General features: G+C 62.6%; 53 protein-coding genes and 1 riboswitch (1 of these 54 cut by a window edge). Of the genes, 24 read left to right on the top strand and 29 right to left on the bottom strand.

The genetic code is table 11. The features are described from left to right. Both ASU23_RS26305 and ASU23_RS26300 read left to right on the top strand, forming a co-directional pair. A protein-coding gene (locus ASU23_RS26305; RefSeq protein WP_058039115.1) for a CPBP family intramembrane glutamic endopeptidase crosses the window boundary here: on the top strand, nt 1-793 show its 3' portion. 47 nt of this gene lie to the left of the window's left edge; only the last 793 of its 840 coding nucleotides appear in the window; the start codon falls outside the window, past its left edge; its stop codon occupies nt 791-793. A gap of 33 nt (nt 794-826) precedes the next feature. Next, the gene (locus ASU23_RS26300; protein ID WP_058039042.1) at nt 827-1717 is read left to right on the top strand and encodes an alpha/beta hydrolase; all 891 of its coding nucleotides are present in this window, start codon (nt 827-829) and stop codon (nt 1715-1717) included. Here the strand turns inward: ASU23_RS26300 and ASU23_RS26295 are convergent. The 4 genes from ASU23_RS26295 to ASU23_RS26280 form a co-directional block, all read right to left on the bottom strand. Further along, entirely contained in the window at nt 1704-2711 is a 1008-nt protein-coding gene (locus ASU23_RS26295; protein ID WP_007727420.1) for an NAD(P)-dependent alcohol dehydrogenase, read from the bottom strand. The genes ASU23_RS26300 and ASU23_RS26295 overlap by 14 nt on opposite strands. A gap of 56 nt (nt 2712-2767) precedes the next feature. Beyond that, nucleotides 2768-3538, bottom strand: a complete 771-nt coding sequence (locus ASU23_RS26290) for a glucose 1-dehydrogenase (RefSeq protein ID WP_058039041.1) — start codon at nt 3536-3538, stop codon at nt 2768-2770. 13 nt (nt 3539-3551) lie between these two features. Then, the gene (locus ASU23_RS26285; RefSeq protein WP_007727425.1) at nt 3552-3899 is read right to left on the bottom strand and encodes a hypothetical protein; all 348 of its coding nucleotides are present in this window, start codon (nt 3897-3899) and stop codon (nt 3552-3554) included. A 234-nt stretch (nt 3900-4133) separates the two neighbouring features. Continuing rightward, entirely contained in the window at nt 4134-7421 is a 3288-nt protein-coding gene (locus tag ASU23_RS26280) for an error-prone DNA polymerase (RefSeq protein ID WP_058039040.1), read from the bottom strand. A gap of 268 nt (nt 7422-7689) precedes the next feature. Between ASU23_RS26280 and phoA the strand changes: the two genes are divergently transcribed. Then, nucleotides 7690-9222 carry an alkaline phosphatase gene (gene phoA, locus ASU23_RS26275; protein ID WP_003940796.1) on the top strand — a complete coding sequence of 511 codons (1533 nt, stop codon included), beginning with the start codon at nt 7690-7692 and terminating at the stop codon, nt 9220-9222. Between the two features lie 31 nt (nt 9223-9253). On the opposite strand, the gene ASU23_RS26270 is transcribed toward phoA, so the two are convergent. The 4 genes from ASU23_RS26270 to ASU23_RS26255 all read right to left on the bottom strand — a co-directional run bounded on the left by ASU23_RS26270 (nt 9254) and on the right by ASU23_RS26255 (nt 12919). After that, on the bottom strand, nt 9254-10024 hold the full coding sequence (locus tag ASU23_RS26270; protein ID WP_003940787.1) for a (2Fe-2S)-binding protein: 771 nt from the start codon (nt 10022-10024) through the stop codon (nt 9254-9256). Continuing rightward, nucleotides 10021-10818 carry an ABC transporter ATP-binding protein gene (locus tag ASU23_RS26265; protein WP_081305329.1) on the bottom strand — a complete coding sequence of 266 codons (798 nt, stop codon included), beginning with the start codon at nt 10816-10818 and terminating at the stop codon, nt 10021-10023. The genes ASU23_RS26270 and ASU23_RS26265 overlap by 4 nt, the downstream gene beginning before the upstream one ends. Before the next feature lie 68 nt (nt 10819-10886). Beyond that, nucleotides 10887-11927, bottom strand: coding sequence for an iron ABC transporter permease (locus ASU23_RS26260; protein ID WP_050654847.1), 1041 nt, complete (start codon nt 11925-11927; stop codon nt 10887-10889). Then, the gene (locus ASU23_RS26255) at nt 11924-12919 is read right to left on the bottom strand and encodes an ABC transporter substrate-binding protein (protein WP_029254958.1); all 996 of its coding nucleotides are present in this window, start codon (nt 12917-12919) and stop codon (nt 11924-11926) included. The genes ASU23_RS26260 and ASU23_RS26255 overlap by 4 nt, the downstream gene beginning before the upstream one ends. Before the next feature lie 115 nt (nt 12920-13034). Then, nucleotides 13035-13181, bottom strand: a riboswitch (cobalamin riboswitch). A 71-nt stretch (nt 13182-13252) separates the two neighbouring features. Here ASU23_RS26255 and ASU23_RS26250 point away from each other — a divergent pair. The 5 genes from ASU23_RS26250 (at nt 13253) to ASU23_RS26235 (ending at nt 18853) form a co-directional block, all read left to right on the top strand. Next, the gene (locus ASU23_RS26250) at nt 13253-15373 is read left to right on the top strand and encodes an MMPL family transporter (protein ID WP_003940878.1); all 2121 of its coding nucleotides are present in this window, start codon (nt 13253-13255) and stop codon (nt 15371-15373) included. Between the two features lie 67 nt (nt 15374-15440). Then, a complete protein-coding gene (locus ASU23_RS26245; RefSeq protein WP_253741491.1) occupies nt 15441-15908 on the top strand; it encodes a hypothetical protein in 468 nt (155 codons plus the stop codon). A 284-nt stretch (nt 15909-16192) separates the two neighbouring features. After that, a complete protein-coding gene (locus ASU23_RS35165; protein ID WP_003940840.1) occupies nt 16193-16315 on the top strand; it encodes a hypothetical protein in 123 nt (40 codons plus the stop codon). A gap of 50 nt (nt 16316-16365) precedes the next feature. Further along, nucleotides 16366-18360 (top strand): SDR family oxidoreductase, encoded by a 1995-nt coding sequence (locus ASU23_RS26240; RefSeq protein WP_054188139.1) that lies wholly within the window; start codon nt 16366-16368, stop codon nt 18358-18360. 52 nt (nt 18361-18412) lie between these two features. Then, nucleotides 18413-18853, top strand: a complete 441-nt coding sequence (locus ASU23_RS26235; protein WP_225320329.1) for a hypothetical protein — start codon at nt 18413-18415, stop codon at nt 18851-18853. 383 nt (nt 18854-19236) lie between these two features. Here ASU23_RS26235 and ASU23_RS26225 read toward each other — a convergent pair whose 3' ends face one another. Beyond that, the gene (locus ASU23_RS26225) at nt 19237-20226 is read right to left on the bottom strand and encodes a threonine/serine dehydratase (RefSeq protein ID WP_058039039.1); all 990 of its coding nucleotides are present in this window, start codon (nt 20224-20226) and stop codon (nt 19237-19239) included. Between the two features lie 81 nt (nt 20227-20307). Between ASU23_RS26225 and ASU23_RS26220 the strand changes: the two genes are divergently transcribed. After that, nucleotides 20308-21231 carry a LysR family transcriptional regulator gene (locus ASU23_RS26220; RefSeq protein WP_058039038.1) on the top strand — a complete coding sequence of 308 codons (924 nt, stop codon included), beginning with the start codon at nt 20308-20310 and terminating at the stop codon, nt 21229-21231. 2 nt (nt 21232-21233) lie between these two features. On the opposite strand, the gene ASU23_RS26215 is transcribed toward ASU23_RS26220, so the two are convergent. Next, nucleotides 21234-21809: a TetR/AcrR family transcriptional regulator gene (locus ASU23_RS26215; protein WP_042449699.1), complete on the bottom strand. Its 576-nt coding sequence runs from the start codon at nt 21807-21809 to the stop codon at nt 21234-21236. A 76-nt stretch (nt 21810-21885) separates the two neighbouring features. On the opposite strand from ASU23_RS26215, the gene ASU23_RS26210 reads away from it, so the two are divergent. Then, nucleotides 21886-22500 carry an NAD(P)H-dependent oxidoreductase gene (locus ASU23_RS26210; protein WP_054826214.1) on the top strand — a complete coding sequence of 205 codons (615 nt, stop codon included), beginning with the start codon at nt 21886-21888 and terminating at the stop codon, nt 22498-22500. Between the two features lie 13 nt (nt 22501-22513). On the opposite strand, the gene ASU23_RS26205 is transcribed toward ASU23_RS26210, so the two are convergent. Next, nucleotides 22514-23095 carry a GNAT family N-acetyltransferase gene (locus ASU23_RS26205; protein WP_058039037.1) on the bottom strand — a complete coding sequence of 194 codons (582 nt, stop codon included), beginning with the start codon at nt 23093-23095 and terminating at the stop codon, nt 22514-22516. A gap of 76 nt (nt 23096-23171) precedes the next feature. On the opposite strand from ASU23_RS26205, the gene ASU23_RS26200 reads away from it, so the two are divergent. Beyond that, entirely contained in the window at nt 23172-24155 is a 984-nt protein-coding gene (locus tag ASU23_RS26200) for a hypothetical protein (protein WP_058039036.1), read from the top strand. Between the two features lie 51 nt (nt 24156-24206). Here ASU23_RS26200 and ASU23_RS26195 read toward each other — a convergent pair whose 3' ends face one another. From ASU23_RS26195 to ASU23_RS26185, 3 genes are read right to left on the bottom strand one after another with little or no spacing between them, the layout of a single operon-like run. Next, nucleotides 24207-25097, bottom strand: coding sequence for a sucrase ferredoxin (locus tag ASU23_RS26195; protein WP_058039035.1), 891 nt, complete (start codon nt 25095-25097; stop codon nt 24207-24209). A gap of 58 nt (nt 25098-25155) precedes the next feature. Next, nucleotides 25156-25728, bottom strand: a complete 573-nt coding sequence (locus ASU23_RS26190) for a YdeI family protein (RefSeq protein ID WP_003940957.1) — start codon at nt 25726-25728, stop codon at nt 25156-25158. A gap of 9 nt (nt 25729-25737) precedes the next feature. Continuing rightward, nucleotides 25738-26241, bottom strand: coding sequence for a hypothetical protein (locus ASU23_RS26185; RefSeq protein ID WP_037129197.1), 504 nt, complete (start codon nt 26239-26241; stop codon nt 25738-25740). Between the two features lie 128 nt (nt 26242-26369). Here ASU23_RS26185 and ASU23_RS26180 point away from each other — a divergent pair, with 128 nt between their 5' ends. Next, the gene (locus tag ASU23_RS26180; RefSeq protein ID WP_003940761.1) at nt 26370-27215 is read left to right on the top strand and encodes an alpha/beta hydrolase; all 846 of its coding nucleotides are present in this window, start codon (nt 26370-26372) and stop codon (nt 27213-27215) included. Here ASU23_RS26180 and ASU23_RS26175 read toward each other — a convergent pair. Next, nucleotides 27200-28156: a GlxA family transcriptional regulator gene (locus ASU23_RS26175; protein WP_007727480.1), complete on the bottom strand. Its 957-nt coding sequence runs from the start codon at nt 28154-28156 to the stop codon at nt 27200-27202. The two genes, ASU23_RS26180 and ASU23_RS26175, sit on opposite strands and share 16 nt — an antisense overlap. A 125-nt stretch (nt 28157-28281) precedes the next feature. On the opposite strand from ASU23_RS26175, the gene ASU23_RS26170 reads away from it, so the two are divergent. After that, nucleotides 28282-28920: an HD domain-containing protein gene (locus ASU23_RS26170; protein WP_007727481.1), complete on the top strand. Its 639-nt coding sequence runs from the start codon at nt 28282-28284 to the stop codon at nt 28918-28920. Nucleotides 28921-28929: 9 nt separating this feature from the next. Here the strand turns inward: ASU23_RS26170 and ASU23_RS26165 are convergent, their stop codons facing one another. The 7 genes from ASU23_RS26165 to ASU23_RS26135 form a co-directional block, all read right to left on the bottom strand. Further along, entirely contained in the window at nt 28930-29886 is a 957-nt protein-coding gene (locus ASU23_RS26165) for a R2-like ligand-binding oxidase (protein WP_003940790.1), read from the bottom strand. An 87-nt stretch (nt 29887-29973) separates the two neighbouring features. After that, entirely contained in the window at nt 29974-31611 is a 1638-nt protein-coding gene (locus tag ASU23_RS26160) for a sulfatase-like hydrolase/transferase (RefSeq protein ID WP_058039034.1), read from the bottom strand. Between the two features lie 45 nt (nt 31612-31656). Beyond that, a complete protein-coding gene (locus tag ASU23_RS26155) occupies nt 31657-31998 on the bottom strand; it encodes a DUF6292 family protein (protein ID WP_007727485.1) in 342 nt (113 codons plus the stop codon). 67 nt (nt 31999-32065) lie between these two features. After that, nucleotides 32066-32821: an alpha/beta fold hydrolase gene (locus tag ASU23_RS26150; protein WP_058039033.1), complete on the bottom strand. Its 756-nt coding sequence runs from the start codon at nt 32819-32821 to the stop codon at nt 32066-32068. Further along, complete coding sequence (locus ASU23_RS26145; RefSeq protein WP_058039032.1) at nt 32808-33653, bottom strand: alpha/beta hydrolase; 846 nt, start codon at nt 33651-33653, stop codon at nt 32808-32810. The genes ASU23_RS26150 and ASU23_RS26145 overlap by 14 nt, the downstream gene beginning before the upstream one ends. 165 nt (nt 33654-33818) lie before the next feature. Continuing rightward, on the bottom strand, nt 33819-35372 hold the full coding sequence (locus ASU23_RS26140; protein ID WP_003940966.1) for a DNA polymerase Y family protein: 1554 nt from the start codon (nt 35370-35372) through the stop codon (nt 33819-33821). Beyond that, the gene (locus ASU23_RS26135) at nt 35369-36259 is read right to left on the bottom strand and encodes a hypothetical protein (RefSeq protein ID WP_058039031.1); all 891 of its coding nucleotides are present in this window, start codon (nt 36257-36259) and stop codon (nt 35369-35371) included. The genes ASU23_RS26140 and ASU23_RS26135 overlap by 4 nt, the downstream gene beginning before the upstream one ends. A 227-nt stretch (nt 36260-36486) precedes the next feature. On the opposite strand from ASU23_RS26135, the gene ASU23_RS26130 reads away from it, so the two are divergent. Further along, on the top strand, nt 36487-37686 hold the full coding sequence (locus tag ASU23_RS26130) for a serine/threonine-protein kinase (protein ID WP_058039030.1): 1200 nt from the start codon (nt 36487-36489) through the stop codon (nt 37684-37686). Between the two features lie 9 nt (nt 37687-37695). On the opposite strand, the gene ASU23_RS26125 is transcribed toward ASU23_RS26130, so the two are convergent. Next, entirely contained in the window at nt 37696-39087 is a 1392-nt protein-coding gene (locus ASU23_RS26125) for an FAD-binding oxidoreductase (RefSeq protein WP_003940869.1), read from the bottom strand. Further along, nucleotides 39084-39920, bottom strand: a complete 837-nt coding sequence (locus ASU23_RS26120) for a class I SAM-dependent methyltransferase (protein WP_058039029.1) — start codon at nt 39918-39920, stop codon at nt 39084-39086. The genes ASU23_RS26125 and ASU23_RS26120 overlap by 4 nt, the downstream gene beginning before the upstream one ends. A 135-nt stretch (nt 39921-40055) precedes the next feature. On the opposite strand from ASU23_RS26120, the gene ASU23_RS26115 reads away from it, so the two are divergent. From ASU23_RS26115 to ASU23_RS26090, 6 genes are all read left to right on the top strand, one after another. Beyond that, nucleotides 40056-40733 carry a helix-turn-helix domain-containing protein gene (locus ASU23_RS26115; RefSeq protein WP_003940889.1) on the top strand — a complete coding sequence of 226 codons (678 nt, stop codon included), beginning with the start codon at nt 40056-40058 and terminating at the stop codon, nt 40731-40733. Nucleotides 40734-40843: 110 nt separating this feature from the next. After that, nucleotides 40844-41428 (top strand): M15 family metallopeptidase, encoded by a 585-nt coding sequence (locus tag ASU23_RS26110; RefSeq protein ID WP_003940687.1) that lies wholly within the window; start codon nt 40844-40846, stop codon nt 41426-41428. A gap of 2 nt (nt 41429-41430) precedes the next feature. Next, entirely contained in the window at nt 41431-42072 is a 642-nt protein-coding gene (locus ASU23_RS26105; RefSeq protein ID WP_047270193.1) for a phosphatase PAP2 family protein, read from the top strand. Nucleotides 42073-42147: 75 nt separating this feature from the next. Further along, nucleotides 42148-42846: a response regulator transcription factor gene (locus ASU23_RS26100; RefSeq protein WP_058039028.1), complete on the top strand. Its 699-nt coding sequence runs from the start codon at nt 42148-42150 to the stop codon at nt 42844-42846. Next, nucleotides 42843-44237 (top strand): cell wall metabolism sensor histidine kinase WalK, encoded by a 1395-nt coding sequence (locus ASU23_RS26095; protein WP_058039027.1) that lies wholly within the window; start codon nt 42843-42845, stop codon nt 44235-44237. The genes ASU23_RS26100 and ASU23_RS26095 overlap by 4 nt, the downstream gene beginning before the upstream one ends. 189 nt (nt 44238-44426) lie before the next feature. After that, a complete protein-coding gene (locus ASU23_RS26090; protein WP_030535124.1) occupies nt 44427-45635 on the top strand; it encodes an MFS transporter in 1209 nt (402 codons plus the stop codon). On the opposite strand, the gene ASU23_RS26085 is transcribed toward ASU23_RS26090, so the two are convergent. Genes ASU23_RS26085 through ASU23_RS26075 form a run of 3 tightly spaced genes read right to left on the bottom strand, consistent with a single transcriptional unit; the run spans nt 45632 to nt 49072 of the window. Next, entirely contained in the window at nt 45632-47086 is a 1455-nt protein-coding gene (locus ASU23_RS26085) for an MFS transporter (protein ID WP_042449833.1), read from the bottom strand. The genes ASU23_RS26090 and ASU23_RS26085 overlap by 4 nt on opposite strands. Nucleotides 47087-47135: 49 nt before the next feature. Then, the gene (locus ASU23_RS26080) at nt 47136-47795 is read right to left on the bottom strand and encodes a response regulator transcription factor (RefSeq protein ID WP_003940972.1); all 660 of its coding nucleotides are present in this window, start codon (nt 47793-47795) and stop codon (nt 47136-47138) included. Then, complete coding sequence (locus ASU23_RS26075; RefSeq protein WP_058039113.1) at nt 47792-49072, bottom strand: ATP-binding protein; 1281 nt, start codon at nt 49070-49072, stop codon at nt 47792-47794. The genes ASU23_RS26080 and ASU23_RS26075 overlap by 4 nt, the downstream gene beginning before the upstream one ends. 236 nt (nt 49073-49308) lie before the next feature. Between ASU23_RS26075 and ASU23_RS26070 the strand changes: the two genes are divergently transcribed. Together ASU23_RS26070 and ASU23_RS26065 are read left to right on the top strand one after the other, a co-directional pair. Then, the gene (locus ASU23_RS26070) at nt 49309-50694 is read left to right on the top strand and encodes a PspC domain-containing protein (RefSeq protein WP_007727507.1); all 1386 of its coding nucleotides are present in this window, start codon (nt 49309-49311) and stop codon (nt 50692-50694) included. Beyond that, nucleotides 50691-50924, top strand: a complete 234-nt coding sequence (locus ASU23_RS26065; RefSeq protein ID WP_003940832.1) for a hypothetical protein — start codon at nt 50691-50693, stop codon at nt 50922-50924. Before ASU23_RS26070 ends, ASU23_RS26065 begins: the two co-directional genes overlap by 4 nt. A gap of 55 nt (nt 50925-50979) precedes the next feature. Here the strand turns inward: ASU23_RS26065 and guaA are convergent, their stop codons facing one another. Continuing rightward, a complete protein-coding gene (gene guaA, locus ASU23_RS26060; protein WP_007727510.1) occupies nt 50980-52551 on the bottom strand; it encodes a glutamine-hydrolyzing GMP synthase in 1572 nt (523 codons plus the stop codon). A gap of 367 nt (nt 52552-52918) precedes the next feature. On the opposite strand from guaA, the gene ASU23_RS26055 reads away from it, so the two are divergent. Then, nucleotides 52919-54691 carry an Ig-like domain-containing protein gene (locus ASU23_RS26055; RefSeq protein ID WP_058039026.1) on the top strand — a complete coding sequence of 591 codons (1773 nt, stop codon included), beginning with the start codon at nt 52919-52921 and terminating at the stop codon, nt 54689-54691. A 51-nt stretch (nt 54692-54742) separates the two neighbouring features. Beyond that, complete coding sequence (locus tag ASU23_RS26050; protein ID WP_058039025.1) at nt 54743-56500, top strand: Ig-like domain-containing protein; 1758 nt, start codon at nt 54743-54745, stop codon at nt 56498-56500. 69 nt (nt 56501-56569) lie between these two features. Here ASU23_RS26050 and ASU23_RS26045 read toward each other — a convergent pair. Next, a partial coding sequence (locus tag ASU23_RS26045) for a GMC family oxidoreductase (RefSeq protein WP_172827100.1) occupies nt 56570-57671 on the bottom strand: 1102 nt, incomplete at its 5' end.

Here is a 57671-nt window from a genome sequence, read left to right as displayed (position 1 = left end):
CGTATGGAAAGTGCTCCTGCTGATCGTCGTCTACCTGGCGTTCTATCTTGCTGTCGGGCAGGTTACCTCCAGGGTTTTTGCAGACCAGATCGACACGGACAATGTCGTGGCAAGCGCCTCCAGCATCCTCCTCGGCGTCGCATTGCCCATCGCGATCGGCGGGATCGCCCTGCTGGTTTTCACGACAAAGGTCGGCTGGCTGCGCGGCGTCTTCGGCCCACAACCCATTCGTGGGCGCGGTTGGATGTGGATCGGTCCGATCATCGTGGTCGCCGCCATTGTTGCGCATCTGGCGGGAACCGATTGGAGCGCCTGGACCACCGGCGAGGTAATCGCCCTGCTGGTGCTCGGTGCGTGCGTCGGCCTGACCGAGGAATTGGCCACCCGTGGCCTGGCAGTGAAGATGCTGCGCGACGCCGGCCACCGCGAGCGCTTTGTCGCCGTCGTGTCTTCACTGGTGTTTGCACTCATGCACACGGTCAACCTGATCGCCGGGATGAAGCCGTCGACCGTCCTTGTCACCGTGGTCTACACCTTCGGTTTCGGTATGTGCATGTACCTGACAATGCGTGTGACGGGCACGATCTGGGCCGCAATCGTGTTACACGGCCTCACCGACCCCACCACAATTCTCTCGACCGGCGGGCTGGACACTTCGGTGACCACGGAAGTGAGCGGCGCCGCCGCCATCACCTCTCTACTGACGGTCCTCTTGGTCGTCTTCGGGGTGATCGCCGTCTTCCTCATCCGAGATCGAATCGGCGAAGATCGGCACACACCCGTCTCGGCCTGACCGACCGCGACCGTACAAGACATACTTGTGCCCATGCCTTCTCGAACCAAGTACTCGTTCGCCGTCGTGACTGCATCGTGTGTGCTGGCACTCTCCGGTGCCGTCACTCATGCCACCGCGGGGGTTCCGACAACTCCCGAAGTCGCGACCACCGAATCCATCGCGTCGGAATCGATCAGCGATCTGTATGCAGCCCAGGGCGCGCACGAAGTGGCTGCCGATTCAGTTCCCGGGTACCAACTGTTCTACCCAGCCGACTTGTCGTCTGATGGCAATCGGCATCCCGTCGTCACCTTCGGCAACGGCAGCTATGCGACTTACGAAGAGTACGAAGCGCTCCTGCAGCATCTCGCTTCTTGGGGTTTTGTCGTTGTGGTGGCCGACAGCAGCGTCACCGGCGACGGGACGGAGATCTTGGGGGCTGCCCAGTACGTCGTCGATCAGAACACCAACGCTGACAGCATTTTTCACCAGCGGATCGACACCGACAACATTGCCTCGGTCGGACACTCCCAGGGCGCCGGTGGCGCGATCAACGCGGCAACCCAGTCCGCGAATCTGATCACCGCCACGGCGGTACTCGATTTGCCTGACCCGTGGTGGGCCTCGCGACCTGTCGACGTGATCGACGTGGCCCAGTTGACCGGACCGACGTTCTTCATGACCGGCGCCGACGACCCGGTCTCCACCGCCGATCCGCAAGCTGAGTACTTCGACAAAACCGCCGGACCGGCGGTCCGCGGCAGACTGCTTGGCGTCGGCCACAATTGGGCCGCAGATGGCGAAGGATTCCGGGGCTACCTCACCGCATGGCTGAGATTCACCCTGAGCGGCGACCAGACTGCCGCAAGTGCATTTGTCGGCGACTCGGCGGAAATCCTCACCGATCCCCGTTGGGACCGGCAAGCGATCAAGGGTTTGTGATGACGATCTTGCCGTAGGCCTGCCCGGATTTCTGCTGCTCGAAAGCGTCAGCGAGGCGGTCGAGGCTGTAGGAAGAATCTATGACGGGACGAAGCGCCAGGCTCTCCAGCCCGGCGACCATCTCCTCCTGATGTGCACGACTGCCCACCAAAACACCTTCGATGGTGACCTGTTTGGTCAGTAGCGAAGTCAGGTCGATCGACGACGAGGGGCCGTTCATGATGCCAAGCGCGCAGATTCGCCCGCCTGGTCGGACTGCCGCCAGAGATTGGCCGAGGGTGGACGGCCCGCCGACGTCGAGGACGAGGTCGATCCCGCCGCTGAGCCGCATCGCTTCCGAACCCCAGTCCGGGCGCTCACGGTAGTTGACCACGTGATCGGCACCGAGCTCGACCAATCGAGCCATCTTGTCGGGGGCCGACGAGGTTGCGATCACCTGGGCTCCAACAGCTTTGGCCAGCTGGACGGCAAACAACGCTACCGTGCTGGTCCCAGGGATCAACACCGACGACCCTGGGATGATCGGGACTCCGGCAAATAGTGCGCGCCACGCTGACAATCCCGCGGTGGGCAAGGTAGCGGCTTCCTCGTAGGTGTAGTTTCGCGGCATCACTGTCACAGCAGATACCGGCACGGTGACGGTGTCGCGGGCGAACCCGTCGACACCGTCACCCGGCGAATTTCCGAATCCGTCGAAATCCGGTGTGCCGCTCCGCCAATGCGGCAAATAGGTGCTCATCACGCGATCTCCGACGCTGAACTGTGTTACGCCGTCTCCGACCGCAACGACCTCCCCGGCAGCATCGGACAACAGGATCCGCGGACCGTCGGTTGCTATCTCTCCGGTCGCCACGAGGTAGTCATGGTGGTTGAGCGAATTCGCGTGGATCGCGATCGTCACCTCACCCGCACCCGGGCCCGGGGTCTCGATCGTCCTCGATTCGAGGTTGTTCAATCCTCCAGGCGGGAGTACGTACACGGCGCGGTTGGTCATGGTGTGGATCCTCGCACGAATGGTGATCGGGTGACGTTCGGAAAGGGTTCTGCTGCTCAGAGGAGAGAAGCGGTGAACCCTCCGTCGAGAACCAGGCTGCTGCCGTTGCACCACGACGACTGGTCGCTCGCAAAGAACACTGCGGCGGCGGCAACTTCCTCGGTCCGGCCATAGCGCGTCTGCTTCGTGACCATCAAGTCGTCGAATCCCCCGGACTCGAGGCCGAGGGCATTCTCGAAATCCTGCTGGTGACTCTTGACCAGGTCGGTATCGATGAATCCGGGCAGCAATGCATTCGCGCGGATTCCGTGGAAGCGAAGTTCGGCTGACAGGGTTTCGGTGAGATTGCGAACTGCTGCTTTGGCTGCGGCATAGCTGCCGATCAAAGGCGAGCCGGTGGTCGACGAGATCGACGAGATGTTCACGATCGAACCGCCACCGGATGCGACGAGAGCGGGCAGCGAATGACGCACTGTCAAGAACACTCCATCGAGGTTGACCGACATCACTTTCCGCCAGTCCTCGAACGAGGTCTCGATCAGCGGGGTCGTGGTGGCGATACTGGCGTTGGGTACTACGACGTTCAGTCCGCCGAACTCTTCGACCGCTCTGGCGACGAGATCCTTGACCTGCTGTTCGTCGGTGACATCAGTTGTGACAGCGATAGCTCCGTCGATCGAGTCCGCCACTGCCTGTGCTGCGCCACCGTTGATGTCGGAGACCACGACCCTCGCGCCCTCCGCCCCGAACGCCCGGGCAATGGCGGCGCCGATTCCGGCACCTGCGCCGGTGACAATTGCAACTTTGTTCGCGAGAAGATCGGACATGTCAGCGTTCCCCTCAATTCTCGGTCGGGACGTAGAAAAGCAATTCGGGTCCGGTGTCGCCGGTGGTCGCGATGGCCTCGGACATGTCGAGAGTTCCGTCGCCCAAAGCACTTCCCAACGCCTGCGCGGTGCCCGCGAGATCTTCCGTGTCGAGTTGATAGATGCTCAGGTAGCGGCGCGCGGGCAATGCATCCTCGGGCAGCAACTGCACATCCGCCAGGAAGAATCTGGAGGCGGAGACAACTCCGGGCACTCGTTCGACGACCTGCGGAATATGCACGTCGTCGTACCAGCGGTTGAACGCATCCTCCGAAGACGGATCGGCGGGGTGTACGTGTGCGACGAGAATCGCTGTGCTCATGAAGTTCCTCTTCGACTCGAAGTGCTTTTGGTTCAGCGCGTTTGGAAGGCGACGATATTCACGCGCAAGGCAACTGACCGCGGCTGCGTGTGGTGAATCGATCGCGCTCAAACGACAACCCTAGGGAGCAAATGTGACCCGCACCATATGCTCGGAGGTCAGAGTTGAGCTCCACATTTGTCCTCTCGGCACAAAACTGTCTCTCGGCACTAACACGGTGGCCAGAATCAGGCGTTAACGGAAGTCTCGCGATTTGGCCGTTACTCGCAGATCCATCAGCTGCATCCGGTCTGCCACGACGGTGACAGCGCCTTCTGCATTCTGCACCTTCCCTCGAATAAGCAACGCCGGCGCCGTATTTGCCAATTTTCGGTACTTTGCCCACAACCCCACCGAACACACGACGTTGACCATGCCGGTTTCGTCCTCGAGGTTGATGAACGTGACGCCCGCAGCTGTGGCCGGACGCTGCCGGTGTGTGACTGCTCCCCCCACCAGCACACGGTCACCGTCCGGGATGTCGAGAAGTCTCGACGCCGGCACCACGCCGAGCGCGTCGAGCTGTGGGCGGAGGAATTGTGTCGGGTACGTGTCGGGAGATACTCCTGTCGCCCAGACATCCGCCGCCGCTAATTCGACGTCGCTCATGCCGGGCAAGGTGGGAGCTGTGACCGACGCACCGATACCGGGCAAGCGGTCGGGGCGCTCCCCCGCCGCAGCGCCCGCTGCCCACAGCGCTTCTCTACGCGAGATACCGAAGCTGGCTAGCGCACCGGCGGTCGCCAGCGATTCAGCTTGTGCGGTAGTCAGTTCCACCCGCCCCGTCAGATCGAGAAACGACGTGAACGGTCCACCGAGGTCGCGCTGTTCGACAATTTTCTCGGCGAGTGCATCGCCGATGTTGCGCACTTCCCCCAGCCCCAGCCGAACCTCGAATCCACCTGCCTCGACGGTGGCATGCGCGAGGCTGACATTGATGTCTGCACCGTGTACCTGCACTCCGTGCCGGCGCGCATCGGCAACCAAGGACTGCGGCGAGTAGAAACCCATGGGCTGCGCGCGCAGAAGTCCGGCGCAGAACGCAGCGGGATGATGAAGTTTGAACCACGAGGAGTAGAAGACCAGCGCGGCAAAACTCTGTGAATGGCTTTCCGGGAAACCGAAATTAGCGAATGCATAAAGCTTTTCGTAGATCCGGTCGGCAACCTCGTCACCGATGCCGTGTAGGTCTCGCATGCCCTGATAGAACCTCGCGCGCAGTTGTTCCATCTTCTCGGTGGAGCGTTTCGATCCCATTGCCCGACGCAATTGATCGGCCTCGGACGGCGTGAAGCCCGCAACGTCGACGGCCATCTGCATCAACTGTTCCTGGAACAGCGGAACCCCCAACGTGCGTTCGAGTGCCTTCTCGAGCGACGGATGGTCGTAGGACACAGGTTCGAGTTTGTTGCGCCGACGAATGTACGGATGCACTGATCCGCCTTGGATCGGCCCCGGACGGATGAGCGCGACCTCGACTACCAGGTCGTAGAAGTTTCGAGGCTTCAGACGCGGCAGTGTCGCCATCTGCGCACGTGATTCCACTTGGAACACACCCACCGAATCTGCCCGCTGCAACATCTCGTACACCGCTGTTTCCGACAGATCGAGTTGCGCCAAATCGACTGTGATGCCTTTGTGTTCGGCTACCAGGTCCATCATGTAGTGCAAAGCTGAGAGCATGCCGAGGCCGAGCAGATCGAACTTGACCAGCCCAGCGGCAGCGCAATCGTCCTTGTCCCATTGCAGGACACTGCGATTGGCCATCCGCGCCCACTCCACCGGGCAGACGTCGGCGATGGGACGATCGCAGATGACCATGCCGCCCGAGTGGATACCGAGGTGCCGCGGATAGCCTTCGATCTGCGCCGCCAGTTCGAGTACCGGACGCGGAATATCGGTATCCGCATTCTTGTCGATACCACCCCACCGGCCGACCTGCTTACTCCACGCATCTTGCTGTCCCTGCGAAAAGCCCAGCGCCCGAGCCATGTCCCGCACCGACGACTTTCCTCGATAGGTGATGACATTGGCGACCTGCGCGGCATACGTACGCCCGTACTTCGCGTACACGTGCTGGATCGCCTCTTCCCGGCGGTCGGACTCGATGTCCACGTCGATGTCCGGCGGGCCGTCACGTTCAGGCGCAAGAAACCTCTCGAACAGCAGTTTGTTGCGAACCGGATCGACATTGGTGATGCCGATCGCGTAACACACCGCCGAGTTCGCAGCGGAACCTCTTCCCTGACAGAGGATGTCGTTGTTCTTGCAGAACGACACGATGTCATGCACCACCAGGAAATATCCGGGAAAGTTCAATCCCTCGATGATGGCAAGTTCATGTTCGAGCTGTTCGTATGCCTTCGGTGCACCTTCCGGCGGTCCGTAACGTTCCAGCGCCCCCACCATGGTGAGCTCACGCAACCACGACGCCTCGGTATGCCCGGCTGGCACGTCGAACGGTGGCAATTTGGGCGCGATGAGCTTGAGATCGAAAGCGCACTCACGACCAAGATCGGCGGCACCACTGACAGCCTCGGGATAGAGCGAGAACAGTGCCGCCATCTCCGCGCCGGACCGCAGGTGCGCTCCGCCGGTAGGGGCCAACCATCCTGCTGCCTCGTCCAAGCTTTGACGCGACCGCACAGCCGCCATTGCCATGGCGAGGCGTCGACGCGGAGGAGCGGCGAAGTGCGCGGCGGTGGTCGCCACCGTACGTAGTCCATGCTCTCTCGCCAATTCGGCCAGAACGGCATTGCGCTCGTCGTCCTCCGCCAACCCATGATGAGTGAGTTCCACCGACACTCGCTCCGCCCCGAAACGCTCGACCAGATCCCCCAAGGCATCCGCCGCTGCTTCGCGACCACCCGACGTCAAGGCTTGCCGCACATGACCTTTCCGGCACCCGGTCAGGATCTGCCAGTGGCCACCGGCCGCTTCGGTCAGCACGTCGTAGTCGTACTGCAGTTTGCCCTTCTCGCCGCCCGCCAGATGCGCGGCAGCGATCTCCCGCGAGAGCCGGCGATACCCTTCCTGCCCACGGGCAAGTACCAGGAGGTGCGTTCCACCGGGATCTGCCGTGCCGGTTCTGGGTACCGAATCCAGAGACAACTCGGCCCCGAACACGGTGCGCATTCCCCATTCACGTGCGGCTTCCGCAAACCTCACCACGCCGTAGAAGCCGTCGTGATCGGTGACGGCGATAGCTTCGAGCCCGAGACGCACTGCTTCCTCGACCAGCTCTTCCGGCGGTGATGCACCGTCGAGGAAACTGAAGGCCGAGTGAGCGTGCAGTTCTGCGTAAGGAACTACACCGGCACCACGGGTGAGCTCGCCCGCGTGGTACTCGCCGCGCTTTCTTGACCAGGCGGGGCTGTCGCTTCCATCGCCCGGAAACAAATCCTCATGTTCCACACGGCCGGGTCGTCCGGAAAGCACCCGTTCCATCTCGGACCACGTCGGCGGCCCATTTCCCCAACCCACACTGACCTCGCACCTGATCGAGTCGGCCGTCAGGGACGACCGACTGCTCGAGGATGCCGAAAGGGAAGACGCACCACATGCATCGAACTGATGTTCGATGCAGATTCAGTCTGACAGGTCACTCACCCACAGTCAACAGAGCGAATCTCAACCCTCACCGTCTCGTCACATTCAGATGTACGCATGTCTGCACTCCGTTCACTTTCGCCCCAGATCATTAGCGGCGTTCATAATCTCCATCCATACTGTTTCCAGGAGTACTACTCGTATGTCGTTCTCGCGCAACACACGTAGGTTGACGGCCGTCGCCGGCGCCGTCGCCGTTCTGGCCGCTGCCGGCTGCAGCAGCAGCGCCGACGAGGCCACCGGCTCGAACGGCGCGACCGTCGATCGCGCCGCGACCGGCGAACTGTCCTCGAACGGTGGCGCTCGTCGCATCGACGGTGATCAGTCGGCCGCAGTGCGCGACGCCGTCAATGCCTCCGGCGCGAAGAACGTCATCCTCCTGATCGGGGACGGCATGGGCGACTCGGAGATCACCGCCGCACGCAACTACGCCGAAGGCGCTGCGGGCAGCTTCCCCGGCCTCGACGCCCTGCCGATCACCGGCCAGTACACGCACTACGCACTGACCAAGGACGGCAAGCCCGACTACGTCACCGACTCCGCAGCCAGCGGATCGGCATGGTCCACCGGCACCAAGACCTACAACGGCGCGATTTCCGTCGACATCAAGGGGCAGGCCCAGTCGACCGTCCTCGAGATCGCCAAGGCGAACGGCAAGGCCACCGGCAACGTCTCCACCGCCGAGGTGCAGGACGCCACCCCCGCAGTGCAGGTCGCGCACGTCAGTGGCCGCAAGTGCTACGGACCGGAGGCGACGTCCAAGTCCTGCCCGGAGAACGCCCTCGAGAACGGCGGCAAGGGATCGATCAGCGAACAGCTCCTCGACACCCGCGCCGACGTCACCTTTGCCGGCGGCGCCAAGTCCTTCGCCGAGACTGCGAAAGCCGGTGACTGGCAGGGCAAGACACTCAATGAGCAGGCCGCCGCCCGTGGCTACCAGCTGGTGAAGAACGCCGCCGAGATGAACGAGGTCGGCAAGGCCGATCAGGATGCACCCGTGCTCGGCTTGTTCGCCGACGGCAACATGCCCGTCCGCTGGGAAGGCTCCGTCGCCACCCGTGACGGTTACCTGCAACCCGCCGAAACCTGCGTCGACAACCCCAAGCGAACCTCCGACGTGCCCAAGCTCGCGGACATGACTCAGAAGGCCATCGACCTACTGAAGGTCAACGACAACGGATTCTTCCTCCAGGTCGAAGGTGCCTCGATCGACAAGCAGGATCACGCAGCCAACGCATGCGGTCAGATCGGTGAAACCGTCGACCTCGACGAAGCTGTGCAGAAGGCACTCGAATTCGCGAAGACCGACGGAGAAACCCTGGTCATCGTCACAGCCGACCACGCTCACACCAGCCAGATCGTCACCAATGTCAGCGCCGACGACATCGCCACCATCGCCAAGGACCAGAACATCCCGGTCGAGCGCGCCCAGGAAATCGTCTACCCCGGCCTGACCCGCAAGCTGACCACCAAGGACGGCTCGGAGATGACGATCAGCTACGGAACGTCCGAGGATCCGGCCGTCGAGTCCGAAGGACACACCGGAACTCAGTTGCGCGTAGCAGCTTTCGGCCCGCATGCGGCCAACGTCAGCGGTCTCACGGACCAGACCGACCTGTTCTTCACGATGACCGACGCGCTGGGACTCGACCGTTCCAAGGTCGCAGCTCACTGATCCGATAACACCTGAATCCGCCCACCCACAGTCACACCAGAGCAGCCAAGGCGCGCACCCGATCTTCGGGTGCGCGCTTCGGGCAACTGGTGCATTTGCCTTCACCGGGTACCTCGTAGATCAGGCAGCACGACGCCCGCTGCGTGAATCTGCGTCGCCCGAATGCCACCGGCGTCAATGGATTACTTACGCGCACAGCAGATTCTCTGCGATCCACGTCCACGAAACGCGGGACCGGAATGCCCGGGTTCTCACCGCGGAGAACTTCGATCAGACCGGCCGCAAATGCACTTCCGCGCTCCCGCGCATTACCGGCGGCATCGAGGCTGCGATTGGCGATGGAGTCCGTCGTGATCGCCCACAGCGCCTGCTGCCGAACGCCGGACACCTCGGCGAGTACCTCGATCACGGGATTGAGCGAGCGGAACATCGCGTGGCCCAACTCCGCCACACTCCGCGAGATCGGGATGACCGATCCGGCAGCAAAACCGCCCAGATAGCCGTTGTCACGCAAGAAGATCCGCCCACCGTCCAACGATGGATCGGCCGCGAACCCGGTGACCATCCCGGTTCCGATCGGAATGCCGGTCAGCGTCGAGCTGGCCGAGTACCACCACAACGTGCCGTTCACTCGACTGTCCGCACTCCCCCATCGCTCTGCCGTATCGGCGACACGTGCTGCCAACCACTGGGGGTCGGTCATCAACACCGCGGGCACCGTATCCGGATACGCGCTCAGGTTGTCGAAGAACGGCACAGCTACTGCCATACGGGCGTAGATCCCGGCCACCGATTCCGTCATGCCAGCCCCAATATCTCCATCCGCGGACGTACTCCGCGTTCGACTCGCGCCCTGATGCCGAAAACCTCGGCCAACAACGGCTCGTCCAACACCTCGACCGTAGACCCACACGCGCGGAGTTCACCTTCGGTGAGCACGGCAAGGTTGTCGCAGTACTCGACTGCCAACCGTAGATCGTGCATCGTGACCACAACTGCGAGCCCCGCCGACGCAAGTTCGGTAAGCAGTTCCATCACGATCAACTGGTGACGAAGATCGAGATGATTGGTCGGCTCGTCCAACAACAGAACCTTGGGCTCCTGAGCCAATGCGCGAGCTATCGAGACACGTTGCCGCTCACCACCCGACAGGGTCGATACGTCTCGTCCGGCAAGCTCGACCAAACCGACCTGCTCGATGCACCGGTCCACGATGGTGGTATCGCGCTCCGTACTTCGGTCCAACCAGCTGCGGTGCGGAGTTCGTCCGAGCGCGATCGATTCACGAACCGACAGTCCTGCCGAGACAGTGGGTTCTTGAACACTTGCCGAGACAGTTCGGGCGATGTCCTTACGCGAGAGCGTCGTCGAGTCGACTTGATCGATCAGAACTGCGCCACCTGTCGGCGTCAAAGCGTTGTAGCAGCAGCGCAGCGCCGTCGTCTTGCCACTGCCGTTCGGCCCGACCAAGCCCAATATTTCACCGGACTTGACTGCGAAAGTGATGCCGCGCAACACTTCGCGATTTCCGAGCCGCGCCCGGGTCTCGACGAGTTCGAGCAGGGGCGCAGTTTCGGAGTCTTTCGGGAGTGTCACTGTTCTGGTCTGTGTCACTGTTCTGGCCTGTGTCACTGTTCTGGCCTGTGTCACTGTTCTGGCCTGTGTCACTGTTCGAGCCTCCGATACTGCCGGTAGAGCATCCAGACGAAGATCGGTGCACCCACGAGGGCCGTGATCACTCCGACCGGAACTTCAGTGGATTGTGCCACCGAGCGCGCAGCGGTATCCGCGGCAACCATCGCGACGGCGCCCAGCAGGGCTGCAGCAGGGAGCAGTCGAATTGCTCTGGTGCCGACGATGAAGCCGGCCAGATGCGGGATCAGCAGACCGATGAAACCGATTCCACCGGCAACGCTGACTGCTGCGCCCGCCAGTACGGAGACCGCGAGCAAGGACAAGACACGGAACCGTCGGACGTTCATACCGAGTGCAGCAGCCCCGTCGTCACCGGTCTGCAAAACGTCCATCCATCGCGAACTGAACAGAAGGGCTGTGCCGACGACGGCCAGTGTGATCGTCGGGAAGATCAGCGTCGACCATCGTGCATCACCGAATCCGCCGGCAATCCAGTGCATCACCGACGTCACGTGCCGATCATCGGCCAATACCAGGATGCAAAAGGTGATGAGCGCCGAGAATATCTGGGCGAGCGCGACACCCACCAAAATGATCGCGGTCGGCTGCGGATACCGGCCGCCGATCAGCAGTGCGAGAAACAACGGGATCATCGCCCCGACAAATGCTGCGACCGGAATCGTGAAAACCCCGAGGAGGCCGGCGCCGAAACCCAGCACCGACACGAGCACCACCATGAATCCCGCACCCGACGAAACTCCGAGCAGATACGGGTCGGCAAGAGGATTCCGTGTGACAGCCTGAGCAACAGCGCCCGACATCGCCAACGAAGCACCCACCACCGCGGCAGTGAGTGCACGTGGCAGGCGGGAGTCGATCACGATCGACTCCCGCGCCGCGGTCCACCACGTCTCGAAAGTCCCTGGCGCCAAACGGGCTCCGACTATCGCCCAGACGTCACCGACGGGAATGCGAACCGATCCCAAGGAGACGGCCAACCCCAGGACGATCGCCAAGGCGACCGCCAAGCCGACAAGCAGGGCGCCGTACCCGTAACGCGTGCGGGTCACTTCGCCGCGTCAGCGCCTGGATGGAAGGCTGTTGCGATGGTCTGTGCCGAACGCACCAACCGTGAACTCTCGAACAGGTCAGCGAGAGGAACCACGACGAACCGGTTCTGCTGCACAGCAGGGGTGGTCGCCATCAACGGCTGGGCACGGAGGAAGTCGATCTTCTGCTCGGCTGTCTTGTCGCCGTAGTCGATGACCACGATCGCCTGGGGTGCACGCTCGGCAACAGCTTCCCACGATGCGTCGATGTAGGGCTTTGTCCCTTCGGCGAAGATGTTCGAGACGCCGGAGTATTCCGCGACCAATTGACCGACGCCGACTCCGCCGATGGTCGTCGGAACCTGGTCACCGCTGTCGTAGAAGAAGGTCGGTACCGGCGCCGCGTCTCCGACCGAAGCGCGGACGGAATCGAGACCATCGCTGATCTCCTCTGCGACCTCGCGGGCGGAATCTTCGACGCCCAGGACTCGACCGAGTTGCGTGTAGTCGTTCTCGAGCAATCCGATGTCGGGGAACCCGGTGCCACAGTATTCCGAGAAGAGGAAGGTGTTGATTCCGCGCTCGCCGAAAGCGTCTCGGGAACGGCCTTGCTTCTCGTTGAAGGCACTGGTCATTCCTCCGACCACGAAGTCCGGATCGACGTCGAGAACCTGCTCCATGCTGGGGAACGTATCGGAGAGGCTGGGAATCTTGTTGAATACATCGGCGGTCTCGGCAGTTGGCGGGTTGTCGCTGTACGCCCGCCCGACAATCCGATCACCCGCGCCGATCTCGATGAGGGCTTCGGTGACGTGTCCGTTCAAAGACACGATGCGCTGCGGCGGCGAATCGAAGGTCATCTCGCGATCGCAGTTGGTCACGGACACCGGCTGTGCGAAGGATTCCGCAGCAGACGCCGACTCTGATTCCTGACCTTTGGAACAACCTGCCGAAACCAAGGCGACCGCGATGAGAACAGCGGCGGCGCGGGACGGGGAGAACTGAAGTGACACGGGGACCTCGTAAGGGCTCTGAGCCACGAATGAGAATCCGACAGACAACTCCGCCCGCACGCTGATCCTCGGCCAGAGCTCCTGCTGGACTTCCTTTTCGTAGACCACGACGAATGGATGTCGCACACCGCGCGGCGGGTAATCGGGCTTGCCGACACTCGGTGACTACCGAGAATCGACCTACCGTTGCGGGTCAGCGCCGGATTCGGACCGGCTTCCCCCACACACGTGGCTTGCAAGTGCTTCGAGCAGTATGCATGACGTTTCCGATTCAAGACCAAACGCCCACTACAGTCGATCTGGCCAGACGCCCCCACACACCGGAGTTGATACATGACACGCTGGGCCCAAACCGTCGTCGCCCGGAAATGGTGGGTACTGAGCCTCGCGGTTCTGATAGTTCTCATCAGTGGGGTGTGGGGACTCGGAGTGTTCGGCAAGCTCAGCCAGGGCGGCTTCATCGATCCGGGCAGCGACTCCGCGAAGGTCGCCGACATCATCGAAGACAATCTCGGACCGCAGACCCCGGACATCATCGCGATCTACTCGCCCACGGACGGCAAGACTCTGGACGACATCGGGCCGGCAGTGACAGCCGCCGTCGACCAATTCAAAACCGAAGTGCCGACCGCTTCGGTGAAATCGTATTGGGGAACAGACGCCGCAGCGAAGGCCAGCCTGCTCTCGAACGACGGATCCATGGCGGCCGTTGCGATCACGTTGGCACCGGACTCGGGCGTCACGCCCGCCACTTTCGCCGATCTCTTGCCGAAGCTCGAAGTCGAAGGTGCCGAGGCACAATTCGCGGGTAACACCGTCGTCGGCGTCGCATTCAACACCAAGCTCGAGAAGGACCTGGTGGTCGCCGAAGCCATCGCCATTCCGATCACTCTGGTGCTGTTGGTCTTCATCTTCGGCGGCATCGTCGCTGCTGCCGTGCCCGTGTTCGTGGGTGTACTCAGTGTCCTGAGTGCTTTGGCGGTTCTGCGAATCCTCACGCTGATCACCGATGTGTCCTCGTTCTCGATCAACGTCGCTTCTCTTCTCGGGTTGGGACTGGCCATCGACTACGGACTGTTCGTGGTCGGTCGGTTCCGTGAAGAACTGAATTCGGGCTCGGACCCGGGAGCGGCTGCTCAGCGGACAGTTCTGACGGCGGGTCGCACCGTCATGTTCTCGGGTCTACTGCTGATCTGTGCGTTCAGCGGCATGCTCGTATTCCCCCAGGCCGTCATCCGGTCTCTGGGCTTCGGCGCGATCGCTGCGGTATTGAGCGCGGCCGTCCTGTCGCTGACCGCTGTGCCTGCGCTACTTGCCATTCTGGGGCATCGCATCAACGCCCTGACATGGCGCAAGGATGCGGCGCAACGCGGCGAGGAACGCTCGCGCAAGTTCTGGGGCCGCGTCGTCACGTGGGTGATGAAGCGTCCGGTCGCAGTCTCGGTGACGATCGTGGCCGTGCTGCTCGTGATGGCCTCGCCGCTGCTCGGCGCCCGGCTGGGAGAACTCTCGTACACCGCACTACCGGACAACGACCCCGCTCGCGTCGCAATGGACACGTTGGTCAACGACTTCCCGCAAACCGGAAACGGCGCAACGATGATCCTTCAGGCCGAGGACGGGAACACTCTCACCCCGGCCGAAGGTGCAGCGATCGCCGAGTCCGCCGGTCAAGTCGAGGGCATCGGTCAGGCGACCGTCGTCGCGAGCACCAATCAACTCGTCGCGGTTCAGGCTCTCTACAGCGAGGGCTCTACACCCCAATCACAGAGCGCCGCAGTGACAGATCTGCGTGCGATCTCCGCTCCCGACGGAACGGTGCTGCTTGTCGGCGGCGGTCAAGCCATGGTCGACGACGGCAACAACGCCGTCCTGCACTGGCTACCGGTGATGATCCTCATCATGGTCGGATCCACCCTGATCCTGTTGTTCCTCGCGTTCGGTTCGGTGGTGCTGCCGATCAAGGCGGTGCTGATGGCAGCCCTGAGTCTCGCGACCACCTTCGGTGTCCTCACCTTCGTCTTCCAGGACGGACACGGCGTCGAACTCCTCGGGGTCAGTCAAACTCCGCTGGAGGCGACGTTCGTCGTGCTCATCCTGGCGGTGGTCTTCGGATTGTCCACGGACTACGAGGTTTTCCTGATGTCACGGATGGTCGAGGCCAAGAACGCGGGAGCGACGACAGAGGAAGCGGTCAAGTTCGGAACCGAGCGCACCGGCCGCATCGTGACGGCTGCCGCCTTACTCCTGATAGTGGTGACGGGGGCCTTCGCAATGTCAGGGCTGTCAGTGATGAAGTTCCTGGGCGTCGGCATGATCGTCGCGCTGATCGTCGACGCGACCATCATCCGCATGTTGCTCGTGCCCTCGCTCGTGAAGTTGATGGGCGAAGCGAACTGGTGGGCTCCTGTGTGGATGAAAAAGGTTCACGCGAAGGTCGGCATCGGCCACTGATCGCGACTGGATCATGTCGCTGAAGAGTGCCTGGGATCCTGCGGAGAGCCGTGTTTGACTAGGGGTCGTGGATGACTTACCTGAGAGTGTTGTGGTCGGCTCAGCAGTGTTTTCGCGTGTCGACTCGGACGATTCGTTGGCGTGCTGGACATCGATCATCGATGTCCAGGGGGTCGGTGACTCCAGGCCGGTGAGTCTGGTTATCGAGCCGGCCACCGTGCCGGAGTCTGCGGTGTGTGAGCTCGCTTCGACCGTGATGGCCCGGTTCGGTGAGTTTGCCGAAGTCGCCGCCGATTACCTGCGTCAACAGCTGCGTGGGCCACAGTTCGGCCTCCGCCACTCCGAACTCGTGGAGTTGGACGCCACGGAGTCACTGTTCGGCGAACCTGAGGCGGTGATCTGGGCTGACGGAACCTGGCTGCTGCGGTTCGCTGAGTCAAGGCTCGAGATGGCCGATCCTTTCGGGATCGGTGTTCTGTTCGAAGGAACGACCCCGTATGCGGTCGAGGACTTGTCGGGCGCTGAACCGGCCTAGGGTTTGCCGGCCTGGCCACTCCATCGCCTCGACGATGGTGCGCCGGTCTACTGGCGGACGGCGCATGGCCTTCACACCCTCGGAACAACGGCCGCCCACATCTCATCCGAAATCACGTCACGCGACGCAAGGACGAGCGCGCACCCCACTGCGCCCGAAACTCTTCAGCAACAGACCTAGTGGATTTCCCTGATCGGGCAGTCGTCCTCGAGGATGACTGCCCGATCGTCTAAATCGCTCCGCAGGGCGATGTTCTCCGAAGCTGATTTCGTCAGACTTGGAGCATGACAATTTTCGAATGGATCCTTGCAATCCCCGCTCTTGCGCTTGCCGTCGCGTTCTTGTTCTCCGGAATCATCTCCGCGGGCATCGACTTCGACGCCGAGGACGGGGTCATGACGCATTGATGTTCGTTTCCCTCTAGCCGCTGATATTACTTTGGAGTAAGTTACCGACTATGGCCACATACATCGTCACTGGCGGTACCGGATTCCTCGGACGAGCTGCACTGCCACTCCTGCTCGAGCGTGATCAAACTGCTCAGATCCATGTGCTGGTCAGAGCCGGTTCTGTAACCAAACTCGAAGAACAGGTGTCGGCAATTCCCGGCGGCGATCGCGTGCATCCACTCATTGGAGATCTGACCGAGCCGGGGCTGGGCATCGACTCTCCCCCGCCTGCCGACCACGTCCTTCACCTCGGCGCGATCTACGACATCACCGCCGGAGACGAGCAGGCTTCGACGAATGTCGAGGGCACACGCTCCGTGGCCGACCTTGCCGCACAGCTGGGAGCCACCCTTCATCACGTGTCATCAGTCGCAGTTGCGGGCGACTACCCGGGAACCTTCAGCGAAACCGATTTCGATTGCGGTCAAGGCTTTCCCACTCCGTACCACCGAACCAAGTTCGAGGCCGAGAAGCTCGTTCGAGAACGAGAAGGCCTCACCTGGCGTGTTTATCGACCGTCTGCCGTGGTCGGCAACTCCGTCACCGGGGAGATGGACAAGATCGACGGTCCGTACTACTTGTTTCCAGGACTGGCGCTACTCGCGAAACTACCTGCAGCACTCCCCGTCCCGATCCCCAACCTCGGCGCAACCAATGTGGTGCCCGTCGATTACGTAGCCGCCGCCCTCGTCGAATTGATGCACGCGCCCGGCCACGACGGCGAAGCATTCCATCTCGTGAATCCGAAACCTCAACCGGTACGCGAAATCTATGCCGGACTCGCCAAGGCCGCCGGAGCGCCCCGGCCCGCACTCAGCCTGCCGGGCGTGATCGCCAAACCCTTTGTCTCGCCATTGCCGATGGATTCGGCAGAATCGGCGCGGAAGGTCTTCCTCGATCGCATCGGCATGCCTGCAGCATTACTCGACAACATGACGATGGCGCCGACATTCACCTCCGCGAGAACCGTTGCCGCCCTGGCCGGATCAGGACTGGCGGTCCCCGAGTTCGGGTCGTACTCCACTGTGTTGTGGAAGTACTGGCGCGCAAACCTCGATCCCAATCGCGCACGACGTAACAGTCCCGAAGGACCACTCGTGGGTCGGATCGTTCTGATCACCGGAGGCTCTTCCGGAATCGGCAAGGCATCGGCCATTGCCGCCGCTCAGAAGGGCGCCACCGTTCTCCTGATCGCACGCCGCACCGACGAACTCGATGCCGCAGTACAGGAGATTCGATCAGCCGGGGGCAAGGCATTCGGTTATCCCTGCGACATCACGGACGACGAATCGGTCCAGCACACGATCAAAAGCATTCTGACAGAACACGATCACGTAGATATGTTGGTAAACAACGCCGGCCGATCCATCCGGCGCGGCATTTACCACTCCACTGATCGTTTCCACGACTACGAACGAACGATGGCCGTGAACTACTTCGGCGCTGTGCGATTGGTGCTCGCCTTGTTACCGACCATGCGTTCTCGCCGCTTCGGCCACATCGTGAACATCAGCAGCGCGGGAGTCCAGGCGGCAACGCCTAGATTCTCGGCCTACGTGGCGAGCAAGGCCGCCCTCGACGGTTTCTCGGACGTAGCCGCCTCTGAAACCCTGGCGGACGGAATCACTTTCACGACCATCCACATGCCGCTGGTCGAAACACCGATGATCGCTCCGACCGGCGAATACAACAACGGCCCGATCACCAGCCCGGAAAAGGCTGCGGCAATGGTGATCCGCGCGCTGATCGACCGCCCCAAACGCATCGACGTACCACTGGGAACCCTGGGTGATCTGGGAACCCTGTTCGCACCGCACACCAAGGACCGAATTCTCAACCAGATGTACCAGGCCTTCCCCGATTCTCCGGCGGCAAAGGGTCAGGTAGACAAGGAAACTCCGGCAGACGCTCCGGCAACACCGACGCGACAGCACCACTCGCGCTCGCGCATCCGCAAACTCGGCCGTCGTGCCGCCCGACTCGTGCCCGGTACGCACTGGTGACCGGTGGTGTGACTTCGCCTCGGAGCGTTTCGGCCAGCGGAACGAGTCTGCAATGCTAGTCATCAGAATCTATCCAGACCATGGTCATCCCAGTTCGCTGTGGCCGTCGAAGGAATTGATTGTCATCCCGCCGCAACGGTTCCCGCAGGCATACGTTCTCCCGAGCCAAATGGGGATCGACGACGAACTCGGAGAGAAGATACTGGCGTGGACTGATCGCTTCCAAAAGTTCTTTGTGACCGAGATCGACGGCTTCGCGATACGACCGCGGTGGAATCCAGGGATCAACGTTTTCGACTGGTACGACGAGGGCTATCAGATCGTGGGCAAACTTCGGGCACAGTTTCCGGACGTGCACGTCAAGCCTGAATTTGCCCAGTACGTCTTTTCGGTCAACGAGCGTCGGGAAAGCATGGGGCTTGTGCCGGTCAGCCTTCCGAACGAACCCAAGGCCGGGCATATGAGCATCACTGAACTCCTGCACCCCAAGTGAGTTTCAGAGCCATGGCGATGAATGCGATCGATACTGCGGCAGTGATCGAGTTTTCCCATCCGAGGGCGAAGTAAACTGCGGAAGAATCGAAATCCACTGCCTTGCAAGAGGCTACGGGAAACGGGATCCAAGCCCATCCTGCTTCTTCGAGCAATCCGCTTCCATACGAACTTGATCTACAAAGCTCCGATGCGGACGCTGGGAACCCCCAACGTGAGGTCACTCCGAAACTTGCGATCAATCCAATGACCCCGACTACCAGCATGAGTGCGGGAACATTGCGAGTGATAGGTGACTTGTCTCGGGGTGAAGTCATTGGAACACCGTACTTCGGCTTTCCGTCAGTTCGCTGACACTGCACATTGTTACGAATGCGAGATGAATTAGCCGACGACCCTGCGGATCTCACTCTCGGAGGCATTGGCGCCCGTGCAGACAACAGCAACGCGCTTGCCAGCGAAGGTGTTCGGATGCGCATAGACCGCAGCAAGTGCGGCCGCACCGGCGCCTTCGCTCAAAGTGTGAGCGTCGTAGAGCAACGCCCGCTGCGCGAGGGTGATGTCGTCGTCCGTGACGAGCAGGAATCCCCCGAGGCGTTCACGCAAGACACGTTGAGTGAGTGCGAACCCGGCACCGGTCGCAAGCCCTTCGACACGGGTGGTGTTCGGGCGCTCGACGCACGTGCCGGAACTCCACGAGTCATGTGCGGCTCGTGCGGCCTCAGACTGCACTGCGAACACCTCGAGGTGCGGTGCAAGCGCACTGGCGACGAGACACGCCGCCGCCGCACCGCTGCCGCCACCGACTGGGACCACCACCGCGTCCAGATCAGGTTGTTGTTCGAGGAGTTCGACGTAGGCCGTTGCAACACCGGCGAGGATTGCCGGCTCATTGGCGGCGCTCACGAGACGCAGGCCGTCACGTTCGCTGATGAAATCGGCATGAGCACGTGCCTCGTCGAAGTTCACACCGTGCTCGATGAGCTCGGCTCCGAGCATGCGGACAGCGTGAGCCTTGACTGGATTCGCCCCAACCGGCATGACGATCACACACCGCACGCCCGCACCCGCCGCGGCATACGCCAAGGATTGAGCATGGTTTCCGGTCGAGTAGCCGACAATCCCCCGCGCCCGCGTCGCCTCATCCAGTCCTGCCACCAGGTTCAGTCCGCCGCGAACCTTGAACGCACCCGTGGGGTGCACGTTCTCGTGTTTGACGAACAATTGGCTGCACGAGCCCGCACCCAAGGTCGGGTGCGATATCAGGGGCGTGACCGGTAGATGCCGACGGACGACCTGACTGGCACGCTCGATGTCTGCCCATACGGGTGGATGTAGCTGGTTTGATGCCGTGAGATCAGATGCCGGTGCCATGTGATTCACCCTGCCAAACACCGATTCATAGATCCAATACGTGTTTTCGTCCAAAGCATCGAAATCTTCTATGATTTTGGCATGCTCGATCTAATTCGGCTGAGGGTCCTGGTCGCTGTTGCACAGGAAGGGTCGGTGACAGCCGCCGCCGATTCTCTCGGTTACGCGCAGCCCTCCATCAGTCACCACCTTCGACAGCTCGAATCGGAAGTCGGGGTTCCACTGTTCCAGAGAGCGGGTCGTGGACTGCGCCTGACGGACGCCGGCGCAGTGCTGGTTCGGCGAGCCACCGAGATCCTCGGCCACGTCGACGCAGCGGTAGCCGAAGTCCAGACGTACGCAGGACTGAGGGCCGGGCGGGTACGACTGGCCGCATTCCCGTCAGCCCTGGCGAGTTTGATTCCGCAGGCGATGGCAGCGTTCACGTCCCAGTACCCCGATGTGTCCATCAGCCTCGTTGATGCAGAACCACCCAAAGCACTTGCACTGCTTCGTAACAACGATGTCGACGTAGCTGTTGTCTTCGCGCACGAGGACACCCCTGAAGTCGGGCTCAAGCATGTCGCGCAGACGGCTTTACTGGAAGATCCGTTGTACCTGATCACCTCTGCGCGGAATGCAGATGCCGCCAACGAGATCACGGACTACGCCGGTGAGACCTGGATTGCCGGTTGCCCGAGCTGCCGAGCCCACCTCCTCACCGCTTGCAATCGAGCTGGATTCATTCCGCGGATCGAGTTCGAGACCGACGACTACGTCGCCGTCCAAGCCCTGGTCGCCTCCGGAAGCGGGGTAAGCACCCTTCCGGCCCTCGCCCTCCAGGCACATCAGAACCCGAGTATCCGCGCACACCGCATTCCCGGCGAGCGACGCACTGTCTCCGTCGCAACCTACGGCAAACCTCCACTTGCTCCCGCGATCGACGCGTTCGTCAGAACTCTGACAGCGATATCCGAATCCATGCGTGAGCGCGTCGAATTGGATGGGCACCAAGATAACCGGTGACCTCAGGTCCGGCCGACCACCGCGACTATCAGTGCGGCAAGTTCGCTTCGAGCATCGTCGGGCGAGAGCGCTCCCGCTACCGCCGCATGCGAGAGTGCCTCTGCAGCACCGAATATTGCGGTCATCGAAGGTTGCGCAAGTCCTCCGCCCGCACCAAAGGGAGTCAGCACCTCCCGACATCGTTCGGAATAGGCGTGTTCCGATTCACGCTTGACCCGCTCCAGCTCGGGCGAACCCTCCAGCGCTGCAAGCACACCCGTCAGTTCACGCCCCTGCGCCAACGAACATCCGACGTAGGAGTCGGCGATGGCATTCGCGCGTCCGTTCAGAGACTCATCCGCGGCATCGAGATACTCCTCGAGCATCACCGTCTGACGATCGTCGAATTCCTTGAAGAGCGCTGCCAACAACGCGGCGCGAGAGGCGAAATGGCTGTATACAACTGGCTTTGCAACGCCGGCACGTTCAGCCAACCGACCAAGGGTCAGCGCGTCCGCACCCTCCTCTCGCACCAATGCCCACGACACCTCCACGAGTTGTTCGTACCTGCCGGCTCGCGACAGTCTCGTACGTGCCATCGGACACCTCCTTGCGCTATATACCAATAGTAACCTACTCTTAGTACATAAGCGCACCATCTACCGAAGGACGCTCATGACCACACTCGTCGTAGTCTCCCACTCCGATCCTCAGTCACTTACCCAGCATGTCGCCCGTTCTACCGCCGACGCGATCCGCGACCTGGGCGGCGACGTCGACTTCGCGGACCTACATGCCGAGAATTTCGATCCCCGATTCGCCGAAGCCGATGTGAACCTGTTCCGCGGCAAAGGGACTCCCCCTGCCGATGTTGTAGCCGAGCAGGACCGAATCGATCGTGCAGACGATCTGATTCTCGTGTTCCCGATGTACTGGTGGTCGATGCCCGCACTACTCAAAGGTTGGATCGATCGAGTCTTCGTCAGCGGATGGGCGTACGAATTCACCCCGGGAAGCGAATTCGTGAAGAAACTGGACCGACTCACCGTCCACCTGATTCCAGTCGCAGGTGACGACGCCGAGAGTTTCGACCGACACGGCGTGTACGAGGCCTTCCGGACACAGATCGAACGCGGAATCATCGAATATTGCGGTGCCACACTGGGATCGACAACCTTCGTTCACGAGTCGGACACGAAGAGCCGAGACGTCCTCGCCGCAGAAATCCACGACCTCAGCGAAAGCATCGCGTCCCGTGTCGCCTACCCTGCGACCGCGACTTCCCGTTGACGGTCAAAAACGGTCAACTGGCGCTTGACCGGCCCGTGGCCGCCCAGTAGCGAAGCGTGTCTCCCGAATGGCCGAGGTTGCGCGACAACTGATCAACTGGGCGCACGCTATCGAGAAGTCCCCCGCACGCTTCGATTGCCCTACGCGAACCCGCGTTGGTCTCGTCGCACGTAATCAGGACGCCACTGAGCCCCACCGGGTCGCCGGCATACGTGAGCACTTCCCGCAGAGCAGCCGACGCTATCCCTTTCCGCCGTTCCGACGGCCGAATCCCGTAGCCGATATGACCACCAAGATCAGCCAAGAACTCATTCAAGCTGTGCCGCAACTGGATAGCACCGAGATACCTGCCGTCTCGAACGATCCACCAGTTGGTTGCCGGGACAATGTCGAGACCCGGTAACGCCTCGGGCTGCGCCAACAACTCCTGAACCCACTGCCCGAATCCATCGCGTGACGCAAGGTCGAGATCCAGACGTTGCGCAACTCCCAACGCCGAACCGGGCTGATCCGCCTGCGGTCCACCCCACTCGTCACGCGACTCCAACCAGGACACCCACAAGGCCTCGTCAGTCGCAACCAAATCGACTGTCATAGCAGCGATGCTACGTCGCACCCGCAATGGTCGAGACTTCGCCTCAATCCATCGCAAAAGCACATAGTGTCGATGTATGAGTGGACGATTCACAGCTGGGGTCTTTATCATCGTCGTCAGTGTCGTCGCCGTTGCGTTGGTTTGGACCGGCGTTCGAGACTATGAATCTTTCACTCCACCGGTCGCGACGGCGGTCGATCGGGCAGACTGCCTCGCCCCTGATATCACCGCCGCGCTCGTAGCCCCCGAGGCACGCGACAGCAGCATTGCACTTCGCCCCGAGGGAAGTGGTTACCCGCCTCCTGATTTCAGCCCCGTTGCCGTTGTTCGATGCGAACGCGGAGAAACGTCCGACGGTGGGTTGACCATCGACTCCATACGCCTCGAGGGGGACATCCACGCGGTGGACGATGCATTCCGCGAACAGTCTCGTCGATTTCCTGCCAACGTCCGGGCCGACTGCGCGTACCGTCTCGTCCCGCCAGCCGGTTTGTGGCTGGTAGACGAAGCAGGAGCAGCCATACGCCCTACCTGGCCGACCGCGCCCTGCGGACTGCAAGAGAAACCACACGCAGCCCTGAGCCAACTACATGAGATCAGCCGCGCGCAGCATCCGGTCGACGGCATCTCCTCCGATGACGCCGGAACCTGCGCGGAGTCGATCGGACAACCGTTCGCGACGACCACTGAAGCTGACATGAGTCGCATGGCAGAACACGAAGACACTCACGCGCGCCCACTGACGGAAACAGCTTTGGCTACACCGATTTCCGACGTCGGCAGACTACGGGTGTGCCGCTATTCCACCGAACCGCCGCTGCCCGAGTCCCGAATCCGCTTGTCACGCCAGCAGAGTACTGATCTGATGGAGGTTGCATCCACCGCGCCACCTGCAGGCCCATGCGATCTCGTCGCCCATCACATCGCTTCGATCGACGTACTTCGTCCCGACGGATCGGGCGGCACGCGGATGGCAGTCGAACTCGACGGATGCCAACGCGTAAACCTCCTCGGACAACGTCAATTACCGCCCGCAGTCATTGCGCTCCTGTTGCAGTAGCGACCCACACCCGAGTTCATCGAGACTGATCGTAGAAAACCGACGATGAAATCACAGGTCTCGAATCGACGTGACCACAACTGGCCTGACCGGCTTGGGCGCCGCGCCGCAACTCGGTGGACGCGGCGCGAGTTCGGAGAGTGCCGTCTCCACCGCCCATAGCCGGCCGTCCACATGTGTGACGACGCATGTCCCGTCACTCGCCTGCTCGATGACAGCCAAGTCGTCGATTCCGCAGGTTATTTGCTGTCGCACAGCAATTTCCGAAGCCTGCCCCGCAGGAGACCAACAACTCCGTCCACGCAGGCCTGGCAAATGGACCTGATCTCGGGAAGCCACCTCCACGGCCGTGACACTCTCACTTGCCGACAGACGGCCGTACGTATTGCCGCTCGGCAACAGGATCATCGACGGCGCGAATCGGTGCCCGCCGGTATGCGAACACTCCCACACCTGGGGTCCGAAGGACGACATCAGCGCTGCGGCGATCGGCCTGCCGAATACAGCGCAGCACTGGTCGCGCTTGCCGTGCGCGCAGACCAATACGACTGGCTCGGTCACTTGCTCGCCCAGTCCTGGTGGCGGCCCATCCAACAGGGAGAAATCGACGTCGAGTAAGTCCATCGGCGAATCGATGTGCAACCTTTCACACCATGAGTCGCTCGGATCGGAGCGCGCAAGCAGGACGGTGTGTCCATCAGTCATCGGATCGGTACGCCCGGGTCGCCGAACGAACATGATTCGTACGTTCGCTGCATCGGCTCGGCGGCTCAGCTCGGCGGCAAGCTCCTCTCCCAAGGCCGTACCGTCCAACACGTCACGACCCCACGCGGCATTGAATTCGAGGCATACCCAGCCCTGCACGACGGCAGCGCTGCCTGCCAGCGGCTCATCGACAGCAGACAGTGCGGAACAGGTTTCGGCTTCGATCACGAGGCCCATTGTGTCAGCCTCGCTGGGTGTCGATTCGCAAGTCCCTGTGGCCCAGTGACGCGGCAACTCAATAGAACTTCTTGCCCTCCGCAAGCTGGTTCACGAACTTCTCGATCCGCCTGGCTCGCGTCTCCGGACGCTTTGCCTCCTGCAGTCGGTACGCGATGGTGAATCGGTTGGTGGAATTGAGCGTCGCGTAGAACTCACGAGCCTTCGGGTTTTCCGCGAGCGCATCGAGAAAGTCTTTGGGGACCTCGGCCTTGGCTGATCCCTCGTACGCGCGATCCCATCGACCGTCGGCCTTGGCCTTCTCGATCTCGGCGATGCCGGAAGGCTCGAGAAGTCCCGCAGCGTCGAGGCGGGCGACTATCTCGACGTTGCGTTTGGACCACGGACTCCGCGCGGTGCGTCGCGAAAACTTCTGTACGAAGAAATCGTCGTCGATTCGCCGTGCGAGGCTGTCGATCCAGCCGAAGCACAGGGCAACGTCCAACGCTTGGTCGTAGTCGATCGAACTGTGCGACGAGGTCTTCTTGGCCATTTTCAGCCAAAGGCCGGGGACCACCTCGTGGTTCTCGGACAGCCATCGACGGAACTCTGCTCCGTCAGCGAAGTATTCGGTATCGAGTTCGACTGCCATCAGTGCTCCTCATTTTCGCGATACCCATACTCTGACAAAACCCTGCGACAAATATCCGAGAGTTCCGAGTGCGAGCACCCATTTGGCAATACTGACGGTCGAAGCGGCGCGAACCCTCGAGTCGGTGATCCTGTCGCGATGATCGAGGAAATGGAGTCCGACCACGTTCTCGACGTAGTCGCCGGCCGCCGACAGTACCGGCACTACGGCAAGGGCGCGCCGAGTTGCCGGGGAAAGGGGAACCCGCTCCCCGAGCCTCGTGCCCGCTGACCGCAAAGCCATCGCGTAGATCGCGGGATGTACGAAGTCGGGGTAGTAGTGACTACGAAATCGTGCCGTGGCCTCTTCGTCCATGGAGTCCAAGATCTCGACGTACCGGCGAGCGGAGAACGCCGTCTGCACTTCCAATACTTTGGGAGCCACCGGCCCGAGTAGGCGAGCAATATTCGCTTGTGAGACAACAAAAGCGGTGGTCCACAGTGCCATCGCCTTCGCAGATCCAGTTGGTGCCATTCCACGATCGTGCCATCTTCGCACAACAGAACGGAACGGCCCGACGGAAGAGCTCGCCGAAAATGTGAATGAGGTTGTAAAAAGCGGGCATCCCGTATCGATCATCGGTCCGATAGCGGGGAGCGCGCATGTCGCCCAAGTCCAACCCGACTGTTCTGTTCATCCACGGACTTTGGATGCACCCGACCACCTGGGACCCCTGGGCGCAGGTTTTCAGCGCGCAGGGGTACTCCACAATGGCGCCGGGATGGCCAGGGGACGCGTCGACCGTGGGTGAGACGCGTGAACACCCGGAAGACATCGCGGGACACGGCATCGAGGACGTGACGGATCACTACGCCAAGGTGATAGCCGATCTCGACGAACCACCGATCGTGGTGGGGCATTCGTTCGGAGGTTTGATCGCGCAGAAACTTCTGGGCCAGAAGCTGGCGACCGCGGCAATTGCCATCGACCCGGCTCAGCCCAAAGGGGTGTTGAAACTTCCCCTCGTTCAACTGGGCAGTGTTTTCCCGGTCCTGTCCAACCCCGGGAACTACCGGAAGGCGTACTCACACAACAGAGAGTCGTTCCACAAATCCTTTGCCAGCGCCGTGTCCAAGGACGAGTCCGACGCCTTGTTCGAGCAGTATGCGATTCCCGCCCCTGGTCGGCCGTTGTTCGAGGCAGCACTCGCCAACTTCGCGCCCCACAGCCCCGCTGCGGTAGATTTCAACGCTCGCCGCGGGCCACTCCTGATGATCGGCGGCGGCAAGGATCGCACAGTCCCGAAAGCCAGTTCGGACAGCTCGTTCAAGAAGTACGCCAAGGCCCCGACGATCAACGAATACAAGGTCTTCGGCGATCGAGGTCACTCGCTGACCATCGACCACGGCTGGCGTGAGATCGCGGACTACAGCCTTGCCTGGCTCGACAAGCAGGGCATGAGCCCGCCGCAAGGCAAGCACGAAAGTCAGTCTCAGCCGAAAGCTTGAAAACGACGGCGGTACACCTGCGGCGAGATTCCGAGATGCGTCGAAAATGCTCGTCGTAGGGATTCCGAACTGCCGAATCCCGCCAATTGCGCGGCTTCGGTCACCGAGTGGCCGGCATCGAGGAGCGCTTTCGCGGAGTCGAAACGGATCAACTCGACGTATTTGGCCGGCGTCGTACCGAGTTCTTCCCGAAAGAGCCTCGTCAGATGCCGTGGGCTCAGGTGCGCCAGGGCAGCCAGTTCGTCGACCGAGTACTCCCCCGCCGGATCGGCGGCCACCGCCTCGACCACTGCGCGAAGCGCGGGCACCCGGGGCCGCGGCCCGCTCAACGACGGCGAGAACTGTGACTGCCCACCTGGACGTTGGAGAAATACCACCAGAAGCTGTGCGACACGTCGGGCCATTTCTGCACCATGATCTCGCTCGAGCAATGCGAGCGCGAGGTCGATCCCGGCGGTCACACCCGCAGACGAGAACACCGTGCCGTCCTGGATGAAAATGGCGTCGGGAACTACCGTGATCTGCGGATAGGCGCGCGCCAGCGTTGCCGTGTGTTGCCAATGCGTCGTTGCGCGGCGTCCATCGAGCAGTCCACTCGCCGCCAGGATGAATGTCCCGGTACAGATCGAGGCAACCCGACCCGAACGTCTCGCCAGATCGCTCGCTGCCTCACGCAGTTCCGGACTCACCGGCATCGACGGGAACACGTCGCCACCCATGACCAGCAACGTGTCGAAGGAACCGGAATCTGCGACGTCACAGTCGACCGGAATGCGCATGCCGGTCGACGAGTCGACATCGTGTCCACCTACCGAGCAGATCACCAACTCGTAGTTCGCTCCGCCGCGATTGGCCTCTGCGAACACCTCACTCGGACCTGCGACGTCGAGCAGTTTGACGCCGTCGAACACCAGGACGGCAACTCGATGCACTGCGGTCACGATCGCTCCCCTTCGTCCTGATCTGTGGACAGTATGGCCGAGATCAGGGTGCGCCCGCGTGCGTGCTCGACCGACACTGGGACAGACCGAGAAATTCGCAGCAGCGACGAGCAGAGCAGGTACCGATGAACACGATCATTGCCGGTGTGAAAATCCCCGATTCGAAGATGGCTGCCGACGCCACCGAACTCGTCCGAGATACGGCGTCCGAGTTACTGTTTCACCACTCGCGACGCGTCTTCCTCTTCGGATCGCTGCAAGGCGCGCGTTTGGGACTGCACGCCGACCCTGAATTGCTCTACGTCGGCGCCATGTTTCACGACCTGGGGCTCACCGAGAAATTCCGGGACAGTACGGCGCGATTCGAATTGGACAGCGCGGACGAAGCGCGGCGATTCCTCACCGGCTACGAAGTCGACGAAACCGACATCCGCAAAGTGTGGGAAGGCATCGCTCTACATACGACGCCCGAGGTCCCCTCGCGGCTGGAGCCCGAAATCGCCTTGGTGACAGCGGGTGTGGAGACCGATGTACTCGGAATCGGATACAGCGAACTCGACCAGGCCGACATCGACGCCGTCACCGCGGCCCACCCCCGTCCGGATTTCAAGAATCAGATCTTGAAGGCCTTCACCGACGGCTTCAAGCACCGTCCCGAAAGCACGTTCGGGACGGTGAACGCTGACGTACTCGAACATTTTGTGCCGGGATTTCGGCACATCGATTTTGTCGAGGTCATCCAGAACTCGGCTTGGCCCCAATAGAATTCGCAGTCATTTGGCCGCCTCACTCATCGCAGCGGCATCTTCTGCCCCGAACTTTTCCTCGAGGGTCTCCGGCGAATAGTCGAGGTCGATCTCGGCGACGTCGCGCCCGCGTGCAGACTCGATCGCCGAAAGTCGGCGCTGCGCACGGTCTGCGGCATACTCGAGGAACTCCTGATTGTCCAAACCGAACGGCTGCACCTCGAATTGATCGTTGACCCAGTTGATCATTCCGAGGGCCATGGGCATGAGTTCACCCATCCGCTGCTGGACGACGTCCCAGTTGTGATCGTCGGCGGCGACGTGCCTTCGGCAGGTGAACGTTCCCCAAGCCATGTGCCGTCGTTCGTCGTCACCGATCTTTCGCACCAATTGCTGCATGCCAGGGAGGATTCCGCGCGTCGCACAAACTTTCTGCCAGGCGTAGTAACCCGTCAACGCCAGACTGCCCTCGATGACGTGGTTGTACGTGACGCTGGCACGCACCTGGTTGACCGGGCTGGGGTCTGTCTCGAGAATGCGTAGCGACGACGGCAGCTCCTCGTAGAACAGTTGCCGGTAGTACGGATTGTCAGCGACGTAGGAATGCAGGTCACTGGTCAATCCCACTTCGTCCATCCACAGCCGAAACACCTGGGTGTGCTTGGCTTCCTCGAAACAGAACTGCGTCAAGTACATCTCGTCGCCGAATCGTCCCTCGGTCGACATTGCTTTCATGAACGGTTGAATGTCTTCGGTGACGGCTTCTTCACCGGCGATGAACTGCGCACACAGGAAGGTGGCGCTGCGCTGTTGTTCGCTGGTCAGCTCCTGCCAGTCACGGGCATCCTGCGAAAAATCGAGGTCGGTTGGGTTCCAGAATTTGGCGTTTCCCTTGGTGAACAATCGGAGTGGGAACGAATCCCAGTTCAACCCTCCAGACCGAAGAGAACTGAAACCTTCTCGCCCCGGCGAGGTGACAGTCATGACATTCCTTCTTCCCGAACCGAAGACAGATGCCCCACCAGCATGCCCGCAGAACTGAAACGTGAATCAGTTTTGACGAAATTCGATCTATTCCTTCAGGGAAACACCCTTGGTCTCCATCACTGCGAAGAGCTTGGCGTTCATCTCAGCCGCCAGATCCGGTCGATACGAGCCGATGTTGAGCGGATTGGCGAGATTGTTCAGTTCCAAGGGGTCGGCTTGTAAGTCGTACAGTTCGTATTGCGGCGCAGCAACTCCCGCAGGATCGAAGTACATCGTGTACTTCCAGCGACTCTCGCGTATGCACCGAATGTGGTTGGGCTGCGTGACGATGTTCTGACCGTCGGGCGTCGCACAGTTCTGATCGTCGTAGGTGAACAGAATCGTGTCCTGAACCTGCGCGCTGGGACTTTGCGGATAAGCGGCGGCGTCGACGATGACCGGTGTCAGATCGGTACCCAGGAAGTTCCACGATTGACGCGCAGGCGCTTGGGCGAGCGTGGCGAGAGTGGGCATCACGTCGATCAACGACGCCAGGGCGTCGGTGCGAACGGGTTCGGGAAACAGCAAGGGGTTGCTGATGACCAGTGGAACGCGCAGCGTTTCCTCGTAGGCGTTGAACACTTTCTGCCGCAAACCTCCGTGGCTCATCCCCATCTCCCCGTGATCGGACATCCGAACGATCACCGTGTCGTCGAGCATCTGTGGAGTGGCTTCGATCGCGTCGAGCACGCTGCCGATGTGTTCGTCGACCACTTTGTGCATATAGGCGTAGAAGTTGATGTAGTTGCGCGCCTGATCGGGTCCGAGCAGCGGCCCGAGCCCGGCTGCCAACAGCAGTTCCGACTGAACCTGGGCTGTCGGTTTGTGATTGAGCGCCAGGATCTCGTCGAAGGTGGGCGGCAAGTCGATACCCTGCTCGAAGGCGCCTGGCGCGTCCGATCCGTAGTTGTCGCACGTGCCGTTCATCGCGTTCCACGTCTGGGGGTACGCGAGGACATCGTGCGGGTTCACGAACGAGACGATCAGCGCCCAAGGCTGTCCGGATGCGACTGCGGGTCCGGAGAGAAACTCGACAGCTTCCTCGGCGACACGGCGATCATGGTCTGCGCACCCGCCACCGAAATGATCCGGATTGGTGTCCTGGCCCGCGTCCGGCGGAATCCACCCCTCGAAGCCGAATCCTGCCACGTCCTCGCTTGTCGGATCACCACCCTCGACGCCTTTGCTCAGATGCCATTTCCCCCGGTACTGGACGTTGTAGCCGGCCGACGCCAGCAGCTTTGCCATGTTCTGTTCGGAGACCTGCAACTGTGGCTCGGTGGGTGAGACAGTGCCACCTTCGGTGAGCGTTCTGGTGACCCCGTGCTGCGCGGGGTAGAGGCCGGTGAAGAACGTACTGCGACTGGGCGAGCACATCGCGGTGTTGCACACTGCCTGGTCGAAACTCAGCCCGTGATCGGCAATCCTCTTGCGGTTGGGCAGATTCTGTTCAGCCCAGCCTTGGGGCCAGTACATCGGCCGGCGTTCCTGATCGGTGATGATGACAACGATGTTGGGTTTCTGCGGAAACCGATCGGCGGGTGCTGCTTGTACCGGCACCGCGCTCACCGCGCCGGCCGCGACGTCTGCCACTCCCGCGAGGACAAGGGCACCGACGCCACCGAGGAACGTCCGGCGCGGCAATGAATGACAATGCGGGGCTGGAACGTTCTCTGGGTTCACGGGCGTCGTCCTCTCGGAGGCGTTGTCGCCCCAGAGTTGACCGAATCACTCTTCGCTACACATGCGCGAGCAAACTGCCCGTGCGCTGATCAGTTCGATAACCCGATCCGCACAGCGCAGCGGATCCGGTGTCCGGCCGATACCGAGGGTGTCGACTATCGAAATCGTCCTTCGCACATCAGCCTCCTCGACACCCCACGACCAACCGAAGTCGTGATTCCAGAGCAGAACTGCGTTCTTCCCCGGATGGTGCCTGGCATGAACGGGAAGGACGATCACCGCATCCATGCTCGGCCCCTGCGGCCATCGGACGGTCTCACCGTGAACGGACCGTGCTACCGCGTCGACGTATTCGTGTGCGGACCAGTCGTTGCCGTTGGTATGCATGGAAGTACATTCGGTGCCACACACGTTTCGGATGGGTTCTTGGCATCACCGATCGAGTATTGCGCTTTCAGGAAATGAACGGCAACACAACGGATTCGAATTGGCGATGACCGTCGCGGTGGACACTGTGGCCGGTACGGAAAGAGACCAATTCACAGCGTGCGACGGTGGCTGCAACAGCGTCGAGGCGAACAGGATCCACCATCCCGCCCAGACCTCCACGCAGGAACAACATGTCAGCCTCGATGAGCGGCAACCGATCCCACCACTGCGGATCCGGTCGGCGGAACTGCTCGAGCGCGGACCGCGTCATCGAGCGATCGAACGTCAACGCGGCTCGCGGATGCCGCACCAAACTTGTTGTGGCGTGCCACAGTTCTGGGACATTCGGCAATTTCCTCGCGAACACCTGTTCCGGGTCACCCGCACGTAGTGGTAACGGCGCTTCCTCGATGACCAACTTCCGCACCGCAGTGGGACGTTTCTGCGCGATCAACGACGCCGCGTGCCCGCCGAGCGAGTGGCCGACCAGGTCCACCTGCTCGAGTTCGAGATGATCACACACGTCCATGACGTCGTCCGCGAACTCCTCGAACAGATACGACGACGCACGAGCGCTCCGGCCGTGGCCGCGAAGGTCGACCGAGACAACTCGCCGGTTGCGTGATCGCAAGGTCCGCGCGAACTTGTCCCAGGTACCGCTGTCGCCGCCCATCCCGTGCACGAGGACTACCGGAGGCAGATCGGCCACACTGGGATGCGAGCCGGAATCGCGGTAGCTGATCTGGACCCCGCCGGCACTTCGTACGTTAGCGACACTCACGAGTTCCCAGGATAGACCCGTCCTCGCGGATTGCTGACGCGGTCAGCCGAGGCTGCAACTCCCCTGGTCGCGTGACCTCGTCGTAGCGACCGAGTCCGATCCTCGCGATGTTTCGCAGCGACTCGCTTGCATCGGCGAAGTAGCCGCAATGCCCTCGAACGGCTCCGGTACCGAAAACAATGGCTCCGTGCTGCGCCCGAACTGGAGACGGGCCGTGGCCGATGCGGCCGATCTTGACGCGTGGGAAATAGCGGATCCAGTCCGACGGACCAAGCGCAGCCCAGAGATTTCCGGCAAAGCACAGGTCTTCGCGCGAACTGGTCCCCATCCCCGGACTACCCAGCACCACGCAATCGTCCACTCGCGCCGACTGGAGAGCGAGTCCGCACACCACGGCCCCGTAGCTGTGTCCGACGAGCGTCACATGCGCCGATCGCGGCAGGATACGAGTCAACCGCGCCAGATCTATCGCACCAAGTTCTGCAAGTGTCCGGGAGAACGACTCGAGAAATCCCCACGGCGTCCGATAACCGACCCACACGATCACCGCGACGCGGTCGTTCGGCCCGAGCGTTCGGAGCATCCTTCCCAGTGTCCATCCGCTCGCGCGTGGTCCTGTCGGACGGTTCTCGTCGAAGTAGTTTCCCAGTCCGTTGTCGTTGCCCGGCACGAAGATCATGATGTGCTCGGCTGTGGCGACATCGCCGAACACCTCCACGATCCGGCCTTCGCCGGTCTCGTCGTACGCCAGAAGTTGTGCGTCGCGTAGCTCCATCGACTCGTAGTGAAGTCGATCGGTTCCGGAAACGTCAGCTCGACCCGCCGTTTTCATGACACTCCTCGCGAAGAGTTGCAACGACGAGAATCATTGCAACAGTGAGTTTTTGAATGTCATCAACGCTAGGCACCCGATGGCGTCAGTGCGATGGCGCCAGCGCCCCTACTGTTCGTACAGTCGACTCGACCATGTCCGGTACAGCTGGCTGTACCTACGAGCTCATTCGTACACGCCCTCCACCGACCATCCACCGCCTTCACAGATCATCAGCAACGCCCGCGATTCCTCCAACAGCACCTGAGCCCGCGCGGCCGTGCGCGCCGAGGCTGCGTCCCACCATCGCTCGTCCACCGGCCAGGGCCCGGCCCATCCCTGCACTGCCCATTCCTTGCTCCCCCACTTCAGCCTTCCCGGCTGCGAGCTGAAGACACCGCGCTCAGTGACGTACACGGCGTTGCCGGCCACATCCTCCAGCCATACCTTGGGATTGTCGACGAAGATCGACCCCGGAGACGGCTGCGGCAGACGACCAGGCCACGGGGCTGTCGGATCATGAGCAGCTACCCGCTCGTCACCCAAGGGCAACAGGGTAATTCGCTCCGAGGGCCCTCGACCACCGCTCAGGACACCGACCTGAACCGATTCGCCGCCCAGAAGACCTTGCACGCGCACCAATGCTCGCCTGGCCCGCTCCTCCTCGTCGCCGACACCGCCCCACAGCCCCAACTGCAAAGCGCCGGCACTGACCACCTCCACCGGTTCCAGACGCAACACCGCTATGCCTGCGGTCGGCCGGGTCTCACTGCGCCCGGTGAGCCAGCCGTCCAGTTGCCATCGCACTCGATCGGCCGTTCCCTCCGGTGTCAGAGGTTCGGCGCAACGCCAAGTCCGAGAAAGATTTTCACCGTTGCCCGTGCTGGCCGAAATCGACAGGCGGGTACACGCCACTGCGGCAGCCGACAATTTGTCGTGCAGGAGACTCGCCAAGGCGCGCCCGGCAAACGCTGCGGCATCCACCCGCTCGATCGACGGATCGTAATGCTGCTCCACTTCCAGATCCGGCGGAAGCGTCCGCGCCGACGGTGGCCGCTCGGGTTCACCGCGCGCCGCACGATGCGCGAGCACCGCATCGGCCCCGAAACGCGAAGCGACGTCCACTGCCGGTAAATCCGCGAAAGCACCGATGGTTCTGATCCCGAGCCTGCGCAGCAGATCCACCAACTCCCCGCGATGCGGCGCAGACAGACTGGGCTCGGCCGCCAACTCCGGCATGGGTAGCGGCGCCAGAAACCGTGCCCCCTCCCCCGGCGGCACCAGCGCTGCCCGGCGCGCGGCAATGACCGCTGTGGACAGTTGATCCGCCACACCCACCTGACTCTCGACGCCCGCAGCAGATGCCTGATCCACCAATCGTTCCGCCGCGGCTTCCTCCGAACCGAAGTACCGACTGACACCTCGCGCACTGAGCACCAACAAACCAGGACGAAGTACCTCGACGCCCGGTGCCACCGCATCAATGGCCGCGGCGACCGGCTCGAACAATCTGGCGTCGCGTTCCGGATCTGCCATCGCCACATACAGTTCCGGGCAGCGGGCCTGCGACTCGCGTCGGCGCAGGCCTCGTCGCACTCCCTCCGCGCGGGCCGTCGCCGAACATGCGATCACCCGATTACCCGAGGTGACCGCGACAGGATGCGTGGCAGGAAGATCGGCAAGCGCTGCCGCTGCCACCGCCGGCCAGTCCGGGCACCACAACGCCAGAACTCTGCTCACAGTGACACCACCCGCGACGACACCACCCGCGACGACACCACCCGCTCCGACACCACCTGTTCCGACACGGCCTCGACCGGCCGGGAAGGTACCCACTCGACCCGCCCGGCTGCACTACAGATGTCCAGATGCGTGGTCCGGGGCTGGAACGAGCGCCCCCGAGCACGAACCGCGAGGCTCAGGGAACTGAGCCGACCACGCCCCAACTCACGGCCCTGACCGAACCCACCGTAACCATGAACCCGAGCGTCCAACCGAACTTCGGCCCCGTCCCAGTGACCTTCGGTGACAACAAGAGTCGAGCCCTTGCTCCGGGCGCGCGCCACCACCGCTCGCGCACGCGACGGGGATACCGACGCACCCGCCAATCCCAGAATCACCAGATCCATACCGTCAAGCAGCACAGCAGCGATCTCGACCGGATCCGGCCCAGGCGCCGGAATGAGCGCCAGACGTTCCAGTTGCGCACCCATCTCGTACGCCGCCAGCAATCCCAGTCGAGGTTGCCCGATGACTGCCACATGCCCCCCGGACGCCGTCACGGACGCGACCAATCCCAAGAGCAAGGAAGCAGCGCCCTCGACGGACACCACGGTTCCGCGCACCAAACCGCCCTGCGGTAGCAATGCCCCGATACCTTCCGGCACTGGGAGAACACCAGCCTTGTGCGCGCGGTCCACGACCGGTATGTCCCGGTCGGCAACACTCTCGAAGGCTGCTGCACTTGTCCCGGAAACACCAGCCACGGAAACACTCGGTCCCGAAAACGACGTATCGCCGCGAGAGGGAATGGACGCGATCTGTCGGCGGAGCTGTGCCAGCCGATCCTGACGGGACAACCCCGCCGCATCTGCCGACAGCTCCACCAACTCGGTCACCTCGGTCATCCCCATCCTCCGGAACACCGGAAAAACTCACTCGGCAGCAATCCATAACCAGCCGGCAAACCGCGGGGAAGTCGGGTCTGACATGCATCCAACGAACAGCAATTTCGAACATATTTTCGAACTGTTTTCAGTAAACCGTGTCACCCCCGACACGTCAAGCAGAGCAAAAAACCCAGTTCACAGGAGCCTCGAGCGTCACAGTGGCATCAATCCATTAACCTTGAGATGTGACAGCTCAGGAGCAGACCGGGAGGGGCATCGGGCCCGAATACCTGCTGGCGGGGCGGTACCGACTCCGCTCCAAGATCGGCGACGGAGGCATGGGCGCCGTCTGGCTGGCCCGCGACACCCTCCTCAGCCGTGACGTCGCGGTGAAACAGGTCACAAGCACGGAAGGCCTCGACACCGAAACGGCCGAAGAGGTCCGTGAACGTACATTGCGCGAAGGCAGGAACGCCGCAAAGCTCACCCACCCCCACTCCATCGCCATGTACGACGTCGCGATCGAGTCCGGTGAACCGTGGTTGGTCATGGAGTACTTCCCCGCCCGCAGCCTCGCCCAGGCGATGAACCTGGCCGACACGTTGCCACCGCTGGAGGTCGCGCAGATCGGCGCGCAGATCGCTGCGGCGCTCACCGAGGCGCACGCCGCCGGCATCGTCCACCGCGACATCAAGCCCGGCAACATCCTGATCGCCGACCGAGGCAAGTCTCTCGGCACCGTCAAGATCAGTGACTTCGGCATCGCCCGCGCAAAGAGCGACGTATCCGACACCCAGGACGAGGTCATCACCGGCACTCCCGCGTACTTTGCACCCGAAGTTGCCCGCGGCGACGATCCCACCGAGGCCAGTGACGTCTTCTCACTCGGGTCGACGCTCTACACGGTGATCGAGGGTCAACCGCCCTTCGGCATCGACTCGGACGCCATCGCTCTACTGCATCGTGTCGCCAAGGCCGAGATCTACCGACCCACCAAGTCCGGACCGCTCACCGACGTTCTCCTTCAGCTCCTCGAGCCGGACCCCACCCGTCGGCCGACGATGGCTCAGGCACGCGACGCGCTCGCTGCAGCCGCGACGGGCGGTGGCACGATCGAGCAGTTGATCGACGCTCCCGTCTACTCGTCCGAAGGCGCCGTGCCGGCGTGGGCTCACCGCACCACACAACTCGCCGACCCACACCGCCGCAATCGCCTGACCGGCTCCACTATCACCGGACTGCCTGCAGTGCAACAGAACACGCCACTGCGGAACGTCCCCAGCCCCATGGACATGTTCTCCTGGCCGCCGCGGATACCGACCGGCCCCACCGATGCCAGCACCCGCGACAAGGTAGTGGCCTGGGCTCCCCTCGCCATGACAGGCATGGTTGCCGTCATCATCTTGGCCGCACTGATCGTCGTCATCCTGGTATTCACGGCCTGACCGGACGCTCTACGCGGGCAGAATGTTTGCGTTGAGGTGAAACACGTTGTCCGGGTCGTACTTCGCCTTGACGGCGGACAATCGCGCGTACTTCGCCGCACCGTAGGACGCTCGCACTCGGTCCTCGTCGACATCGGTCATGAAGTTGACGTACCCGCCTTGATTGGACGAGAACGGACGCAAGGCTTCCCAGGTCTCACGCACCCACGATCGATCCAATTCCAGTGTCCCGGCATCGGTGGCCGTAGCCGTCATGTTGCACACGTAATGTGGTGTGCGAGAACCACCGAACGCAGTGTCATCCTCGCCGACGGAGGTGAAAGCTCCCTGCAGCGGAAAGATCGGCATGAAGGACATCGGCGACGATTTCTTGCCCGCTTGCTCGGTCAGAACATCGATCACGTCGTCGGAGAAATCCACCAGGTCCAAGGCCTTCTCATAGGCGTATGCACCCCATGGTTCCGATTCGTCGAGCATCGACTGTAAACCGATGTACGGGAGCGGGGTGACGAACTCGAACAGCGTCGGCACGCCCTCTCGAATCGGCGCAATCGCGTTCGAGTGTTCCTCTTCCGATCCGAAACCGGCTACCAGCAACGCGTATCCGGGCAGCAGGTGAAACTGATCCGGAACAAACGGTGCCGGAGGCGCGGACAAACCGACGGCAACCATCGCTCCGGCATTTCTCGGCAGGGCAGGCACCACTTCGCGGCACAGACGAAGCGCTGCGGGTCCGTCCTCCATCCCCCAGAAGAACAGTCCCAGATGCACTTCCGGACCGATCTCGCTCAGACGGTACTCGAACTCGGTGACCACTCCGAAGTTTCCGCCGCCGCCGCGCAGCGCCCAGAACAAGTCGCTGTGATCGTTCTCGGAGGCCCGCACGATCGAACCGTCGGCGAGCACCACCTCTGCCGACACCAGATTGTCGATCGCCAGGCCGAGCGTGCGCGTCAACCACCCCATGCCGCCGCCGAGGGTCAGGCCACCGACGCCGGTATCACTGATCACTCCACCGGTCACTGCCAATCCGTGTTCCTGCGTCGCGGCGTCGAGGTCGGCAATCGTCGCACCACCACCGACCCTGGCTCGCTTCGCGGACGGGGCGACACTGACTACGTTGATCGCACTGAGATCGATCATCACACCGCCTTCACACACCGATGTACCTCGGTAGGAATGCCCACCGCCTCTGACCGAAACCTCCAACGAATGGGCTCTGGCAAATGCAAGTGCCACAGACACATCCGACGCCGACCGGCACCTGGCGATCACCGCCGGACGATGATCGATCTGCCCGTTCCAGATCGACCTGGCGTCGTCGTACTCCGGATCTCGGGGGCTGAACACAGAACCCGTGATCGCCGATTTCAGTGGCGCGAACTCGACCGTCGTCATCATGCACCGCCCTCGTCGGGTGTCGCGGTGAGAAGCAGGTACTCCCACTCCATCACGAACGGCTCGCTTCCTCTGCCGTACTTCTTTGCCAACTCGAGCAGATCGCGATCGAGCGCCTGCGTGCGGTCAGGATCGTCGGCGATGTTCCGGTACACCGCGATGGTCGGGCCGTAATTCTTCTTGAAGAAATCGCGGAAATCTTCCGGCCCGCTGAATGTGTCCACACGAAGTACGTCTTTCCTTGCGGCAACATCGCCGAGCAGATCACGAACATGGTTCTCGTCGCCCCACAAAGGCGCCGGCTGCGAACCAGGAGGCGGGGGCGGTGCATACGGCTTCATCGTTTTGAACATCTCGCCGATGAACCCCGTCGGAGTCCAACTCAGCACTCCGATCTTTCCGCCGGGTCGGCATACTCGCAAAAGTTCGTCCGCGGCGCGCTGATGATGCGGGGCAAACATCACACCGACGCAAGAGAGCACTACGTCGAACTCGTTGTCGCCGAACGGAAGAGCCTCGGCATCGGCCTCCTGCCAATCGAGTTCGACACCCGCGAGCGCCGCGGCCTCCCGTCCTGCCACGAACAGTTCGGGAGCCAGGTCGGTGGCGATCACCTGCGCACCCAGCGCAGCCGCCGGAATGGCGGCGTTGCCGGACCCCGCCGCGACGTCGAGCACCCGATCTCCTTTCTGCACGCCGCATTCACGCACCAATACAGGTCCGAGTTCCGCGATGACCTGCGTCGCCACCGCCGGATAGTTACCGAGCCCCCACATTGCCCGGTGCTTGGCCTTCAGCTCCCGGTCCAACCCGAGAGTCCCCGTTGATTCACTCATTACCGTTCTCCTTCAATAATTTTCGTACTCGGAGCCCGACAGCGTTCATGCCGTTACTCCGACGCTACGACGACGGTTCGCTCCTCTCCAGTACGAAATCTGTACCGGAGCACCCCGGAGGCCTACGATCGAGAGATGGGGTCCTCGTACCACCAGTTCTGCCCCGTCGCCAAGGCGATGGAGCTACTCGACGAGCGGTGGACACTGCTTCTCCTCCGCGAACTGATCATGGGAAGCGAACATTTCAACGATCTCCGCCGCGGGCTCCCGCGAATGTCACCGACTCTGCTCTCGACCCGGCTTCACCAACTCGCGGTCGCCGGCATCGTGGAGCGAGAAGAAACCGACTGTGTCGTCAGCTATCGTCTGACCGACGCCGGCCGTGAACTGCGCCCTGTGGTCGAAGCTCTCGGCATCTGGGGTACCAGGTGGATCGGTGAACTGGGCGACGAAGATCTGGATCCGAAACTGCTGCTGTGGGACATGCATCGCCGCGTGGATCATTCCGTGGTGCCTGAAGGCAAGACCGTGGTGCACTTCGCATTCTCCGGAGTACGTGGACATTCGCGGAACTGGTGGCTCGTCATCAATTCCGGGGAAGTGGACATGTGCGATATCGATCCGGGTTTCGACGTTGCAGTGTCGGTCTCTGCGGGCTTGCGACAGATGACCGAGATCTGGCGAGGTAACCTGACCTGGTCGGACGCCATACGGTCCGGTGACGTCACCATCTCTGGGCCTACTGCGTTGCGTCGTAGCTTGCCTTCGTGGTTCGAGCTGTCGACTTTCGCGTCGATCCCGCGCCCCGCGTAGCGCGCGCTCACCAGCCCCGTTCCGTCCTGTTACAGAGCTGTTGCAGACCGTGACACCGTCGACGAACGGTGACCACCTGCCGGTGACACTGACCGAGAAGTCTCTGTTGTATGCCCAGCCACCGCGGAATCATCCGCTTCGTCGCACTCGGTGCAGTCGTGCTCGGTGCGGTCGCGCTCAGCTCCTGCTCGTACACAGAAGAAGCACAGCCGAAGAGCGGTAACTACCTTGCCACTCAGCCTGATTCAGGACCCTCAGGCGGCGAGATCGAGGACGGCATCAGCTTGCAGGACACTCATGTGCCCGCGCTTGCCCGTCTCGATTCCGCACTGCTCGCGGCGCTCCAGTCGGCAGCGGCCGACGCACAGGCATCCGGCGTGGACATGCACGTCACGTCGGGTTGGCGGTCCGCGGCATACCAACAGCGACTGTTCGACGAAGCCGTCGTCAAGTACGGCAGCGTGGACGAAGCGTCCAAGTGGGTGCACTCGCCGAGCCTGTCCAAGCATGTCAGTGGACAGGCCGTCGACATCGGACCGACCGACGCCGACGACTGGCTCATTCAGCACGGCAGCGATTACGGCCTCTGCCAGACCTACGCCAACGAGATGTGGCATTTCGAATTGGCAACCACTCCAGGCGGGGAATGCCCGCCACAACTGAGCAACCCCTCGGACGAGAGAGCGGAAGGCTGATCATGACACGAGTCAAACCAGCGAGACTGATTGCCGCACTGGCACTCTTGATCCTCGGAGTCGTCGAATTCGAATTGGCGGTCAACACCACCGGTGGTCAGATCGTCGACCAACAACTCATGGTGGGCGCGGCCACCTCCGAACGCCTCAGCGTGTTCTCCGCCGAGTTCATCGGCCTCGTCACCCCGATACTGATAGTGGGAGGAGTGCTCGTGGCGCTCATGATCACATTGCGCAACAACCCGATTGCGCTAGCTTTACGCGTCGTCGTCGTGACCCTCGGTCCCATCACGACGGCCTGGGTTCTCAAACAATCGCTGGATCGACCGGACCTGAACGGTCTGGTGATGCACAATTCCTTCCCCAGCGGCACTTTGACGGCCATAGCTGCTCTGGTCTGCGCGATCGTGATCGTCACGCCCTCGAGGTGGCGGGCGGTCGTTGCGGTCAACGGTGCGCTGATCACCATCGGAACCGCGATCTCGGTAGTCGTGCTGCAATGGCACCGCCCGAGCGACGTGATCGGTGCACTACTGCTCGTCGGCTGCTACACCCTCGCTGTGTCGGCATTTCCGTTGAACACCAGCGTCGCCCGGCATGCGGTGCTGGCAGACTCAGGCAACGAGCGACTCTCGCGAGTGTGACCCCTGTACCCTTGGCTGACCGAGATTTCTCCGACCGCAGAAGGCCCCTGATCATGGCGAGTCCAAGGTGAGCTCATGGTGAGCATTCTTTTCATAGAAGACGATCCAGCCGTGGCCGAGGCAATCACGTTGGGACTGAACCGACTCGGGCACGACGTCAGCCATCGCCCCGACGGTAACGGTGATTTCGACGACGCCCTGGGTGCCACGGACCTCGTCCTACTCGACCTCGGGCTGCCGGGTGCCGACGGTTACGAGATCTGCCGACGTATCCGCACCCGAAGTTCGATCCCGATCATCATTCTGACCGCTCGGTCCGACGACATCGACACCGTCGCCGGCCTGGAAGCCGGTGCCGACGACTACGTCGTCAAACCGGCCAGTCCGCGCGTCCTCGACGCTCGTATCAAAGCCGTCGTGCGGCGCTCGGCACCGGCAACGACGCGCCCGGATGCGACGCCGGGTGCAGAGACGTTCGGCGACCTGGAATTGGATCGGTCGTCGCTGCAGGTCCGCAAGGCCGGGATGCTGCTGACCCTCACCCCGACCGAACTCCGACTGATCCTGGCGCTGACCGAGAACCCCGGACAGGTCCTGAGCCGCCGACAGTTGTTGTCCGCAGCCTGGGACCAGGAGTATCTGGGTGATTCCAGAATCGTCGATGCAGCAGTGCAGCGGCTGCGCGGAAAGATCGAGGACGACCCGGCCGCACCGACCGTCATCGAAACGGTGCGCGGGTTCGGGTATCGCTTCAACACCAGCCCAGCCCGATGAGACCGACCTGGCTTCAGGTCGACGGTCTGCGAACCAGGCTCGTGCTCGTGTTCATCGCAATCGTCGTGATCATCGCCGGGGCAACCGCGGGTGTCGTCTCGTTCATGGCACGGTCGTGGATCTATTCCAACGCTCAGGATGTCGCGACCGCACAATTTCGCGACGAACTGCAATACGTCAACGGAACACCGGTAGACGAGTTGACGCCTGCCAACCTCCAACAGATCTTCCAGTCCGACATGACGCTGATCGTCGACGGCGAAGTCATCCGTCAAGGATCCGTGGATGCGGCGACCATTCCGCCCAGCTTCGACGAAGGTTTGGACAGTCCGAAGCTGATCCGTTTCGAGAGGCTCGACTCCCAGCGCATCATGTTGGGAATGTCCGTCAATGTCGTGGACATGAGCGCGGACGACAGCTACGACAACGAGACATTGGTCAAAGCCGTCACCATCCGGCCGCTGGTAGGAGTGCAGGACAAGTTCGACGACCTGCTTCGAGCTGTCGGCCTCACCCTCGCCGCCGGTGTGTTGGTGAGCGGACTACTCGGGCTGTGGATCGCGTCGACGCTTGTCCGTCCGCTCAAACGCCTGGACAAGGCGGCCGCCCGCGCTGCCGACGGCGACCTCAGCGTCCGACTCCCCGAAGACGGAGTAGCCGAACTCGCCCAGGTCACAACAACGTTCAACAACATGGTCGCTCGCAACGAAGCGGTCATCCGAGGTCTGGAAGAATCGGAAGAGCAGTCGAGAAGGTTTGTCGCCGACGTCTCCCACGAGCTCCGGACGCCGCTCGCAGCACTGGTGCCGGTCAGTGAGATCCTCCGTGAAGAGATCCCCAATCTTCCGCCCGACGCCGCCGCTGCCGCGCGCATCGTGAGCAGTGAGATCGGCAAGCTCACTCGACTTGTCGAAGACCTCATCGAAATGTCTCGCCACGACTCTCAGCAAGCGCACCTCGTCCTCGACGACGTCGACCTCGTCGAATTGACCGAGCGCACACTCGAGAGCCGCGGATGGACAGACACCGTCGAACTGCGCGCACCCGAAAGTGCCAGCGCCAGAGTCGATTCGCGTCGGATCGACATTGTCGTCGCCAACCTCGTCGGCAATGCACTGCGCCACGGAGCGCCCCCGGTTCGCGTCGAGTTGAGCGTCGAATCCGGTTTCTCCGTCATCACCGTCGTCGACCACGGCCCCGGCATCTCACCCGAAGACCGGCAGGCGATCTTTCGGCGGTTCTACAAGGTCGACACCGCGCGCGGACGCAGCGAGGGCAGCGGACTCGGACTCTCGCTCGCCGTCGAGAACGTGCACCTGCACGGCGGCACCATCGGCGTCGACCAGGTGGACGGGCGCACGGTCTTCACGGTTCGCCTGCCCCGTCGCTGACCCCTTCCCGAGCGAACGTACCTTTCGGCGCACCCAAGGCGATCGTCGTACCGTTCGCTCGAAAAGGGATGGGCACTTCGCAACCCGACACCGTCCACGTTCGACCAAATAGTGGGATTTTGGTTTCAACATGTGAAACCACGCGAGTAGCGTCGGCATCGTCGAACAGCGTAGAGATCGGAGGGCACCATGACGCAGGCGTCGCGGCTGGAAAAGACGGCCGTCTCCCCGAAGGCGTGGACGATGCTCGGAATCGGCGTCGCAGCCCAGGCCGCAGGCACCGTCTTCGTCAGCACCCCCGCCTTCTTGATCCCGCTGCTGCATTCCGAGCACGGCCTCTCGTTGACGCAGGCCGGAACTCTGGCCGCTGCACCCACTTTCGGCATGGTTCTCACGCTGGTGGCGTGGGGAGCGATGGCTGACAGATTCGGCGAGAAATGGGTCATCTCCATCGGGCTCGGCCTGACGGCGATCGCCGCGCTGGCCGCGACCACCACCGACAACTACACCCTCCTCGGGATCGCATTTCTGCTGGGCGGAATGGCTGCGGCGAGCACCAATGCTGCCAGTGGACGTGTTGTGGTCGGCTGGTTTCCCAAGGATCGGCGCGGCCTCGCGATGGGAATCCGGCAGATGTCACAGCCCCTGGGCGTGACCATCGCGTCGCTGACCATCCCGACTCTCGCTGCGAACGTAGGAATCGGTTCGGCCGTCGGACTGTCGGTAGCTCTCAACGGCGTTCTCGCCCTGATCTGCGCCGTCGCATTGATCAATCCCCCGCGGCCGGCGGCGCGGCCCACAGACATCCCGGTCGAAACGGTAAATCCTTATCGCTCGAACTGGTTCCTGTGGCGCATTCACGTCGTCTCTGCACTGCTGGTGTTTCCGCAGTTCACCCTCTCGACATTCGGTCTGGTCTGGCTGATCAGCGAGCAAGGATGGGACGCTGCGCCCGCTGGGCTCCTGATCGGGATCTCCCAGTTCGTGGGTGCACTCGGACGCATCGTTGTCGGCATCTGGAGTGATCGCGCCGGAAGCAGAGTAGGCCCGCTGCGGTTGGTTGCCGTCTCCGCGTCTGCGGTCATGTTGGCAATGGCGGCAGCCGGCGCAGCGCCTTGGGGCGTTCCCGCCTTGATCCTGCTGCTGGCAACCACTATCAGCGTCGCCGACAACGGTTTGGCATTCACTTCCGTGGCCGAAGCTGCCGGGCCGAAATGGCAAGGAAAAGCATTGGGCGCACAGAACACCGGGCAGTTCATTGCCGCGTCAGCAGTGGGCCCGGTGGTCGGTGCGCTGATCGGCGCGGTCGGCTACCCGCTCGCCTTCGCGATAGTCGCGGCATTTCCCGCCGCAGCAATTCCCTTGGTGCCCAGCCGCGATCGCGACATCAGCGTCTAGTCCCTCATCGGATTCGGTTGCACTGCAGGTCCCGTCAGATCACAATGCGGCTTGCAGGCAACCGAATCCGCTTCCTGAACAGGCTCTACTGTCGGAGTTCGGATCAGCGTCGCGGCGATCGCTGCACCGACCAACAGCAGTGCCACACAGATGTACATCGCGTACCGGAACCCGTCGGAGAAACTCGTCGGATCGACCAGACTTTCGGCGTCGATACCCACGAGGGCAGGCAAGGCCGCGACGGCAAGAAGTTGGCTCGTGCGAGCAACGGCATTGTTCACACCGGATGCGATTCCGGACTGCTCCACCGGTACCGAACCAAGCACCGCGGCGGTCAACGGCGCGACCATCACCGCCAGGCCGAGCCCGAACACCAGAACTCCCGGCAGCACGACGGTCAGGTACGACGCATCCGGGCCGATCCGCGTCATCAACACCAACCCCACCGCGGCAACGGCGGGCCCGACCGTCATCGGCAACCGCGGTCCGTGCGTCTGCGCGTAACTGCCCGCGCGCGAAGACAACAGCAGCAATGCCAAGGTGATCGGTACCGTTGCGACGCCGGCAGCCACCGGCGAGTACCCGGCAACCAATTGCAGTTGCAGCACGAGCAGGAAGAACACACCGCCCAGCGCCGCATAGACCGCAAGGGTCACCAGATTGGCCGCGACGAACATCCGCGAGCGGAACAGGGACGGCGGCACAAGGGCACTCGGTGAGCGTCGTTCCACCACAACGAACAGGCAGAGCGCAATCACTCCGATCAGCCCGACTATCGGGTTGACCTCGATCAGCCCGTACGTCAGTGCGCCGAGACCGACTACTGCGCAGGCAGATCCGACCACGTCCAGGTGCTCGGGCGGATGCGGGTCGCGGCTCTCCGGTACATGGCGCACCGCTGCCCACACCACGACGATCGCCAGCGGGATATTGAGCAGGAATACCGATCGCCATCCCGCCACTTCCACCAGCCAACCACCGAAAAGCGGTCCGATGGCGCCGGCAACACCACCTAAACCCGACCACAATCCGATTGCCGCGCCGCGGTCCTCCTCACGAAGTGACGCGGAGATGATGGCAAGGCTGCCAGGTGTCAAGAGCGCAGCTCCCACTCCCTGCAGGATTCGTGCAATCACCAGAAACGTGATGTCCGGTGCAATTCCGCAGAGCAACGACGCGACCGCGAACCAGACCGTCCCCCACACGAATACCCGTCGCCGACCCCAACGATCACCGAGGGCTCCCCCGAGCAGAATCAGCGACGCCAAGGCCAAGGTGTAACCGCTGAGCGTCCACTGCAGTCCGGCGACACCGGAACCCAGTTCTTCACCGATGTGAGGAAGAGCAATGTTGACGACGGTGCCGTCGAGGAGAGCCATGCTCGAGCCGAGAACGGTGGCGGCGACAACCCAACGCCCACGCTTCGACGCGAGCGCCAGTGGTTCCGTCATCGGTCCATGGTGCGCCTTCGCACGCAATCGCGAAAGAGCGCGCGGGAATTCAGTCGATCTGGCGGCGATGTGCCCAACGCGTCAACGCATTGCGATTGGACTGCTGAGTCTTTCGCAGGACGTTCGATGCGTGAGTCTCGACCGTCTTCACGGAAATCACCAGGTCCTCGGCGATTTCACGGTAGGTGTACCCACGTGCCAGCAATCTGAGCACTTCGAGTTCTCGCGGAGTCAGCGAGTCGAGTTCCGGATCGAGTTGCGGCTCGGGTGCATTGGAACGCCCAGTGAAGGAGTCCAGTACGAAGCCTGCCAGGCGAGGCCCGAACACTGCGTCACCACCGGCAACGCGTCGTACACCCTCGGCCAGCTCGGATCCCGAGATCGTCTTGGTCACGTACCCGCGCGCACCGCCTCGGATCACCGCGATCACGTCCTCGGCCGCATCGGAAACGCTGAGCGCCAAGCACACCGGGCCGGAATCGATTCCGCGCAGAACTGCCACTCCACCACCGTCAGGCATGTGGACATCGAGCAGAACGACATGCGGTTTCGTCGAGTTGATACCCGCGATCGCCTCAGCGACGCCACCGGCTTCACCGACTACGTCCATGTCTGCCTCGCGCGAGAGTTCCGCCCTCACCCCGGAGCGGAACACTGCATGATCGTCGACAAGAAATACGCGGTACGGGGGCGGCGCAAGCGAAGTCACTGGGGCTGTTCCTCGGGGTTGTCGACACGGTCAGCAGTCTGGTCCCACTTTAGAGCAGAGTCACCGAGCGGCATGTGCACGCGGATCTCGGTGCCCTTTCCGATGTCGGATCGAACCACGACGCGGCCACCCCGTCGCTCGATGCGACCACGAATCGACTTGGCCAAGCCCTGACGGTCCTCCGGCACCGCATTGATGTCGAATCCAACTCCGCGATCACGAACGAACACACTAACCTGGTCGCCCTCGACCTCGGCGAAAAGATTGATTTCCTTCTCCCCCGAGTGCTTTGCCGAGTTCACGAGAGCTTCACGCGTCGCACCGAGGAGCGCGGTGAACGCTTCCTTGGGCAGACCGTTCTCGACGCCTTCGCCTTCGAGTTGTACGTCGCCGACCGTGACGGGGCGGACCGTGACGCCATGCTGGTCCTCCACTTCACCGGCGATGATCTTCAGACCTTCGGTCAGGCTCGTGTGGTCGATATCCCCGCCGCTGAACAACCACTTGCGCAGCTCGCGTTCCTGACCACGGGCCAGGCGCGCCACCTCTTGCGGATTGTCGGACTGCTTCTGAATCAGCGCCAACGTCTGAAGTACGGAGTCGTGCAGATGCGAGGCGATCTCTTCACGTTCGTCGTTGCGAATACGAGCCGCACGCTCGGCGCCGAGAGCCCGCCACATCCGCAGCCACAGCGGCACCGTCAACAATCCGACACCGATCAGCGTCACCACCACGGCCAGCAGGGACGAGCGCAGTGCTTCGAGGTCGACCTGAGCGAGGACGACGACGCCGAGACCCAAGATGATCAAGGTCGCTCCCCCGACCACCCGCGCCCACGTGAGAACGGTAGGCCGCTGCGGCAAGCCGATGACGGTCCGGGGACCGTCGGAGTCGAACTCGCGCCACACCAAAGCAGCACCGATCGCGACGACGAAGAACGGTGCGAGCACCGAACCCGCCGTGCCGCTGAACAGCCAGGACAACGCGGCTGCGCCGCCCAATCCGAGTGCGATCAAGCCGTACGCCCGCTGCCGCTCGGCCGCGGACGGCTTCTGGGTGTCCGTGCCGGCTGAGGTGAAGATCCAGAGGGCGCCGTAAATCACGATGCCGGATCCGGCCATCGCCGCCAGAATCGCGAAGGCGACTCGAACCTTCAGGACGTCGATCCCGAGATGATCGGCGATACCGCCTGCAACACCGGCGACGATGCGACCGCCGGAGCGCCGCTCCAGCTTTCGCAATGGAACACCGCCCGGAATGGGCACACCCTTCTTCATGGGTACGGCATGCACCGGTACCCCGTTGACGGGCGGGCCTCCCGTGAACCCGGGAGCGGGACCGCTCACGAACGGCGGATCTGACAGATATTGCACATAGTCGATACTGGCACGAACCACTCGGACTCACATCAGGGTCCAACCCTGAATCAGGGCGGCGCCCCTGGCCCCGATCGTCACAAAGATCAGGGTTGGCCCTGATGCGCGGAGGCCGCCCCGGAAGCCAGGATTGATTCATGAACAATCCGACTTTCCAAGAACAGATCCAGGATCTGTGGCGGACCCGCCCCGTGCGTCTGCCGGCACAAGGTCACGTGGCCGGGGTATGCGCCGGAATCGGATACCGGTACGGCATCGACCCCATTCTGGTACGTGTCGCGTTTGTGGCCTCCACTATTTTCGGCGGCTCAGGCATCCTTCTCTACCTCGCCGGGTGGTTGGTGCTCGCCCGCGCCGGTGACGGATCGTCCCCCGCACAGTCGTTGATGGGCCGCGGACACAGCTCCGATTCCAGTACCAAGACCATCGTCTTGTTGGTGGCTCTCGCCATCGCGGCTACGACCGTCGGGCCTGTCGGCGTCGGCCTGGGTGGTTCCGGTCTGATCGGGCTGATTCTGATGGTCGGAGGCCTGTGGCTGCTCTACCAACGAGCGCCGGTCCCGCCTGCACTGCCACAGAGCACGTCACCGTACGTCGGCGCGGGTACCGCGTATCCAGGCACGGGATTCACGCCCGGGCCGTTCACTCCCGGATACTTCGCACCCAATCAGCCGCCCGTGTACACGCCGTACACAAAACTCCCCGACAGCTACGTGCCCGAGGAACGGCCGGCCGAACAGTCACCGCAATCTCAGGCCGATCATCCGACGATCAACCTGTCGAAGGACCCGAGCGCTTCAGCCGCCGCCAATCCGACCGAGGTGATCGGCGAGGCCGCCATCACACCGCCCTCCTGGGATCCGCTCGGTGTCGCTCCGTTCGCCTGGGATCTCCCGGACCCGGCAGTCAAAGCCACGCCGCTGCTGCCTTTGCCACCACGTAAGCGTCGCTCGCGATGGACGCTGACAGTGCTCGGACTCGCGATCATCGTCGCCGCCGTCACCGGGGCAGCGGGCGCGGCAACCGGCAACGAGTGGTTCACTCCCGGCCGAGTCGGTGCTGTCGGACTCGCCGTCATCGCGCTCGGCCTGATCCTCGGGGCATTCTTCCGCAAGGGGTACGGCCTGCTGGTCGTCACCGGACCGCTCGTGGGTTTCGTGCTTCTCGCCTCGTTGGTCTACCCGATCGATTTCGACGCCTCGGGTGAGCAAAGATGGACTCCGGCAACCGCTTCCGAGTTGGAGCCGTCGTACTCGGGAGCCTTCGGAAGCTTCACTCTCGACCTCAACGGGGTCAAGTTCACCGAGGACAAGACCATCGACGTCGCGGCGTCGTTCGGTGAGTTCGTCGTCATGGTGCCACCAACCGTCAACGTCAAGAACAGCTGCACCGTCGTCATGGGTGACGGATCAGGTTGCCTCGACGGCGGAATACACCCGGGCCGTGATGTGACACCGGATTCGCCCACACTGACCATCAACGCCAAAGCAACGTTCGGCAGTCTGAAGGTGACGCAATCATGAGCGAATACGACGAGACCACAGAGCACGACGAGACCCGAGAATCCAAGCGCCCCTCGGCACTTCTGCTGATCGCCGGACTGGCCGCACTACTGGTCAGCGTGTGGGCGTTGGTCGGGCCGTTCTCCCTGGCGCCGGCAGCGAACATTCAATTCCGTTGGCTGTTCGTCGGTGCCGCCGTCGTGGCAGGACTACTGCTGGTGATTCTGCCGAATCGGCGCAACCGGAAGTAAAACTGCTGTGCGCCTTTATTAACCGCGGGGGGTTAATAAAGGCGCACAGTTGTTTTTACTCCCACTCGATAGTTCCCGGCGGCTTGCTCGTCACGTCGAGGACTACGCGGTTCACGTCCGCAACCTCGTTGGTGATTCGAGTCGAGATGCGCTCGAGGGTCTCGTACGGCAGACGCGTCCAGTCCGCGGTCATCGCGTCTTCACTCGAGACCGGACGCAGCACGATCGGATGACCGTACGTCCGGCCGTCACCCTGCACGCCCACGCTTCGGACGTCGGCAAGGAGAACGACCGGGCACTGCCAGATGGTTCCGTCCAATCCTGCAGACGTAAGCTCTTCGCGCGCAATGGAATCTGCCTGACGCAAGATCTCGAGGCGATCGCGGGTGACCTCACCGATGATGCGGATACCGAGTCCGGGACCGGGGAACGGCTGGCGTCCGACGATCTCTTCGGGCAGGCCGAGTTCGCGGCCCACTGCACGGACCTCGTCCTTGAACAGCAGACGCAACGGTTCGACCAACTTGAACTGCAGGTCTTCCGGCAGCCCGCCGACATTGTGGTGGCTCTTGATGTTTGCAGTTCCCGTGCCGCCGCCCGACTCCACGACGTCCGGGTAGAGCGTGCCCTGGACGAGGAAGTCGACGGTCGCACCATGAGATGCGTTCTCGCCCAGAACATCACTGACTGCGCCTTCGAAGCTGCGGATGAACTCGCGGCCGATGATCTTGCGCTTGGTCTCGGGATCGGTGACGCCTGCCAGCTCACCGATGAAGGTGTCCGCGGCATCCACGGTGATCAGACGAGCGCCGGTTGCCGCGACAAAATCCTGCTCGACCTGCGTGCGCTCACCGGCTCGCATCAAACCGTGATCGACGAAGACGCATGTCAACCGGTCGCCGATTGCGCGCTGAACCAAAGCCGCAGCGACAGCGGAGTCGACGCCACCGGACAGACCGCAGATGGCGTGTCCGTCTCCGACCTGCTCGCGAACCTGCTCGATCAGCGCATCGGCGATGTTCGACGCCGTCCACGCTGCCGGAATACCGGCAATCTCGTGCAGGAAGCGGCTCAGGACCTGCTGACCGTGCGGGGAATGCAGAACCTCAGGGTGGTACTGCACACCGGCGAGCTTGCGGGCGCGGTCCTCGAACGCCGCGACGGGAGCACCGTCGCTGGTCGCGGTCACCTCGAAGCCGGAAGGCGCTTCGGTGACGGCGTCACCGTGGCTCATCCATACCGGCTGCGTCGAGGGAAGACCGTCGTGGAGCAATCCGCCGGATACCGCGATGTCGGTACGGCCGTATTCGCGGGTACCGGTCTCGGCGACGGTGCCGCCCAGGGCGCCTGCCATTGCCTGGAATCCGTAGCAGATTCCGAAAACCGGGATGTCGTGATCGAACAGTGCGGGATCAAGCTTGGGAGCACCGTCTGCGTAGACACTCGAGGGCCCACCCGAGAGCACAACAGCCAAGGGGTTCTTGGCCACGATCTCCTCGACGGTCGTGGTGTGCGGAATCACCTCCGAGTAGACCTTGGCTTCGCGAACTCGCCGTGCGATCAACTGCGCGTACTGCGCCCCGAAGTCGACGACAAGAACTGGTCTCTGCTGCTCGATATCTGCCACAGGTGCAGTCTAATCGCCGCAGCCAGCGCTTCTGCGCATGCATGGACTCAGCCCGCTACTCGGCCGAGCGAGCGCGAGATACGTCACTACAAAGGCCTCCCCTCAGAACTGCGCGGCGACCTCGCGCGGATCTAGACCACCGTCCAGGTCAACGGCGCCCCAATCACCCGCACCTTAGCTTCGGCAATCAATTCGGCAGCATCACCGCAGGCCAGAGCCCGAAATGGACGAAGGGTGAATTTTCTGGACGTTTGACCGATTCGCCTGAACCAAACGTCCAGTAAAGGTAATCTCGCCCGTCAAGTGATCAGGATCACGATCGCAAACGGCCGGCGCCGCCGAACGGCGCTCACCTCGAGGAGGACCTGTGCGTCGATTCATACGACGACTCGCCATACCTGTCGCAGCTGTGACGGCTGCCGCCGGACTTCTAGTCCTCGGCACGCCGGCCACTGCTGACGAAGCCCCGCCGACCACTTTCACCGGCACGACCGACAACCTGATCTTCACGAAGAGTGTCATCGGGAACGCGGCAGTTCACCCAGGCGACACCGTCACGTACAAGACCGAGATCAAGCACAACGAAAGCGGCATCGAACGGTCGATCGCAAAGATCCGTGACATCCCGCCCGCAGGATTCGTCCTCGTGCCGGGCAGCGCCAAGGCCACCTACCTGGGTGTGACCAACCGGGCCACGATCACCAACGAATCAGACGGCGGAGTCTCCGCAAAGTGCTCGAGCGGCTGCACCTTCCTGGTCGGTGGATTCGTCGTCAAGAAGAACCAACCCGTCACACTGGAAGCGACCTACACGGTCCCCGTCGGCACAGCATTCGGGACGTACGACAGCGGCATGCTCTTCGACGTCAACGCCTTCAGCACACAGCAGGGCCTCAACCCGATCAACGTCAACGTCCAGGTAGTCGACCCGTCTGTCGCCACCGGAACCACACTGGTTGCACCGGCAACGGCGAAGGTCGGCACGCCGGTCGACCTGACCGCGACAGTTGCGCCGTCCGACGCGAGCGGCACCGTCCAGTTCAAGGACGGCGGCAACGACATCGGCTCACCGGTCCCGGTTTCGGGCGGTAGCGCCACCCTCTCCCACACTTTCGACAGCGTCGGCGCCCACGACATCACCGCCGCGTACAACGCCGGTCCGGGATTCCACAGCTCGACCTCCGGAGTCCAGACCGTCGACGTCTCCGCGGACACCACCACCACGATCTCGGCCCCGAACGCCGCGCTGGTAGGTGACAGCATCACCGTGAGCGCTGTCGTCACACCGGCAAACGCCGTGGGCACGGTGCAGTTCAAAGACGGCGAGACCAACCTCGGCGCACCGGTGGCTGTAGTCAACGGGACGGCTTCCCTGACCCGCAGCTACGACGCTTCGGGCACCCACAGCTTCACCGCAGTGTTCACCGGCGAGGCCGGTTACGGCGATTCCGTCTCCACCGCAACCCAACTCGACGTCAGCGATCCCGACTGGGGAACCACGACCACAGTTGTCGAACCACTCACCGCTGTTGTCGGTGAACCGACCAACCTCTCGGCCACCGTCTCCCCCATCCCGAGCAGCGGAACCGTGACGTTCAAGGTCGACGGCGCCGAGGTCGGTACCGCACCGGTCGGCACGGGTGACGGCGTCGCGATCCTCCCGCACACCTTCGCATCAGCGGGCGCTGCAGCCGTGACGGCAGAGTTCTCCGGCGGAACCGGATTCATCGGCTCCACGTCCACGTCGTTCACTGTGAACGTCACCGATCCCGAACCCGCCCGCGCCGACACCACGACGTCTCTGACCGTCAGCGGCTCGGCTCAGGTCGGAAAGGCATTGCAGCTCAAGGCCACCGTCGCACCCGGAACAGCAAACGGAATGATCCAGTTCAAGTCCGGCACGACGCCCATCGGCGCACCCGTTGCCGTCGTCAACGGCGTCGCGACACTCACGCACACCTTCGACGACGAGGGAACGTTCGGCCTCACTGCCAACTTCGTCGGCGACGCCGGTTGGAAGAACTCCGTCTCCGGCCCGACGGTCGTGCAGGTCGGCACCGCACCGACCGACGGCGGCGGCGGCACCGGAAGCGTGGACACCGGTTCGCTCAGCGGCCTCATCCCGCTCTTCGGAAGCTAGTCCCCCACATCAGCTTTGGACACCACTCCCGTACCCAGCTCAGGAGAATCCATGTTCGTGTACTCCAGACGTCGCATCGCGGCGCCGATCGCCGCCACGGCACTCGCCAGTGGCGTCATCCTCGCGGGAATCCCCGCATCAGCGGCCCCCGTGACAACAACCTTCGGCACGAGTTGCCTGGCGACGCCGTCTGCTGTCGCCGGTCCGACCACGCAGTCACAGTCCGGCTCGGTCATCGTCGACGCACCGGAATCCATCGGCGCCGGTGAAACCTTCGAGGTCACCATCCAACCCGGCCCCATCGCCTTTCCCGGCTCCGCTTCGGGGGCGACCGTCCAGAACGTCTCCCGCATCAAGGTCGACGTCGACGTTCCTGCGAACGCCACCCTGGTGGAAGCCACCATCGTCCCCGGCACTTCGGCGGGGCTCAGCGGTGTAGCGCCGAACATCCTGCGCGTCAACGAGAACGGCAACGTCGATCCCAACGGAACGATTCTGCGCCTCTCCGGAAACAACCAGGTCATCGGAAACAGCCCCAGCTCGAGCATCAACTCCGAGGGCGGCATCGTCGTCAAGGCGACCGGCAAGAACGTCGATGGTTCCAACAATGCCGACGGCTACACGCAGTTCCAGCTCCCCCAGGTCAAGGCAGTTCTCAAGGCCGGCGATTCAGGGGACGTCGCGATGAAGGTACGCACCGGCGGCAGCGCGGGAGCGTGGAACAACGATCGCAACTTCCTCACGTTCCTCCCCAAGGCCACCCTGGTCATCACCGCCTGGGCACCCACGCGATGCACCCCGCGTGACGCCGAGAACGGTCCGCTCAACAGCGGCGCAGGCCCCCTCGCCACGACGCGGATCATCGAGGCGGACAAGGCAACCACCACCACAGTCGTCGGACCGGCCAACGCCAAGAACGGAACTCCCGTCACCCTGTCAGCCAACGTGAGCGGCGGCGCAAACGGTGGAACCGTCCAGTTCTTCGACGGCGACAACCCACTCGAGGACGCCGTGCCGGTAACCGGAGGGTCGGCCAGCATCTCCCCGACCTTCACCGAGGACGGACCGCACTCCATCACCGCGAGCTACAGCGGAGCCCCTGGGTTCCTGGCGTCGACGTCGGCGTCGGCCAAGATCGTGACCGTCACGACCGATGCACCGCCGGACGCCGTGACCACTACCGCCACGGTGTCGCCGTCGACCGCGAAGGTCGGACAGGACGTCAACCTGACTGCCAAGGTCGATCCGCAGGGTACCGGCGGCACCGTCGATTTCATCGTCGACGGCACCGAAACGGTCAGTGCTCCGGTCGGAACCGACGGAGTTGCCGTCGCTCCGTACACCTTCACCTCGACCGGAACGCACAAGGTTGTCGCGAAGTTCACGGGCTCACCAGGATTCGCGCCGTCCGCTGCCCCGGCATTCCCGGTCAGTGTGACGACGCCGGCTCCGGCTGACGTCGAGACGACCACGATTCTCGACGCCGTCGGAACTGTTCAGAAGAACACCCCGGTGACGCTCAAGGCAACGGTCGATCCGTCCGGCGCCACGGGCAAGGTCCAGTTCAAGGTCGGTGACACCCTCATCGGTGGACCGGTCGACGTGGTCAACGGTGTCGCAACGGTACCGGCGACGTTCTACAACTCCGGGACCTACAGTGTCACCGCCGAATTCGTGGGCGCTTCGGGCTACACGGCCTCCGCATCCGCGCCGCAGACCCTGACCGTCCCCGGCGATACGGACGGCGGGCCCGGAGGCGGGACGGGCAGCCTCGACCTCGGCACTCTGTTCGGGTCACTAGGAGGCTGACACTCTGAAACAGAGATGGGGCGTGTCGTCGAATCCTCGACGACACGCCCCATCTTCGTTCGCGGCGAACTATCCGGCTGCCGGCTCCGCCGGAACAGCGGTAGCTGTCTTGCCGCCGGTGATCTTCACGATCGGCAGGACCAGCGCGGCCGGAGCCGACGCCGGCACCACAGGCGACTTGGGTGCAATCGGAGCCAAACGCTCGTAGCCGCTGCCCTGGGCGGGACGCAGGTCGGTCTCCCCCTTGTTCGGCCACAGCGAGGCCGAGCGCTCGGCCTGAGCGGCAATGGTCAGCGACGGATTAACTCCGAGATTGGCCGAGACCGCTGCGCCGTCGACGACGCTGAGCGTCGGGTAGCCGTACACGCGGTGGTACGGATCGATGACGCCGTGATCGGAATCCGACGCGATAGCGCAACCGCCGAGGAAGTGCGCCGTCAGTGGAACGTTGAAGATCTCGCCCCACGTGCCGCCCGCGACGCCGTCGATCTTCTCGGCAACTCGACGCGTCGCCTCGTTGCCTTCCGGGATCCACGTCGGGTTCGGCTGACCGTGGCCCTGCTTGCTGGTGACCTTGCGTCGACCGAACAGGCCCTTCTTCGTGTACGTGGTGATGGAGTTGTCGAGGTTCTGCATGACCAACGCGATGATCGTGCGCTCACTCCAGTCCTTGACCGTCAACATGCGCAACATCTGGTACGGATTCTTCGCAACCACACCGAGGAACTTGATCCATCGGGGCGTCTTGCCGCCGCCGTCCGTCATCAAGGTCTGCAACAGGCCCATCGCGTTCGATCCCTTGCCGTAGCGGACCGGCTCGATGTGGGTGTCGCTGCTCGGGTGGAACGACGAGGTGATCGCCACTCCGCGGGTCAGGTCGAGTGCGGGATCGACCTTGTACTTTCCTGCGCCGACAATGGATTCGGAGTTCGTTCGAGTCAGCTCGCCGAGCTTGTCGGAGAGCTTGGGCAGCGCTCCGGTGTCCTTCATGTCGAAGAGCAGATGCTGAGTGCCCCACGTTCCGGCCGCGAGAATGACGTTCGCAGCCGTGTAGGTGCGGCGGTTCTTTCGTCCGAATGCACCGGTTCGCTCGGTGAACACGTCCCACGAACCGTCGCGAGCCTCACGAAGCCCGGACACGGTGGTCATCGGAATGATCTCGGCGCCGGCT

Origin of the sequence: Rhodococcus sp. KB6, from assembly GCF_001445685.1 — a bacterium.
Lineage (GTDB): Bacteria > Actinomycetota > Actinomycetes > Mycobacteriales > Mycobacteriaceae > Rhodococcus_F > Rhodococcus_F qingshengii.
The sequence above is the reverse complement of the archived record's forward strand: the minus strand, read 5'-3'. Positions and strand labels throughout refer to the sequence as shown.

Coding starts and splice junctions, on each gene's coding strand:
- ASU23_RS26285 (WP_007727425.1), bottom strand. CDS start 3,899: ATGAGCACAGCGATTCTCGTCGCACACGTACACCCCGCCGATCCGTCT.
- ASU23_RS26100 (WP_058039028.1), top strand. CDS start 42,148: ATGGTGAGCATTCTTTTCATAGAAGACGATCCAGCCGTGGCCGAGGCA.
- ASU23_RS26115 (WP_003940889.1), top strand. CDS start 40,056: ATGGGGTCCTCGTACCACCAGTTCTGCCCCGTCGCCAAGGCGATGGAG.
- ASU23_RS26270 (WP_003940787.1), bottom strand. CDS start 10,024: ATGACGGAATCGGTGGCCGGGATCTACGCCCGTATGGCAGTAGCTGTG.
- ASU23_RS26075 (WP_058039113.1), bottom strand. CDS start 49,072: ATGAAGAAGGGTGTGCCCATTCCGGGCGGTGTTCCATTGCGAAAGCTG.
- ASU23_RS26125 (WP_003940869.1), bottom strand. CDS start 39,087: ATGATGACGACGGTCGAGTTCGCGCCACTGAAATCGGCGATCACGGGT.
- ASU23_RS26095 (WP_058039027.1), top strand. CDS start 42,843: ATGAGACCGACCTGGCTTCAGGTCGACGGTCTGCGAACCAGGCTCGTG.
- ASU23_RS26240 (WP_054188139.1), top strand. CDS start 16,366: ATGGCCACATACATCGTCACTGGCGGTACCGGATTCCTCGGACGAGCT.
- ASU23_RS26290 (WP_058039041.1), bottom strand. CDS start 3,538: ATGTCCGATCTTCTCGCGAACAAAGTTGCAATTGTCACCGGCGCAGGT.
- ASU23_RS26225 (WP_058039039.1), bottom strand. CDS start 20,226: ATGGCACCGGCATCTGATCTCACGGCATCAAACCAGCTACATCCACCC.
- ASU23_RS26135 (WP_058039031.1), bottom strand. CDS start 36,259: ATGACCGAGGTGACCGAGTTGGTGGAGCTGTCGGCAGATGCGGCGGGG.
- ASU23_RS26295 (WP_007727420.1), bottom strand. CDS start 2,711: ATGACCAACCGCGCCGTGTACGTACTCCCGCCTGGAGGATTGAACAAC.
- ASU23_RS26215 (WP_042449699.1), bottom strand. CDS start 21,809: ATGGCACGTACGAGACTGTCGCGAGCCGGCAGGTACGAACAACTCGTG.
- ASU23_RS26155 (WP_007727485.1), bottom strand. CDS start 31,998: ATGCATACCAACGGCAACGACTGGTCCGCACACGAATACGTCGACGCG.
- phoA (WP_003940796.1), top strand. CDS start 7,690: ATGTCGTTCTCGCGCAACACACGTAGGTTGACGGCCGTCGCCGGCGCC.
- ASU23_RS26235 (WP_225320329.1), top strand. CDS start 18,413: ATGCTAGTCATCAGAATCTATCCAGACCATGGTCATCCCAGTTCGCTG.
- ASU23_RS26210 (WP_054826214.1), top strand. CDS start 21,886: ATGACCACACTCGTCGTAGTCTCCCACTCCGATCCTCAGTCACTTACC.
- ASU23_RS26250 (WP_003940878.1), top strand. CDS start 13,253: ATGACACGCTGGGCCCAAACCGTCGTCGCCCGGAAATGGTGGGTACTG.
- ASU23_RS26220 (WP_058039038.1), top strand. CDS start 20,308: ATGCTCGATCTAATTCGGCTGAGGGTCCTGGTCGCTGTTGCACAGGAA.
- ASU23_RS26050 (WP_058039025.1), top strand. CDS start 54,743: ATGTTCGTGTACTCCAGACGTCGCATCGCGGCGCCGATCGCCGCCACG.
- ASU23_RS35165 (WP_003940840.1), top strand. CDS start 16,193: ATGACAATTTTCGAATGGATCCTTGCAATCCCCGCTCTTGCGCTTGCC.
- ASU23_RS26120 (WP_058039029.1), bottom strand. CDS start 39,920: ATGAGTGAATCAACGGGGACTCTCGGGTTGGACCGGGAGCTGAAGGCC.
- ASU23_RS26085 (WP_042449833.1), bottom strand. CDS start 47,086: ATGACGGAACCACTGGCGCTCGCGTCGAAGCGTGGGCGTTGGGTTGTC.
- ASU23_RS26190 (WP_003940957.1), bottom strand. CDS start 25,728: ATGGCAGTCGAACTCGATACCGAATACTTCGCTGACGGAGCAGAGTTC.
- ASU23_RS26300 (WP_058039042.1), top strand. CDS start 827: ATGCCTTCTCGAACCAAGTACTCGTTCGCCGTCGTGACTGCATCGTGT.
- ASU23_RS26110 (WP_003940687.1), top strand. CDS start 40,844: ATGCCCAGCCACCGCGGAATCATCCGCTTCGTCGCACTCGGTGCAGTC.
- ASU23_RS26105 (WP_047270193.1), top strand. CDS start 41,431: ATGACACGAGTCAAACCAGCGAGACTGATTGCCGCACTGGCACTCTTG.
- ASU23_RS26205 (WP_058039037.1), bottom strand. CDS start 23,095: ATGACAGTCGATTTGGTTGCGACTGACGAGGCCTTGTGGGTGTCCTGG.
- ASU23_RS26195 (WP_058039035.1), bottom strand. CDS start 25,097: ATGGGCCTCGTGATCGAAGCCGAAACCTGTTCCGCACTGTCTGCTGTC.
- ASU23_RS26145 (WP_058039032.1), bottom strand. CDS start 33,653: ATGAAAACGGCGGGTCGAGCTGACGTTTCCGGAACCGATCGACTTCAC.
- ASU23_RS26070 (WP_007727507.1), top strand. CDS start 49,309: ATGAACAATCCGACTTTCCAAGAACAGATCCAGGATCTGTGGCGGACC.
- ASU23_RS26165 (WP_003940790.1), bottom strand. CDS start 29,886: ATGACTGTCACCTCGCCGGGGCGAGAAGGTTTCAGTTCTCTTCGGTCT.
- ASU23_RS26180 (WP_003940761.1), top strand. CDS start 26,370: ATGTCGCCCAAGTCCAACCCGACTGTTCTGTTCATCCACGGACTTTGG.
- ASU23_RS26090 (WP_030535124.1), top strand. CDS start 44,427: ATGACGCAGGCGTCGCGGCTGGAAAAGACGGCCGTCTCCCCGAAGGCG.
- ASU23_RS26200 (WP_058039036.1), top strand. CDS start 23,172: ATGAGTGGACGATTCACAGCTGGGGTCTTTATCATCGTCGTCAGTGTC.
- ASU23_RS26170 (WP_007727481.1), top strand. CDS start 28,282: ATGAACACGATCATTGCCGGTGTGAAAATCCCCGATTCGAAGATGGCT.
- ASU23_RS26185 (WP_037129197.1), bottom strand. CDS start 26,241: ATGGCACCAACTGGATCTGCGAAGGCGATGGCACTGTGGACCACCGCT.
- ASU23_RS26065 (WP_003940832.1), top strand. CDS start 50,691: ATGAGCGAATACGACGAGACCACAGAGCACGACGAGACCCGAGAATCC.